At 61.6% G+C, this 57204-nt stretch carries 52 protein-coding genes and 1 other RNA gene (2 of these 53 only partly in view); 36 read left to right on the top strand and 17 right to left on the bottom strand.

What is annotated here, in order from left to right; translation table 11 throughout:
- Positions 1–685, bottom strand: the beginning of a protein-coding gene (locus WMO20_RS05270) for a peptidoglycan D,D-transpeptidase FtsI family protein (RefSeq protein ID WP_349186055.1). 1199 nt of this gene lie to the left of the window's left edge; 685 of the gene's 1884 nt are visible here — the first part of the coding sequence; it begins with the start codon at positions 683–685; its stop codon lies off the left edge, out of view.
- A 150-nt stretch (positions 686–835) separates the two neighbouring features.
- On the opposite strand from WMO20_RS05270, the gene WMO20_RS05265 reads away from it, so the two are divergent.
- From WMO20_RS05265 to WMO20_RS05250, 4 genes are all read left to right on the top strand, one after another.
- Entirely contained in the window at positions 836–1918 is a 1083-nt protein-coding gene (locus WMO20_RS05265) for an FtsW/RodA/SpoVE family cell cycle protein (RefSeq protein WP_112090549.1), read from the top strand.
- Between the two features lie 179 nt (positions 1919–2097).
- The gene (locus WMO20_RS05260; protein ID WP_349186054.1) at positions 2098–3429 is read left to right on the top strand and encodes a UDP-N-acetylglucosamine 1-carboxyvinyltransferase; all 1332 of its coding nucleotides are present in this window, start codon (positions 2098–2100) and stop codon (positions 3427–3429) included.
- An 86-nt stretch (positions 3430–3515) separates the two neighbouring features.
- Positions 3516–4691 (top strand): cell division protein FtsZ, encoded by a 1176-nt coding sequence (gene ftsZ / locus WMO20_RS05255; protein WP_349186053.1) that lies wholly within the window; start codon positions 3516–3518, stop codon positions 4689–4691.
- A gap of 79 nt (positions 4692–4770) precedes the next feature.
- Positions 4771–5328: a hypothetical protein gene (locus WMO20_RS05250; RefSeq protein WP_349186052.1), complete on the top strand. Its 558-nt coding sequence runs from the start codon at positions 4771–4773 to the stop codon at positions 5326–5328.
- Between the two features lie 2 nt (positions 5329–5330).
- On the opposite strand, the gene WMO20_RS05245 is transcribed toward WMO20_RS05250, so the two are convergent.
- Positions 5331–5807: a hypothetical protein gene (locus tag WMO20_RS05245; RefSeq protein ID WP_349186051.1), complete on the bottom strand. Its 477-nt coding sequence runs from the start codon at positions 5805–5807 to the stop codon at positions 5331–5333.
- Here WMO20_RS05245 and WMO20_RS05240 point away from each other — a divergent pair.
- Positions 5779–8142, top strand: coding sequence for a diguanylate cyclase (locus WMO20_RS05240; protein WP_349186050.1), 2364 nt, complete (start codon positions 5779–5781; stop codon positions 8140–8142). The genes WMO20_RS05245 and WMO20_RS05240 overlap by 29 nt on opposite strands.
- A gap of 43 nt (positions 8143–8185) precedes the next feature.
- Here the strand turns inward: WMO20_RS05240 and WMO20_RS05235 are convergent, their stop codons facing one another.
- From WMO20_RS05235 to WMO20_RS05195, 9 genes are all read right to left on the bottom strand, one after another.
- Positions 8186–8773 (bottom strand): hydrolase, encoded by a 588-nt coding sequence (locus WMO20_RS05235; RefSeq protein WP_112090447.1) that lies wholly within the window; start codon positions 8771–8773, stop codon positions 8186–8188.
- On the bottom strand, positions 8770–8991 hold the full coding sequence (locus WMO20_RS05230) for a YdbC family protein (protein ID WP_015536721.1): 222 nt from the start codon (positions 8989–8991) through the stop codon (positions 8770–8772). The genes WMO20_RS05235 and WMO20_RS05230 overlap by 4 nt, the downstream gene beginning before the upstream one ends.
- Positions 8992–9092: 101 nt before the next feature.
- Positions 9093–9494: a hypothetical protein gene (locus tag WMO20_RS05225; protein WP_316539365.1), complete on the bottom strand. Its 402-nt coding sequence runs from the start codon at positions 9492–9494 to the stop codon at positions 9093–9095.
- 41 nt (positions 9495–9535) lie between these two features.
- A complete protein-coding gene (locus tag WMO20_RS05220) occupies positions 9536–12340 on the bottom strand; it encodes an AAA family ATPase (RefSeq protein WP_349186049.1) in 2805 nt (934 codons plus the stop codon).
- Positions 12337–13479 carry an exonuclease SbcCD subunit D gene (locus tag WMO20_RS05215; protein WP_349186048.1) on the bottom strand — a complete coding sequence of 381 codons (1143 nt, stop codon included), beginning with the start codon at positions 13477–13479 and terminating at the stop codon, positions 12337–12339. The genes WMO20_RS05220 and WMO20_RS05215 overlap by 4 nt, the downstream gene beginning before the upstream one ends.
- Positions 13480–13838: 359 nt before the next feature.
- On the bottom strand, positions 13839–14309 hold the full coding sequence (locus WMO20_RS05210) for a peptidoglycan-binding domain-containing protein (protein ID WP_349186047.1): 471 nt from the start codon (positions 14307–14309) through the stop codon (positions 13839–13841).
- A gap of 49 nt (positions 14310–14358) precedes the next feature.
- Complete coding sequence (locus WMO20_RS05205) at positions 14359–14994, bottom strand: stage II sporulation protein R (protein ID WP_349186046.1); 636 nt, start codon at positions 14992–14994, stop codon at positions 14359–14361.
- Between the two features lie 73 nt (positions 14995–15067).
- Complete coding sequence (locus WMO20_RS05200; protein WP_374041930.1) at positions 15068–16429, bottom strand: PFL family protein; 1362 nt, start codon at positions 16427–16429, stop codon at positions 15068–15070.
- Positions 16430–16459: 30 nt separating this feature from the next.
- Positions 16460–16729 (bottom strand): ACT domain-containing protein, encoded by a 270-nt coding sequence (locus WMO20_RS05195; protein ID WP_005928182.1) that lies wholly within the window; start codon positions 16727–16729, stop codon positions 16460–16462.
- A 331-nt stretch (positions 16730–17060) separates the two neighbouring features.
- Here WMO20_RS05195 and WMO20_RS05190 point away from each other — a divergent pair, with 331 nt between their 5' ends.
- From WMO20_RS05190 to WMO20_RS05175, 4 genes are read left to right on the top strand one after another with little or no spacing between them, the layout of a single operon-like run.
- Complete coding sequence (locus tag WMO20_RS05190) at positions 17061–17540, top strand: Lrp/AsnC family transcriptional regulator (protein ID WP_015536725.1); 480 nt, start codon at positions 17061–17063, stop codon at positions 17538–17540.
- A complete protein-coding gene (locus WMO20_RS05185; RefSeq protein WP_097784963.1) occupies positions 17540–18724 on the top strand; it encodes a pyridoxal phosphate-dependent aminotransferase in 1185 nt (394 codons plus the stop codon). Before WMO20_RS05190 ends, WMO20_RS05185 begins: the two co-directional genes overlap by 1 nt.
- A gap of 12 nt (positions 18725–18736) precedes the next feature.
- The gene (gene ispE, locus WMO20_RS05180; RefSeq protein ID WP_349186045.1) at positions 18737–19621 is read left to right on the top strand and encodes a 4-(cytidine 5'-diphospho)-2-C-methyl-D-erythritol kinase; all 885 of its coding nucleotides are present in this window, start codon (positions 18737–18739) and stop codon (positions 19619–19621) included.
- Between the two features lie 59 nt (positions 19622–19680).
- Positions 19681–19887, top strand: coding sequence for a DUF378 domain-containing protein (locus WMO20_RS05175; protein WP_316539359.1), 207 nt, complete (start codon positions 19681–19683; stop codon positions 19885–19887).
- A 127-nt stretch (positions 19888–20014) separates the two neighbouring features.
- Here the strand turns inward: WMO20_RS05175 and WMO20_RS05170 are convergent, their stop codons facing one another.
- From WMO20_RS05170 to WMO20_RS05160, 3 genes are all read right to left on the bottom strand, one after another.
- The gene (locus tag WMO20_RS05170) at positions 20015–20659 is read right to left on the bottom strand and encodes an AhpC/TSA family protein (protein WP_112090457.1); all 645 of its coding nucleotides are present in this window, start codon (positions 20657–20659) and stop codon (positions 20015–20017) included.
- A 92-nt stretch (positions 20660–20751) separates the two neighbouring features.
- A non-coding RNA gene (gene ssrS, locus WMO20_RS05165) (6S RNA) lies at positions 20752–20956 on the bottom strand.
- A 26-nt stretch (positions 20957–20982) separates the two neighbouring features.
- Entirely contained in the window at positions 20983–21297 is a 315-nt protein-coding gene (locus tag WMO20_RS05160; protein ID WP_005928201.1) for a DUF1292 domain-containing protein, read from the bottom strand.
- A 247-nt stretch (positions 21298–21544) separates the two neighbouring features.
- Between WMO20_RS05160 and WMO20_RS05155 the strand changes: the two genes are divergently transcribed.
- Positions 21545–22267 carry a peptidylprolyl isomerase gene (locus WMO20_RS05155; RefSeq protein WP_349186044.1) on the top strand — a complete coding sequence of 241 codons (723 nt, stop codon included), beginning with the start codon at positions 21545–21547 and terminating at the stop codon, positions 22265–22267.
- Positions 22268–22315: 48 nt separating this feature from the next.
- On the opposite strand, the gene ruvX is transcribed toward WMO20_RS05155, so the two are convergent.
- Positions 22316–22747, bottom strand: a complete 432-nt coding sequence (gene ruvX, locus WMO20_RS05150) for a Holliday junction resolvase RuvX (protein ID WP_015536729.1) — start codon at positions 22745–22747, stop codon at positions 22316–22318.
- Positions 22748–22885: 138 nt separating this feature from the next.
- On the opposite strand from ruvX, the gene WMO20_RS05145 reads away from it, so the two are divergent.
- The 25 genes from WMO20_RS05145 to WMO20_RS05025 all read left to right on the top strand — a co-directional run bounded on the left by WMO20_RS05145 (position 22886) and on the right by WMO20_RS05025 (position 54226).
- Positions 22886–26248: a PD-(D/E)XK nuclease family protein gene (locus tag WMO20_RS05145; protein WP_349186043.1), complete on the top strand. Its 3363-nt coding sequence runs from the start codon at positions 22886–22888 to the stop codon at positions 26246–26248.
- Positions 26245–29931 carry a UvrD-helicase domain-containing protein gene (locus WMO20_RS05140; RefSeq protein ID WP_349186042.1) on the top strand — a complete coding sequence of 1229 codons (3687 nt, stop codon included), beginning with the start codon at positions 26245–26247 and terminating at the stop codon, positions 29929–29931. The genes WMO20_RS05145 and WMO20_RS05140 overlap by 4 nt, the downstream gene beginning before the upstream one ends.
- A gap of 229 nt (positions 29932–30160) precedes the next feature.
- The gene (gene infC / locus WMO20_RS05135; RefSeq protein WP_055185860.1) at positions 30161–30739 is read left to right on the top strand and encodes a translation initiation factor IF-3; all 579 of its coding nucleotides are present in this window, start codon (positions 30161–30163) and stop codon (positions 30737–30739) included.
- Between the two features lie 18 nt (positions 30740–30757).
- Positions 30758–30961: a 50S ribosomal protein L35 gene (rpmI, locus tag WMO20_RS05130; protein WP_005928215.1), complete on the top strand. Its 204-nt coding sequence runs from the start codon at positions 30758–30760 to the stop codon at positions 30959–30961.
- A gap of 55 nt (positions 30962–31016) precedes the next feature.
- Positions 31017–31367 (top strand): 50S ribosomal protein L20, encoded by a 351-nt coding sequence (gene rplT / locus WMO20_RS05125; RefSeq protein ID WP_005935552.1) that lies wholly within the window; start codon positions 31017–31019, stop codon positions 31365–31367.
- Positions 31368–31644: 277 nt separating this feature from the next.
- Positions 31645–32427 (top strand): TrmH family RNA methyltransferase, encoded by a 783-nt coding sequence (locus tag WMO20_RS05120; RefSeq protein ID WP_349186041.1) that lies wholly within the window; start codon positions 31645–31647, stop codon positions 32425–32427.
- The gene (gene dprA / locus WMO20_RS05115; protein ID WP_349186040.1) at positions 32424–33551 is read left to right on the top strand and encodes a DNA-processing protein DprA; all 1128 of its coding nucleotides are present in this window, start codon (positions 32424–32426) and stop codon (positions 33549–33551) included. The genes WMO20_RS05120 and dprA overlap by 4 nt, the downstream gene beginning before the upstream one ends.
- Positions 33552–33663: 112 nt before the next feature.
- On the top strand, positions 33664–35748 hold the full coding sequence (topA, locus tag WMO20_RS05110; RefSeq protein WP_112090463.1) for a type I DNA topoisomerase: 2085 nt from the start codon (positions 33664–33666) through the stop codon (positions 35746–35748).
- A gap of 291 nt (positions 35749–36039) precedes the next feature.
- Positions 36040–37416 carry a methylenetetrahydrofolate--tRNA-(uracil(54)-C(5))-methyltransferase (FADH(2)-oxidizing) TrmFO gene (gene trmFO, locus WMO20_RS05105; RefSeq protein ID WP_349186039.1) on the top strand — a complete coding sequence of 459 codons (1377 nt, stop codon included), beginning with the start codon at positions 36040–36042 and terminating at the stop codon, positions 37414–37416.
- Positions 37417–37445: 29 nt separating this feature from the next.
- On the top strand, positions 37446–38462 hold the full coding sequence (gene plsX / locus WMO20_RS05100; protein WP_349186038.1) for a phosphate acyltransferase PlsX: 1017 nt from the start codon (positions 37446–37448) through the stop codon (positions 38460–38462).
- A gap of 18 nt (positions 38463–38480) precedes the next feature.
- Positions 38481–39155, top strand: coding sequence for a ribonuclease III (gene rnc / locus WMO20_RS05095; protein WP_223451991.1), 675 nt, complete (start codon positions 38481–38483; stop codon positions 39153–39155).
- Entirely contained in the window at positions 39156–42713 is a 3558-nt protein-coding gene (gene smc / locus WMO20_RS05090) for a chromosome segregation protein SMC (RefSeq protein WP_349186037.1), read from the top strand.
- Between the two features lie 35 nt (positions 42714–42748).
- Positions 42749–43687 (top strand): signal recognition particle-docking protein FtsY, encoded by a 939-nt coding sequence (ftsY, locus tag WMO20_RS05085; protein ID WP_112090467.1) that lies wholly within the window; start codon positions 42749–42751, stop codon positions 43685–43687.
- Between the two features lie 13 nt (positions 43688–43700).
- Positions 43701–44393: an RdgB/HAM1 family non-canonical purine NTP pyrophosphatase gene (rdgB, locus tag WMO20_RS05080; protein ID WP_349186036.1), complete on the top strand. Its 693-nt coding sequence runs from the start codon at positions 43701–43703 to the stop codon at positions 44391–44393.
- A 233-nt stretch (positions 44394–44626) separates the two neighbouring features.
- The gene (locus WMO20_RS05075) at positions 44627–44923 is read left to right on the top strand and encodes a YhbY family RNA-binding protein (RefSeq protein WP_097778714.1); all 297 of its coding nucleotides are present in this window, start codon (positions 44627–44629) and stop codon (positions 44921–44923) included.
- Between the two features lies 1 nt (position 44924).
- Positions 44925–45563 (top strand): nicotinate (nicotinamide) nucleotide adenylyltransferase, encoded by a 639-nt coding sequence (nadD, locus tag WMO20_RS05070; RefSeq protein ID WP_349186035.1) that lies wholly within the window; start codon positions 44925–44927, stop codon positions 45561–45563.
- Positions 45564–46142 (top strand): bis(5'-nucleosyl)-tetraphosphatase (symmetrical) YqeK, encoded by a 579-nt coding sequence (gene yqeK, locus WMO20_RS05065; RefSeq protein WP_112121658.1) that lies wholly within the window; start codon positions 45564–45566, stop codon positions 46140–46142.
- A 146-nt stretch (positions 46143–46288) separates the two neighbouring features.
- Positions 46289–47662 (top strand): LCP family protein, encoded by a 1374-nt coding sequence (locus WMO20_RS05060; RefSeq protein ID WP_242963085.1) that lies wholly within the window; start codon positions 46289–46291, stop codon positions 47660–47662.
- Between the two features lie 60 nt (positions 47663–47722).
- Complete coding sequence (rsfS, locus tag WMO20_RS05055) at positions 47723–48106, top strand: ribosome silencing factor (protein ID WP_015536738.1); 384 nt, start codon at positions 47723–47725, stop codon at positions 48104–48106.
- Between the two features lie 198 nt (positions 48107–48304).
- Positions 48305–50854, top strand: a complete 2550-nt coding sequence (gene leuS / locus WMO20_RS05050; protein WP_316539345.1) for a leucine--tRNA ligase — start codon at positions 48305–48307, stop codon at positions 50852–50854.
- Between the two features lie 221 nt (positions 50855–51075).
- Complete coding sequence (gene rpsU, locus WMO20_RS05045; RefSeq protein WP_005928271.1) at positions 51076–51252, top strand: 30S ribosomal protein S21; 177 nt, start codon at positions 51076–51078, stop codon at positions 51250–51252.
- Positions 51253–51530: 278 nt separating this feature from the next.
- On the top strand, positions 51531–52034 hold the full coding sequence (locus WMO20_RS05040; protein WP_005928274.1) for a YqeG family HAD IIIA-type phosphatase: 504 nt from the start codon (positions 51531–51533) through the stop codon (positions 52032–52034).
- Positions 52031–52900 (top strand): TIM barrel protein, encoded by an 870-nt coding sequence (locus tag WMO20_RS05035; protein ID WP_112090470.1) that lies wholly within the window; start codon positions 52031–52033, stop codon positions 52898–52900. Before WMO20_RS05040 ends, WMO20_RS05035 begins: the two co-directional genes overlap by 4 nt.
- Before the next feature lie 119 nt (positions 52901–53019).
- Positions 53020–53577: an elongation factor P gene (efp, locus tag WMO20_RS05030; protein ID WP_005928281.1), complete on the top strand. Its 558-nt coding sequence runs from the start codon at positions 53020–53022 to the stop codon at positions 53575–53577.
- A gap of 73 nt (positions 53578–53650) precedes the next feature.
- Positions 53651–54226: a CD1247 N-terminal domain-containing protein gene (locus WMO20_RS05025; protein WP_316539344.1), complete on the top strand. Its 576-nt coding sequence runs from the start codon at positions 53651–53653 to the stop codon at positions 54224–54226.
- A 245-nt stretch (positions 54227–54471) separates the two neighbouring features.
- Here WMO20_RS05025 and WMO20_RS05020 read toward each other — a convergent pair whose 3' ends face one another.
- Positions 54472–54759 (bottom strand): hypothetical protein, encoded by a 288-nt coding sequence (locus tag WMO20_RS05020; RefSeq protein ID WP_005928286.1) that lies wholly within the window; start codon positions 54757–54759, stop codon positions 54472–54474.
- 221 nt (positions 54760–54980) lie between these two features.
- On the opposite strand from WMO20_RS05020, the gene WMO20_RS05015 reads away from it, so the two are divergent.
- Positions 54981–55880 (top strand): GDSL-type esterase/lipase family protein, encoded by a 900-nt coding sequence (locus WMO20_RS05015; RefSeq protein ID WP_349186034.1) that lies wholly within the window; start codon positions 54981–54983, stop codon positions 55878–55880.
- A gap of 63 nt (positions 55881–55943) precedes the next feature.
- Here the strand turns inward: WMO20_RS05015 and WMO20_RS05010 are convergent, their stop codons facing one another.
- Positions 55944–57204: the 3' portion of a formate--tetrahydrofolate ligase gene (locus WMO20_RS05010; protein ID WP_349186033.1), read on the bottom strand. 401 nt of this gene lie beyond the right edge of the window; the window shows 1261 of its 1662 coding nt (coding positions 402–1662); its start codon lies off the right edge, out of view — the gene reads right to left on this strand; it ends in the stop codon at positions 55944–55946.

Raw genomic sequence — 57204 nt, 5'->3', positions numbered from 1 at the left:
CCACGGGCGTAAGTTCCGTCTCGTAGCTCTGCGCCAGCGTGTAGCCCCAAGCATTCACCGCAGTCAGCACCACCCCATTCTGCCCGGTAAGGGTGTCGTTATATTTCAGCTCCAGCCCGCTGACCCCGGCGTTGTCCACATTGGTAAACCCCAGCACCGAGGCCAGCAGCTCCCCCTGCGGGTACCAGCGCTTGGAATCCTGATTGATGCGCACGCCGGTAATGCCGTTCGCCGCGCAGAAATCCCGCACTGCATCGGCGGTTTCCCGCTCCACCCGGTAACGCAAAAGGCGGTCGTTGGAGCGCCGGTCGCTGAACTTTTCCAGCAGTTTTGTTTCGTCCAATTCCAGTATCTCCGCAAGCCCTTTGGCGGCAAGGGCAAGCTTCTCCTCCGGCATCTCCCGGGGGCTGGCGCGCAGGGTCCAGCAGCTGCTGTTGGCAGCAAGCAGCGCACCATCGGCGCTGTATATTTTGCCCCGGTCAGCGGGCACAACGGTGTCCCGCAGCTGCTGTCCCAGCGCCCGCTGGGTGTACCAGTCGCCGGTGCATAATTGCAGCCAGAACAGTCGCCCGATGAGCCCTGCAAAGCAGACGGCGCACAGCCCCACCGCAATGAGCCGCGCCCGCAGACGGAACGCCCGCTCCGGTAAAGTGCGCAGGGCGTCCGTGGGTTTTGAGCCGCGCATGGCAGCACCCCCTTTGCGGGCAGTTTATGCGCCCGGCAGCAGCGTGTATGACTAACCGCCCCCGCACCCGCGTACAATAACATAAAACGGAGGTGACCGGGATTGCACAGAACTGCTGCCCGCAAAGGGCTGCTGCGGCCGCTGCCGCCCATGGACCTGCCCTTTCTGGTGCTGGTGCTCACGCTGGTAGCCTTTGGGCTGGTGATGCTGTGCAGCGCCAGCAGCGCGGTGGCACTGTACCGGCGGCAGGACGCCTTTGCCTATGTGCGGCCGCAGCTGCTGTACGCCGCCATGGGTCTGGCGGCGATGTGGATGGCCAGCCGGGTGGACTACCACATCTATCACAAGCTGGCGTGGCCGCTGCTGGCGCTCTCGCTGGTGCTGCTGACGGCGGTGCTGTTCATGCCGGAGTATAACGGCTGTAAGCGTTGGCTGGTGCTGCCGGGGCTGGGCACATTACAGCCCAGCGAGATCGCCAAATTTGCGGTGGTGCTGGTATTTGCCCATATCATCGCTCTGAACCACGACCGCATGGGCAGCTTTGCGGTGGGGGTAGTACCCTTTGCGCTGGTGCTGGGGGTGGTGGCAGTGCTCATGCTGCTGGAACCCCACCTTTCCGGCACGGTGCTGATCTTGAGTATCGGCGCGGTGCTCATGTTCGTGGGCGGCACCGGGCTGCGGTGGTTCATGCTGGCGGGGGCGGGCGGCGCTGCCGCCATCGGCACGGCCATCGTGCTCATGCCGGAGCTGGTGCCCTATGCCGCCGACCGGCTCAACTCTTGGCTCGACCCCTTTGCCGACCCGCTGGGCGATGGACACCAGACCATCCAGAGCCTATATGCCATCGGCTCCGGCGGGGCGGCAGGGCTGGGGCTGGGCAACAGCCGTCAGAAACATCTGTTCGTGCCCGAGCCGCAGAACGACTTCATCTTTTCCATCCTCTGCGAGGAACTGGGCTTTCTGGGCGCGTGTGCGGTCATTCTGCTGTTCAGTGCGCTGCTGTGGCGGGGCATCACGCTGGCGGCGCACGCGCCGGACCGCTTCGGGGCACTGCTGGTGGTGGGTTTTGTGGTGCAGGTGGCGCTGCAGGCGGTGCTGAATATTGCGGTAGTTACTAACACCATCCCAAACACCGGCATCAGCCTGCCCTTTTTCTCCTCCGGCGGCACCAGCCTGATGATGCTTCTGGGCGAGATGGGCATCGTGCTCTCGGTATCCAGGGGCGAAAGCTGATATAGACCGGCATTTCCAGCCGCAAAGGGGAAATATCGGTGCAGGAAAGCCGAAAAAAGCGGACAAATGACCGGACAAATCCCGCAGACAGCGGGAAAGCCGTTTCCGGCGCATTTCTTTGACCAAAGACCCTCGTTTTGCATACCATGGGGTATCTTTTGCAGAACGGGGGTCTTGGCATGGCTGGGGATTGGATCATTACGGGCGGACGGCCTTTGCAGGGCAGGGTGGAAGTGCCTGCGGCCAAAAACAGTGTGCTGCCGTTGCTGGCAGCAGCACTGCTATGCAGCGGGCCGGTGCGGCTGCAAAATGTGCCGCGCCTGACCGATGTGGAGGACTGTCTTGCCCTGCTGCGGGGCGTGGGCTGCACGGCGGGCTGGCAGGGCGCAGCGCTGGTGGTGCAGGGGCAGCCCATGCGCACCGACCTTGCACCGGAGGCCGCAGGCAGGATGCGGGCATCCATCCTGTTCTGTGCGCCGCTGCTGGCGCGGCTGGGGCGGGTGAACACTGTACTGCCCGGGGGCTGCCGCATTGGGGCGAGACCCATCGACCTGCATTTGCAGGGGCTGGCGCAGATGGGCGTGCGGCAGCTGCCCGCTGCGCCCGGACAGCTTACACTGTACGCCCCGGCGGGGCTGCGGGGCGCGGAGATCTGTCTTAGCTTTCCCAGCGTGGGCGCTACCGAAACGCTGCTGCTGGCCGCTGCTACGGCGCAGGGGCAGACCGTGCTGCATGGTGCCGCAAAGGAACCGGAGATCGCGGATCTTGCCGCCTTCCTCAACGCCTGCGGCGGCTGTGTGGAGGGCGCGGGTACCGACACCATCCGGGTGCAGGGAAAGCGCTGCCTTGCAGGCTGCACCTTTGCACCGGTGGCAGACCGCATCATCGCCTCCACACTGGCCTGCGCAGTGGCAGCGGCGGGCGGCCGGGTGGAACTGGCGGGCTGCGCACCCGGGCTGTATGCGCCGCTGCTGGAAATTCTGGAACAAATGGGCTGCACCGTAGAGCGTGCGCGCGATGCTGCCGCCATTTCACGGTTCGGGGCGCTGCGCGGCGCGGGAAATGTGCACACCGCACCTTATCCCGGCCTTGCCACGGACGCCGCCCCGCTGCTGGCGGCGGTGATGCTCTGCGCACAGGGCGAAAGCAGCCTGCAGGACAGGGTGTTTGAACACCGTTTTGCCTGCGCCGATGGCTTTGCGGCGCTGGGGGCAAACGTCCGGGTGGCAGAGCGCACCTTGTATGTGCAGCCCGCCGGGGTGCTGCACGGGGCAAAGCTGACCGCACCGGATCTGCGGGGCGGGGCAGCGCTGGTGATTGCGGCACTGGCTGCCCGGGGCAGCAGCCGCCTTGGCGGGGTGGAGTTTGTCCGGCGCGGGTATGCGGACCTTGACCGGCTTTTGGCGGGGCTGGGCGCACAGATTTGGCAGGAAATTCCCGCCCGGAGAGGGCTTGCGAAAAAAACACCCATGAAAAAGCAATTTTGTCTTGCAATCGGAGCAAAAAAATGATACGATACAGTTATATAAGTATCGTATGATAGTTTCTGTGCGGCTTTTGCGCAGTTCCACATAAAAATCCGATGGAGGACAAAGTTATGGCATTGATGCTCGACGAAGAACTGGACGAAAACGTTACGACGATCAAGGTGATCGGTGTAGGCGGCGGCGGCGGCAACGCCGTGAACCGCATGGTGAGCGACGGCCTGCAGGGCGTGGAGTTCATCGCCATGAATACCGACCAGCAGGCACTGGCCAAGAACCATGCCTCGGTCAAGGTGCAGCTGGGTTCCAAGCTGACCAAGGGTCGCGGTGCGGGTGCAGACCCGGAGATCGGCCAGCGCGCCGCTGAAGAAAGCAAGGACGAGATCGCCAATGCCCTCAAGGGCTCCCAGATGGTCTTTATCACCGCCGGTATGGGCGGCGGCACCGGCACCGGTGCAGCACCCGTTGTGGCCGAGGTGGCACATGATTTGGGCATCCTGACTGTTGGCATCGTTACCAAGCCCTTCTCCTTTGAGGGCAAGCGCAAGATGGGTCTGGCCGAGCAGGGCATTGCCAACCTGCTGATGCACGTTGACAGCCTGATCGTCATCCCCAACGAGCGCCTGAAGATGATCAGTCAGGAAAAGATCACCCTGATGAATGCCTTTCAGGCTGCCGACAACGTGCTGCGTCAGGGCGTTGAGTCCATCTCTGCCCTGATCAACGTGCCCGCCTTCATCAACCTGGACTTCGCCGATGTGCGCTCCATCATGAAGGATGCCGGCTACGCCCACATGGGCGTGGGCAGCGCCAAGGGTGCAGGCAAGGCCGAGAACGCCGCCAAGGCTGCTATTTCCAGCCCGCTGCTGGAGACCAGCATTGCCGGTGCACACGGCGTTATCATCAACATCACTTCCAGCCCGGACATCGGTCTGGAGGACGTGGAGACCGCCGCAGGTCTTATCACCCAGAGCGCACATCCCGATGCAAACATCATCTGGGGTACTGCATTTGATGAGAACCTGTCCGATGAGATGCGCGTGACCGTTGTGGCCACCGGTTTTGACAACAAGAGCGCCAGCGACCTGCGCAACAGCATCAACAACGCCATGGGCGGTGCACAGTCTGTGCCGTCTGCGGTGTTCAGCAGCGACACCGGTGCAACCGCAGCCCCGGCAGGCAATACCGCCCCGGCTGCTGCTCCGGCTGAAAAGAAGGCCGTGGAGGAGGAAAGCAGCGACAACCGTTACTACGATGAGCTGCTGGCCATCCTGAACAAGCGTAAGTAAGATCAGGCTACAATGGGGCTGGCAGCTGCGCCCATGCGGTCAGCGCCGGTTCCATGCAAGGTGTGCATGGGAGGGCATCATGGTGCAGACAGAGCGGGAGACCGGTGCCTTGCGCGGACAATTTGCCCGGCAGGTCACTGTACAGGCATCTGCCGCAGCTCAGGCGGAAAGCGCCCGGGCGCAGGCAGAGCAGCTGAGCCGCAAGCTGGCTGCGGCACGCGCCGAGGTGCGCCGGTATCAGACCCGGATGTTCGCCTTTGAGCGCACTCTGCTTGCCCTCAAGCACGATAATGCAGAGCTGGAGACCGCCTGCGAGCAGGCATGGGAGCAGCTGGAGCTGGCCAATGCCCGGGCAGAAAAGGCTGAAGCCGCCTGCCGCAGAGCCGAAGCTGCCCTTGCAGCCATACAGCAGACTGCCCCGGAAACACCCGCACAGCCGGATACAACCCCCGAGGTTGATCCGCAGTGCGAGGCTGCACCGGAACAGCCTGTACCGGAAACGGAAGAACTGCTCTGCGCCCCGGAACAGGCACTGCCCCCGGAGCCCGCACAGTCTGCATGGCAGCCGGAGACCCGGCTGGAGCAGATGGCCGCGGAGCTGATGGGCTGGTTCGATGCCATGATGCCCCAAGAGTAAACCTAGAAAGGACTGTTGCGTGTTTTGCGCAGCAGTCCTTTTTCTTTCTGCGTGGGACGATTTAAAATGCGCTCCGCTTTGCTTTGCGCATCATCAGCGGAAATAAGGTTTATATTTCGCGGTTGCAGCGCTCTGCGGAGCGCTGCAACCGCATTTTCACAGGAAGGGCTGTAACGACAAACGGCTTGCTTTCGAACAACGTTTGCAAAGGGTACTGTAAAAAAGGGTACTGTAAAAATTGGATTGCATTTATACAGCCGGGAATGAGAACGTTTGCAGAAAATACCGGAAAATGGCAGAAATGTTGCACGCAGCCTTGCATTTTGCTGTAAAATCCAGTAAAGTATAAATGAATGTAAAAAAAGCGGATGCCGGGCGTAAGTCCGCTGCATCCGGTCGGTGCGGACAGCGTGCCCGGAGCGGAACAGCGGCAGAAGGAGAGACATGGCCATGAACGAGAAACCGAAGATCCTGATCACGGATGATTCCGAGATCAACCGTGCCCTGCTCAAGGAGATACTGGGCGATGGCTATGACTATCTGGAAGCCGAGGACGGCGCAGCGGCGGTGGAGCAGATGCGGCAGCGCACGGATATCTCTCTGCTGCTGCTGGACCTGATGATGCCGGGCATGGATGGCTTTGACGTGCTGCGGGTGATGAAGTACCACGCATGGCTGGACGAGATCCCGGTCATCGTCATTTCGGCGACAGAGGACACCGCCAACATTGAGCGCGCCTACGATCTGGGGGTAACGGACTACATCCGCCGCCCCTTCGAGCGGATCATGGTGCTGCGCCGGGTGAAGAATGTCCTCATGCTGTACGCTAAGCAAAAGCGGCTCACCCGCCTTGTCACCGATCAGGTGTACGAAAAAGAACACAACAGCGTGCTGATGATCAGCATTCTGAGCCATGTGGTGGAGTTCCGCAACAGCGAAAGCGGGCTTCATGTCCTGCACATCCGCACTCTGACCGACCTGCTTTTGCACCGGCTGGTGCAAAAGACCGACCGTTATCAGCTGGACGAAAGCGATATCGCCCGCATCAGCACGGCCTCGGCGCTGCATGATATCGGCAAGATCGTCATCCCGGAGGAGATCCTGAACAAGCCCGGACGCCTGACCGCCGAAGAGTTTGCCATCATCAAGAATCATACTGTGGCGGGTGCGCAGATGCTGCAGGATCTGGGACAGGCTATTGTGCAGGACGAGCCGCTTTTGCAGGTGGCGCACGCTATCTGCCGCTGGCACCACGAGCGCTGGGACGGCAATGGCTACCCCGACCGGCTGAAAGGGGATGAGATCCCTATTGCGGCGCAGGTGGTGGCGCTGGCAGACGTGTACGACGCCCTGACCAGCGAGCGCTGCTATAAGCACGCTTACGACCACGACACCGCGCTGCGCATGATATTGAACGGCGAGTGCGGTGCCTTCAACCCGCTGCTGCTGGACTGCCTGCAAAAGTCCTCGGAGCAGCTGCGCACCGAGCTGACCCGCTCGGAGTGGGACCGGGGCTTCCGGCAGGAGACCCACCGCCTTTCCGAGGAGATCCTGCACCGGGAGGCGCTGCCCCGGGAGAACCACTCCCAGCTGCTGCTGGAGCAGGAAAAAGAGCGCACGGATTTCTACGCCGCCCAGTGCGGCGGCATCCGGTTCGACTACGACCTGCTGGCTGGCAGCGTGACGGTGTATGACTACCACGCCGAGCCGATGCAGCAAAAAACGGTAACGGATTTTGCACAGGGCAGGGGACTTGGCTTTTTGAACGAGCAGGATCGGCGCAAGCTTTCCAAGGCCATAAGCCGCGCCACGCCGGAAGCGCCGGACGTGGTGCTGCCGGTCATGGTGCAGCGAGATGGGAAGCCGCGGCTGCACCGGATGGCGCTGCATACTATCTGGAGCGGTGCCGGGGTGCGCCGCTGCGTGAACGTGCTGGGTCAGCTCACCGACGAGCAGCACCGCGTGGAGCATCAGGCCGAACTGCTGACCGCACTTGACCCGGAAGAGGACCCTGCCCACTTCCTGCGGCGGCTGCAGGGCATCTTTGACGTGGTGCGTCTGGTAGACCCGGGGCACCGCAAGGTGCTTACGCTGGACAGTGACGGCATCCTGACTGAAAAGCCCGGCAGCTGCCACATGGTATGGAACCGGGATACCCGGTGCGAGAACTGCATCTCGGCCAAAGCCTACGCCCGCAAGACCATCCTGAATAAGATCGAGTTCAAGGACGAGGAAGCCTACTTTGTCATCTCCAAGTACATCGAGGTAGGCGGCAGGGGCTGTATGCTGGAAATGGTCACCCGGCTGACGGATGGCCGCTGGCTGGACATGGGCGGCCACCGGCTGCTGCTGGACCGCTGCGACGGAATGGAGCGCAGCGCCTTCGTAGACCCCCTGACCGGGGCCTACACCCGCCGCTATTTTGATAAGTTCCTTGCCAGCGGCGAGATGAGCGGCGGCGTGGCGATGATCGACGTGGATCAGTTCAAGGCGGTCAACGACAGCTTTGGGCATCTGGTGGGAGATGAAGCACTGAAAACGGTGGCGGAAGCCATGCAGAACTGCCTGCGCCAGACCGATATCCTGATCCGCTACGGCGGCGATGAATTTTTGCTGCTGATGCCCCAGAGCCGCCCCAACGGGGTGGAAAGCGTCATCCGGCGTGTGCAGGACGCCGTGCAGGCGGCACGGGTGCCCAGCCACCCGGAGCTCCGGCTTTCGGTAAGCATTGGCGGGGTATGCGATGTGCAGCCCCTGACCGAAGCCATCCGTCAGGCGGACGTCCGGATGTACCGCAATAAAGAAAACGGATAACAAAAAGCGTTGCACAAAACACTGTGCAACGCTTTTTTGTTCTCTAGCGCATATTACTGGTGCGGTGCTCCATCAGGTAGGTAGCCTGCAGGTCTGCGATGTGCAGCTTGACCGCCAGCGGGTACTTGTCGTAGGCTTCCGAGATGGCAAAGCAGCCGCCCCGGGCAGCATCATCAAAGCCGCCCATGTGCCAGCGGATGGCAACTGCTTCTTCCACCTTCAGCTTCATGAACCGCTCGATGAGGAACACGCTCTTTTCGCCGTGACCGTAGGGAAACAGGTCGTCCACACTGTAAAAAGGCGCTTTCTCCCACTGTCCGGTGGCTTCATTCTTCACGTTGCGGGTGCCCAGCTTGTAGTAGTTGGCCTTGCACAGATCGTGCAGCAGGGCACAGATGGCGTAGCTCTCCTCGCTTTCACCCTCGGTAAAAAAGCTGTCGTGCAGCGCATGGTAGACGTTCAGGCTGTGCATACACAGCCCGCCTTCACAGGCTCCGTGGAAGCGGGTGGACGCCGGTGCGGTAAAAAAATCCGTCTTTTTGTCCAGCCAGTCCAGCAGCTTTTCGCTGCCCGGACGGGTGACGTGCTGCTGCCAGATGTCCAGAAACTCTGCGCGGTCGCCCCCGCTCACAGCTCCATATCCTCCAGAATGCCCTTGAGGATGGCCAGCTCGTCGTGGCTCAGGGAGATGCCCTTGCCCATGCGGGTGCCGTCCGGGGACCAGTCGCGGATGTCGTACTTGGGCTCGCCGTCGTTCCAGCTGATAAGGTTCAGCTGGCGCTCCCAGCCGCGGGGGCGCTGGCTCAGCACGGCTACACGCTGGACAACTTCGTATTTGATCTCTGCCATATTGCAAAACCTGCCTTTATGTTTGTATGCTACCATAATAAGGGAAGTGCGGCGAGATTTCAACAGGTAAACTGAAATATTTTAAAAAATTTTTGTTGCGCTCAGCCGTAAGGGGCGTCCTCGCGCCATTCCACCAGCTCCAAAACGGCGGCGGTGTCCTCGTCCGGGGCAGGGTGGCGGCTGTGCAGCTTCTGCTTTGTGCTGAACAGCCCGGGCGCGTAGTGCGCCATCACGCTGGTCTGCACGTCCCCGGCCAGAAAGGCGGCGGCGTTTTTCTGGCGGCAGGCCATGGGGGTGCCGTCAGTCATGGGAACGCCGGGCTTTTCCGGCTGCGGCAGTTCCGGCGGGGGCAGCTGGGTGCCGGGTGTGTCCGGCGCAGCCGGGGGCTGCAGGGGCATACTGCCCAGCGGCGGGGCATTGCGGGTGCTGTTTGCCTGCGGGGCGGCAGCGGTGCCGGGCTGGTTTTCCAGTTCGTGTCGGATGAAGGGCTCCAGAGAGTTCATCAAAATCACCTCCGCCCCTAGTGTGCCCCGCCAGAAGCGTTTTACACCCGCAGCTCTACGGTGGAGCCGCCGGTGCGGGCTTTGTGCACCACCACCTGCCGGTCGATGCGGTCCTTGAGCGCCCCCACATGGGAGATGATGCCCACCAGCCGGTCGCCCTCGGTCAGACCGGAGAGCACCCGGATGGCAAGCTCCAGCGATTCCTCGTCCAGCGAGCCGAAGCCCTCATCGAGGAACAGGGTGTCCAGCCGGATGCCCCCGGCACTGCTCTGTACCTCGTCCGAAAGGCCAAGCGCCAGCGCCAGCGAAGCCTTGAAGCTCTCGCCGCCGGAAAGGGTCTTTACGCTGCGGCGGGTGCCGTTGTAGTGGTCGATAACGCCAAGGTCCAGCCCGGACTGGCTGCGCTGGTTCTCTGCACCGATGCGCTCCAGCTCGTACTGCCCGGCGGTCATCTGCATCAGCCGGGTGTTGGCGTAGCGCAGAATGCGGTCCAGATAGTTCATCTGGATGTAGGCTTCCAGTTTGATCTTCTGCTTGCTGGTCAAAGTGCCGCCCGCTGTGGCAGCCAGCGCGCTGACCCACTGCCACCGGCTTTCCAGCGTCTGCCGCGCTTCGGCGGCAGCGCGGTACTGCGCCGCCGTTTTGCGGTTGGGCAGCAATTGTGCCGAAAGCTGCTTTTCCCGGCTGCGCAAAGTCTCCCGCGCGGCGGTCAGTTCGGTCTGCTGTGCGGTAAGCTCCTCGGCGCTGCGGGCGGGCAGCTCCTTTTGGGCGGCGGTCTGCTGTGCGGTCAGTGCATCCACGGCGGCTTCGGCGGCGGCAACGGTCTGCTCGGCCTGCTTCAGGCGGCGCTGTGCCGTGTCCATGCCGGTGCGCAGGGCACTGCGGTCGGCTTCCAGCTTGTCCAGTGCCGCCTGCGCGTCCGCGCGCCGGGGGTAGGGCAGGGCAGCGCGCCGCTCTGCGATCTGCCCTTCCAACGCGTCTGCGCTGGCATTCTGGGCGGCGGCGCTGCGGTCAGCTTCGGCAGCGGCCTGTTCCAGCGCCGGGCGCTGGCGGGTCTTGTTTTGCCGGTCAGCTTCCAGCTGTGCCTTGCGGCGGCAGTCAGCTTCGGCCTGTCGGCACTGTGCGGCGCAGTCTGCCTGTGCCGTCTGCAAAGCGGCGGTTTCCTCGGCCAGAACGTTGGTCATCAGGGCAAAGGTGAGGGGCACCGTGCCCTCCGGGGCGGTAAAGCGCTCCGGCAGCAGGGTCTCGGCGTCCCGCCGGAGAGAGATTTTTGCTTCGTTGGCAGCGGCAAGGGCGCTCTGGGCGGCAGCGCTGGCAGTCTGTGCCTGCCGGTCAGCCGCGGCAGCAGCCTGCCGTGCAGCTTCCACCTGCGCCTGCGTGGGCGCGGTATGGGGCAGCAGGGCGCGGGCAGGGTGATGGGTACTGCCGCACACCGGGCAGGGTGCGCCCTCGGTCAGGCTCTCGGCCAGCAGTCCGGCCTGTGCGTCCAAGAATGCCCGTTCCAGTGTATTCTGCCGGGCACGGGCTTCGTCCTGTGCGGCGGCAGCGGCGCGGTAGCTCTCCTGCGCCTTGTGGGCGCATTTGGCCTGATGCTGGCATTCCGCAAGGCGCTGTTCCAGCTTTGCCAGCGCTTCGCCGCGCTGTGCCAGCTGGGTGCTGCGGGTTTGCAGCGCCAGCAGCCGGGTGTCCGCGTCTGCCAGTGCGGAAAGTTCGGTCTCAGCGGCGGCAAGGGCAGCGTTCAGGCTGTCCAGCTGGGTGCGCCGCTTTTGTGCCTGTGCCGCTGCCAGCCGGGCGGCGTCCCGCGCTTCGGTCTGCTGGCGGCAGAGGGCGTCCAGCGCGTCATAGGCCGCAAGGGCGCTCTGTGCCTGCGTCACCTGCGCGGTGAGGGCATCCAGCTGCGCAGCGTCCCCGGCGTGGCGGTCGGCTTCGGCGCGGGCGGCGTCCAGTGCGGGCCTTGCGGCGGCAAGCTCTGCCTGCCGGGCGGTCAGCTGCTGCGCCAGCCGCTGTGCCTGTGCGGCTGCACCCAGCTGCTGCTGTACTTTGTCCAGCTGGGCTTCGGTGGTTTGCAGGGCGGTGCCGGCTTCTTCCAGCGCCGCCGCCTGCCGTGCGGTCAGGGCGTCCAGCAAAGTAAGCGCCGTTTCCGGCACGGTCTGGGCGCACAAGGCACGCAGCGCCTCGGCGTCTGGGTCCTCCGGGCTGAATTGCAGCCCGCCCAGCAGGCTGTCCAGCTTGGCGTTCTGAGCGGTGCGCTGCTGGTTCAGCGCGGCGGCTTCTGCCTGCAAACGCTCCTGCAGTTGGGCATAGCGCTGGGTGCGGAACAGCTTGCGGAAGATGCGGCTGCGCTCCTCCGTAGAAGCGTTGAGCAGCTTTGTGAACTGCCCCTGCGCAATGAGCACGATCTGGGAAAACTGGTTGTAGTCCAGCCCGATGATCTCCTGCACGGCGGCGGTCACGTCCTTTGCCTTGGTCACCGGCGGGCGGTCGTCCGGGTAGGTCAGGGTGGCATCCGCCTTTTCGGTGGTCATGCCCTCGCCCCGGGCCTTGGGGCGCTGGTACTCCGGGTTGCGGCGCACCATGTAGCGCACGCCGTGCACCTCAAATTCCAGCTCTACAAAGGTGGGGGTCTTGTCATCCACGTGCTTGCAGCGCAGCATGGAGCCCTCCCGGATGCCGCTGCTGGAATGATCGTACAGCGCATAGGTGATGGCGTCAAAAATAGTAGTTTTGCCCGCACCGGTGTCGCCGGTAATGAGATACAGCCCGCCTTTGCCCAGCTTTTCAAGGTCAAGGGTAGTCTCGGCGGCATAGGGGCCAAAGGCCGAAAGGGTCAGTCGCAGCGGTCTCATACAGTGTCGCCCTCCTTCCAGATCTCCTCGATCAGCGCTTGGCAGAACGCCGTCTGCTCGGCGGTCAGGGGCTGGTTATTCTGCAGCTGGTAGAAGGCTGCCAGATGCTCCAGCGGGGAGATGCTCTCGGTGCGCTCCGGGGCGCAGATCTCCTGCTGCTGGCGGGTGCGCTGGTTATCGTAGTCCAGCTGCATCAGGTTGGGGTAGATGACTCGCAGCCGCGCCAGCGCATCCGGTACGTCCTGCTCGTCGGTCAGGGTGATGTGCAGGTAATCGTCCACGGCGGTGCCCTCGTAGCGGCTGCGGTCGGTCAGTTCCATGTAGCTGCCCCGCAGCCCGCGCAGGTCGTGCCGGGGGGTCAGGGGCGCGGTGGTGATGTGCACCTCGCCCTTTGCACCCAGCTCCACAAAGGTGGCGCTTTTGTGCTGCCCCGCCTCCGAGAAGGAATATTTCAGCGGGGTGCCGCAGTAGCGCAAAGTCTCTCGCCCTACCTTCTGCGGGCTGTGCAGATGCCCCAGTGCCACATAATCAAAGGCATCGAACAGGGCGGCGTCCACGCTGTCCACCCCGCCCACCGAGGGTTCTTCGCTCTCGCAGGCGGCAGCACCCGCCACAAACTGATGCGCTACCAGCACGCTTCGGTGGCCGGGGTCGGGGACACAGTACCGCAGCACGCAGGCAAGGGCATCATTGTAGCTTTCAATAGGCTCGTCCGGCCAGACGTGCCGCACCATAGCGGGCTTCAAAAAGGACAGTAAGTACACATCCACCGTGCCGTGGGCATCCTGCAGGGGGATGGGCTGCGGTGCGCCGGTGAACACCGGGCTGACGTAGACCCGGCTGTCGGCCAGCAGGGCAGAGCCAAAGGCCACCCGGTCGGCAGAATCGTGGTTGCCGCTGATGGCGAACACCGGCAGCTTCCGCGCCGCCAGCTGGGTTAAAAACCAGTCCAGCAGCCGCACCGCTTCGGCAGGGGGAACGGGCTTGTCGTAAAGGTCGCCTGCCAGCAGCACGCCGTCCACAGGGGTCTCATCCAGCAGGGCTAGAATTTGTTCCAGAATATACCGCTGATCCTCCAGCATGGAAAACTCGCACACCCGCTTGCCCAGATGCAGGTCGGACAAATGCAGAAAACGCAAACAGGAACACCGCCTTTCAAAAAACGCTTTGCCCTATTATAACGCAGCCGCCGCTGCGGGCGCAACCAAGGAGAACAGAAAAAGCACCTGCAATGTCTGGAAACAATGCAGGTGCTCTTGCCTTTAGCGGGCTCGCCCTCTCCGTCTGCTCACTGCGTTCGCATCCACACTCCCCCTTTTGTCGCTGCGCGACATCTTCCCCCGGCGCGGGGGAAGTCTTTCCTCAAAGGGAGAGGCCTTGGCAAAGAGATGAATTTTGCGTGGATTGCCAAGGGCTCCCACTTTGGGGGAGCTGGCATCGCGTAGCGATGACTGAGAGGGCGAGGACGCTGACCTTGCGTAGTACCCTTTGCAAGCAATCAGAACATCTTTTCCCAAGTGGCGTAGCCCACGCTGCCGTCTGCCGTCAGACCGTTGCGCCGCTGGAACCGCTGTACGGCGGCAGCGGTGGCTGCACCGTATTTGCCGTCATCCTTCAGCCGCTCGCCCAGAGAATTAAGTTTTTGCTGCACCAGCCGCACTGTGCCGCCGGAGCAGCCGGTGTGCAGCACGATGCCGGGATAGGGAACCTTCAGCCCGTGCTTTGCGGTGTAGCGGGTGTAGAGCACGTTCCATGTGTTCTGCCCCACCTTGCCGTCCATGTTCATCTTGTTTTTCAGCTGGAACTCCTGTACGGCACGCTGGGTGCTTGCGCCGAATTTGCCGTCCGCCTTCAGCGCATCGTACCATGTGCACGCATCGCGCACGCCGTTGAGCCACGTCTGTACAAGTGCCACGTCCGGCCCAGAGGAGCCGCGCTGGAGCAGGGAATAATAACCGGGAATCGCCATAGAGGGATCCCTCCTTTCCCTCCATGCTATGCTCCGGCGGGGTGCGGCGTCACCCCGCCAGCAGCACCGTCTGCCGCCGGGCGGTCAGCCGGTGCGCCCAGTCCACCAGCCGGAACCGCAGGATGTACTGCCCGCAGACAAGGTCGTTTTCCGCAGGCAGAGCGTAGCCGCCCTGCGCAAAGCTGCACAGCCCCGGGTACAGCACACACCACCAGTTGCGCCCGCCGCCGCTGCCGATGTCGATGCGCACCGCATCGTACCGCCCGGCGGGCAGCTGACCGGTGGGGTAGCGCCGGGCGGGGAAGTACATATTCACAAGGGACACCCGCACCGGGGCACGGATGCCCTGTGCGGTCAGCGCCCGCTGCGCCGCCAGCTGAAACTGCAAAAGCCGCCCCGCCGCCCACGCCCGCGCCTCCGGTGCACTTTGCGCCGGGCACTGCTGCATCACGGAAAGCACCGCGTCCCGCACCCGGAGTTTGGCGCTCTGGTCAGCCACGGCATCGCTGGCTGCCCGGATGTGCAGCCGCAGGGTGTCGGCGCACAGCGCTGCCCCGGCATCCAGCTGGGTGCGCCCCCAGTACAGCCCCTGCAAAGCGCCGCACAGCGCAAAGCCCGCCAGCAAGCTGGCGCACAGCAGCCGCATCTGCCGGACGGAAAGCGGCTGTAAGAAAAAACGAACCATAAAAAACAGACCCCTCTTCTGGAAATGATAACCAGAGGATGGGTCTGTTGCAGCGGGGTTATACGATTTTTTTTTAGTTCTTCAACGACTGCATGGGAGCGGGCAGGCGGCCGCCGCGGTTGATGAACACCGAGGGATCGTGGCTATTCACCGGCATGATGGGACCGTAGCCCAGCAAACCGCCGAAGTCCAGCACCTCACCGGCCTTGCGGCCGATGGCGGGGATAACGCGCACGGCGGTGGTCTTGCTGTTCACCATGCCGATTGCGGCTTCGTCCGCAATCAGGGCGCTGATGACGGCAGGGGTGGTGTCGCCGGGGATGATGACCATGTCGATGCCCACAGAGCAAACGGCGGTCATGGCTTCCAGCTTTTCAATGGTCAGGCAGCCGATCTCGGCAGCGTGGATCATACCGGCATCCTCGCTGACCGGGATAAAGGCACCGGACAGGCCGCCAACGTGGTTGGAGGCCATCACGCCGCCCTTCTTCACAGCATCGTTCAGCAGGGCAAGGCAGGCGGTGGTGCCGCAGCAGCCGCAGGTCTCCAGACCCATCTCCTCCAGAATGTTGGCCACGCTGTCGCCGATGGCGGGAGTGGGAGCCAGAGAAAGGTCGATGATACCGGCGGGCACGCCCAGTGCCTTGGAGGCAAGGTTTGCCACCAGCTGGCCTACGCGGGTGATCTTGAAGGCGGTGCGCTTGACCAGCTCTGCCACCTCGTCAATGGGGGCGTCCTTGGGCAGGCGTGCCAGCGCGGCGCGCACAGCGCCCGGGCCGGAAACACCTACATGGATCTCGCAGTCCGGCTCGCCGGGGCCGTGGAAAGCACCGGCCATGAAGGGGTTATCCTCCGGGGCGTTGCAGAACACCACCAGCTTGGCAGCGCCGATGCACTGACGGTCGGCGGTCAGCTCGCTGGCCTTCTTCACGGCTTCACCCATCAGCTTGATGGCGTCCATATTCAGACCGGCCTTGGTGGCGCCGATGTTCACCGAGCTGCACACGATGTCGGTCTCGGCCAGTGCGCGGGGGATGGACTCGATCAGGCGGCGGTCACCGGCAGAAAAGCCCTTGTGCACCAGTGCGCTGTAGCCGCCCACAAAGTTGACGCCCACCTTTTTGCCGGCGGCGTCCAGCGTTTTTGCAAAGTCCACGGGGTCAGCATCCGGGCAGGCACCCAGCAGCATGGCAATAGGGGTGACGCTGATGCGCTTGTTGATGATGGGGATACCGTACTCGGCGCTGATGTGCTCCACGGTGGAGACAAGGTTCGCAGCCTTGGTGGTGATCTTGTTATAGATATTCTCGCAGGCCTTTTTGGGGTCCGGGTCGATGCAGTCCAGCAGGCTGATGCCCATGGTCACGGTGCGCACGTCCAGATTGTCCTGCGTGAACATCTCGATGGTCTCCAGGATATCCCCGGTGTTAAACATACTCATAGCGGTTGCGGGCTCCTTTCCGGCTCAGATGGTGTGCATGGCGTCAAAAACTTCCTGACGGGTCACGTTGATCTGCATCCCCATCTCGGCGGCAAGCGCATCGGTGCGCTTGTGCAGCTGGTCGTGGTCAACATTGCAGTTGGAAAGGTCCACCAGCATGATCATGGCAAACATCCCCTGCAGGATGCTCTGGGTCACATCCTCGATATTGATGTTCAACTCGGTGCACAGACCGGCCACCTTTGCGACAACGCCCACGGTATCGTGTCCAATGACGGTAATGAAAGCTTTCATGGTTTCCACCCTCGTTTTCCTTATAGTGATTGGTGCCGCCAAAGACCCGGCACACGCTTACCCTTCCAGTATAGCAGATTTAGCAAATTTTGAACACACTTTTTGTAAAAAAGAGCAGAATACAGGGGTAAAAGACATTCTATATAAAAATCAAGTGCAATCTGCCGGGGCTTGTGCTATACTTATACTTATAGCAGTTTGCGTTTTTAATGCCCATGCAACAACCGCAAACTGCATATCGCAAATATGCCGCTTTGATAGACGCTGTTTTGAAGATTGCGATAATTTCCCGCGGATTTCCGTGTAGAGGGTTGATAAGGAGTATATGACAATGGAACAGCTTTTGAAGATTCTGGAAAACAACGCCCGGCTGCCCGTGGAGGACATTGCCACCATGCTGAACAAATCCCCCGCCGAGGTGGCGGCGATGATGGACCTTGCCCGGGCACAGGGCATCATCAAGGGCTACAAGACCCTTGTGGACTGGGAAAAGGCCAAGGTGAACCGCGTGGAGGCGGTCATCGAGCTGAACGTCAGCCCCAAAAAGAGCCGCGGCTTTGACGAGATCGCTGCCACCATCGCCGCCTTTGACGAGGTGGAGAGCGTGCTGCTAATGAGCGGCGGGTACGACCTGCAGCTGGTGATCAAGGGTCAGACCTTCCAGGAGATCGCCCTGTTTGTGGCAAAGCGGCTGTCTCCGCTGGACGATGTGCTGTCCACCGCCACCCATTTTGTGCTGCGCACCTACAAAAAAGAGGGGCGGCTGTATCAGGATGAAGAAATTGATGAAAGAGAGTGCACGGTGCTGTGATGGATTATGATAAACTGATCGCGCCTGCCGCCAAGGCCATGCGCCCCTCCGGCATCCGCAAATTTTTCGATCTGGCCGCCGAAATGCCCGAGTGCATCAGCCTTGGCGTGGGCGAGCCGGACTTCAAGACCCCATGGGCTGTGCGCGAAGCCGGCATCGACAGCCTTGAGCACGGCCGCACCCGCTATACCTCCAACGCCGGCTTAAAAGAGCTGCGCGCCGAGATCAGCCGGTATCTGGAGCGGCGCATGGGTCTGCGCTACGACCCCATGCGGCAGATCTTAGTGACCGTGGGCGGCAGCGAAGCCATTGATATGTGCATCCGCACGCTGGTCAAGCCCGGGGACGAGGTGATCATCCCGGAGCCCTGCTTTGTGTGCTACGAGCCCATTACCACCCTGTCCGGCGGCGTGCCGGTGCACGTTGCCTGCCGTCAGGAGGACGAGTTCCGTCTGCGTGCCGATGCGCTGAAGGCTGCCATCACCCCCAAGACCAAGCTGGTCATCATGCCCTTCCCCAACAACCCCACCGGTGCGGTGATGGAGCGGGAGGATCTGGAAGCGGTGGCCGAGGTGCTGCGCGGCACCGATATCATGGTGCTGTCCGACGAGATCTACGCCGAGCTGAACTACGGCCTGCGGCCGCACGTTTCCATTGCCACCCTGCCTGGCATGGCAGAGCGCACCATCGTGGTGAACGGCTTTTCCAAGAGCTACGCCATGACCGGCTGGCGGCTGGGCTACGCCTGCGGCCCGGAGGCGGTCATTAAAATCATGACCAAGATCCACCAGAGCGCCATCATGAGCGCTCCCACCACCAGCCAGTACGCCGCCATCACCGCCCTGAAAGAGTGTGACGGCGAGATCGACCGGATGCGGGACGAGTACAATATGCGCCGCCGCTTGGTGGTGCGCAGTTTCAACGACATGGGCTTGACCTGCTTTGAGCCCCGGGGCGCATTCTACGCCTTCCCCTGCATCAAGAGCACCGGCATGAGCAGTCAGGAGTTCTGCACAAAGCTTTTGGAGCAAAAGCACGTTGCCATCATCCCCGGCGATGCCTTTGGCGCTTCCGGTGAGGGCTACTGCCGCGTTTCCTACGCGTACAGCGTGGAGCACTTGACCGAAGCGCTGAAGCGCATCCGGGAATTTCTGGTGGAAAACAACATTTACCACGGCAACTGAGGAGGAACACAGATGGAACGGCGAGAGCGGAGAAATGCAGTGACGGTGCTGGCCCCGGCCAAGCTCAATCTGGCACTGGACGTGGTAGGGCTGCTGCCAAACGGCTACCATGCGCTGGACATGACCATGCAGACCATCACTCTATACGAGCGTGTAGTGCTGCGCCGCAGCGCCGGGCTCAGCCTGCAGCTGCCGGGCAGCCCTGTGCAGCCCAACGATAAAAACACCGCCATCAAGGCAGCGCTGGCGTTTTTTCACTACACCGGGCTGCTGGCGGGGGTGGATATCATCATCCACAAAAACACCCCGGTGCGGGCTGGTATGGCCGGCGGCAGCGCGGACGCCGCCGCCGTGCTGGTGGGACTGAACGCCTTGTACGGCGCAAAGCTTTCCATGAGCGAGCTGTGTGCGCTGGGCGCGGGCATTGGTGCGGACGTGCCCTTTGCCCTGATGGGCGGCACCTGCCGGGTGCAGGGTGTGGGCGATGTGATCAAGGCGCTGCCGCCCGTGCCGGACTGCTGGTTCACGGTGGTGATGCCGGACTACGGCGTGTCCACCCCGGAGGCCTTTGCCGCCTACGATACCGTGGGCAGCAGCACCCACCCGGGCTGTGAAGCGCAGGAAGCAGCCATCCGCGCCGGAGATCTGGACGCCGTATGTGCTGCCGCCGGCAATGCGCTGGAAGAGTGCAGCGGCGCAAAGGATAACGAAGCGATCAAGGCCCTGCTCCGGGCGCACGGCGCTGTCACCGCGCTGATGACCGGCAGCGGCGCGGCAGTGTTCGGCGTGTTCCGGGACGAAGCTGCCGCCAGAGCCGCCGCAGCGGCAGCAAAGCGGCAGTGGCCGCAGGTCTACGTTGCCAAGCCCGACCGCGGCGGTGCCCGGGTGATCCGCTAAAAAAGTATAAACCTCCTTCCCGCAGGGCATACTGAACCCAAAGGAAGGAGGTCTTTTTAGTGCAGACCTTTTACAAAATCTGCCTGCTGCTGCTCATCGTGGGCGGTGTGAACTGGGGGCTTGTGGGCTTGTTCCAGTTCGACCTTGTGGGCTGGCTGCTGGGCGGCAGCACCTCGGTGTGGTCCCGCATCGTGTTTGCGCTGGTGGGCTTGGCTGCCCTTGGTGCCATCCCGGAGATGTTCAGCGAGGAACCGGAGGAAGAATAACAAAACGGCTGCTGCACTTTTGCGTGCGGCAGCCGTTTTGTGCATTGCAGCGCTTCCGGTAAAAAAGCAGGTCTGGAAAATCCTTGGATTTTCCAGACCTGAAAATAAAAAACGTTTTCTGCGTGGATTACTTGTCGTTATCCACATCATCCCAGCCGATAAGGTCGGGCAGGGTCAGCGTTTCGTCCGAGCAGTGATGGCTTGTGCGGCGCTGGTCGGCGGCCTTGGTGTGCACCACCTCGCGAGCGAGCTCCCGGATGGCAACGCAGTCCTCCGGCAGGTCGGTCTGGCTGCGGCCGGAGTGGGTGAATAAAATTTTTCCCTCATGCCCTACGATCAGGGTCATGGGCAGGATCTGCGGGGCATTGCGGTCGTAATGATAGCCGGCATCCCGGGCGCTTTTGTAGATGCGCTGGGCAGAAAAGCTCCAGCTTAAAAGCCCGCGTGCCTGCTCCACCCCCAGATAGCTGTACAGCACACCCGGCGCATCGCAGATGATGGGAAAGGGAAACTCCTTCCCCTGTGTAGCCTCGGCCACCGCGCGGGGCGCTGAGCGCACCACACACGCCAGCCGCACACCCCGCAGCCGCGGCAGGGTCTTTAAGTAGCGGGTCAGGTATTCCCGGGTGACCGGGTGGTCGAACCCGGGCAGAAAGATCATGCACAGGGGCTCGGTGCCCGCACACAGGGCGTAAAAATCGTTGCCCGGGGTGGTGGGGGTGTCAAAGGTGAACCGGGGAATGGAAGTACCAACCAGATGCTCAGAACTCATGCCGCAATTGCACATCCTTTCAAGTGGTGATAAAAAAATCCACAGCCGTGCCCTGTGTTTGCAGGGGCACAAGCGGTGGATTGGATTACTATAAAGATCCCGCCCGGTCGTCTGCGGTCAATCAAACCTACCCTTACGGACAGGTGGGTGCCCTGTCTCCGGAATCACGCTTCCTCATCGAGCCTCCATGGTCGACCCATGGCGGGGAGGTCTGCAATCCACCGGAGAACTCCGGGCTCCCGTTGAATGATTAGTAGGATCATACAAACCGCAACAAATCGAGCCGGGCAGGAAGTCTTGCACGGGTCAATCCGTCAAAGGACTTACTCGATATCGTAGTCCTCGCTCAGACGCTGCTCGAACAGCTTGCTGACTTCCATCAGCACCTCGTCATCCTCTACAACGTCCAGATATTCGCCTTCATCGTCCTCCCCGACACTCAGAATCACCAGCTGGGCGTCCTCGTTCAGGTCCTCTTCGTTTTCGGCGTATTCCACAACAGCCAGATAATGCACACCCTTGTGGTCCAGCGCGTCGATCACCTCAAAGGTGACCTCGTTGCCGTCCTCGTCCTCAAGGGTCATCAGGTCAGGCTGATATTCTTCCTCAGTATTAGGGTTCTTGATCTCGTCAGACATAATACGCTCCTGTATTGCTTTATCACAAAAAGCAGTTGATGCTGCGGGCTGCACCCCGCTTGGTCTGCTTATAGTGTAGCGTGTTTTGTGCAGTTCGTCAAGATGCTTTTTCGCACAGAAATCATTGGATAAATTTTCACGCATTTTCCTCTCGCACTGCCGCGCAGAATATGGTATACTACTGGTTGAATCTTTTGCGCTGCACCGTGCAGCGTGCAGTACAGTATATGGAACAGGGAGCGGGAATATGTTGAAAAAATTCGGGGCAGTCTGTCTTGCGGCGGTGCTGCTGCTTACCGGCTGCACGCTGCGGCCGCAGGAAAACGGCAGCAAAGTCCAGAGCATCAGCCGCCCGGCGGTGGAATCCGCCGAGCTGCAGTTCACCCACCCGGCAGCAGGGGACACGGTTGCGGTGTTCGATACCTCGGCGGGTGTTTTCCGGGCGGTGCTCTTCCCGGAAAAGGCTCCGCAGGCCTGCGATAACTTTATCGGCCTTGTGCAGCAGGGCTACTACAACGGCCTTACCGTAAGCCGGGTGGAGAATCAGTTCGTGGTGGAAGCCGGGCAGGGCGCAGACGGCAAGGGCTCTACCATCTGGAAGGGCAGCCGCTACCCGGTGGAGACATCGGACAGCCTGCACCACTACGCCGGGGCGCTGTGCATGGGCGTGGACGTCTCCGGCGAGTGCGCCAGCGTGTTCTACGTGGTGGAATCGCTGCCGGGAGAGCAGTCGGTAACGCAGGAACTGGTGGATCAGATGAATGCTGCCGGTTACCGCGCCGAGGTGGTATCCGCTTACCAGACGGCGGGCGGTGCACCTTATCTGGACTACACCGATACCGTGTTCGGGCAGGTGTACGAGGGCATGGATATCGTGGACACCATCGCCCAGACCGCCGTGGACGAAAACCAGAAGCCCACCGCCGATATCACCATCAACAGCGTGAGCATCGAGACCTATCAGGGATAAATAGTAAAGTCAAAAAATGATGCCTGTGCGTGAGCACAGGCATCATTTTTATATCTCCCCGGGGTGCTCCTTGCGCCATGCAAGGTAGTCCTCTAAAATCACTGTGGCACTGACCGAATCCAGAATCTCCTTGCGGCGGCTGCCGTAGGTGCCGCTTTCGTCCAGAAGGTCGGCGGCGGCGCAGGTGGTCTGGCGCTCGTCCCACATCCGCACCGGCAGGCCGCTCCAAAGCTCTACGGTCTTTGCCAGCTTGCGGCTCTTGGCGGCGCGTTCGCCCTCGGTGCCGTCCATATTCAGCGGCAGACCGATCAAAATCATTTCGGCTTCAATCTCCTTTGCCACCTCGCATACCCGGGCGGCTACCTTGTTGCGGGCTTTTAAAGTGATCTGGGGCGTGATGGCGGTGGTAAGAAATTCGGTGCGGTCGCAGGTGGCAAGGCCGGTGCGGCTGTCCCCGTAGTCAACGGCTAAAATCTTCATACAAAGTCCCTTTCCGGTGTGCAGAATGTTTTTTTCAGTGTACCACAGCGGCGGCGGGATTGCAAAGAAAAGCTGTGGTTTTATCACCGGTTTCGTGTTACAATAAAGGCAAAAATCAACGAGCGGGAGGAAACCGAAATGCTGAAACTGGTTCTGGGCGCTTCCGGCAGCGGCAAAACCACCCTGCTGTATGCCCGCATCCGTGCCCGCGCCGAGGCGGGAAGGCGCAGCATCCTGCTGGTGCCGGAGCAGTTTACTTCCAGCACCGAAGCGCGCATCTACCGGGAGCTGGGAGATGCCCTTTCCGGCATGGTGGAAAGCTATTCCTTTACCAGTCTGGCCGAGCATATCCTTGCGGCTCTTGGCGGCGCGGCGGTGCAGACCCTGACCGATGCCGGGCGGGCGGTGTTGGTGCGCCGTGCGCTGGAGGAATTGCAGGATAACGTGCACTACTACTACCGCCACCGGCGCAGCGCGGCCTTTTGCCAGATGGCTGCCGAGACCATAGACGAGCTGAAAAGCGCCGGGCTTTCCGGGCAGCAATTGCAGGAGCTTGCCCGGGACTGCGGCTCCGAGAGCGCAAAGCTGGGCGAGCTGGCACTCATCTTTCAGGGCTACGAAAGCCTGCTGGCGGGCACCGGCATGGATCCCGCCGACCGTCTGGAACTGGCGGCAGACCGTCTGGAAGCTGCGCTTGCCCGGGATGAGCTGCCGGACTTTTTGCGCGAGCGCGAGGTGTTCATTGACGAGTTCGACACCTTCAACGCGCCCAAAAAGCGGCTGATGGGCGCCATGCTGGCTGCACTGCCCGCCGTGACGGTGGCGCTGTGTGAGGACGGCGCACCCATGCAGCCCGGAGATCTGGAACTGTTCTCCGGCGCAAAGCAGGTGGCGGCGCAGCTGCGCCAGCTGGCGCGTAAAAACGGCGCACAGGTGGCAGCGCCGGAGCTGCTGCGGCGTGACCTGCGCCACAAAGACGCCCCGGGCCTTGCCGCCTTGACTGAGCTGCTGGAGACCGGCGGCTGCACCCCGCCGGAAAGCGCCCCGGAGCTGCGGCTGTTTGCCGCCGCCAGCCGGGAGGAGGAAGCCCGCTGCGCTGCTGCCGCCATCCGCCGCCTGATGCGGCAGGGCGTGCGCTGCGGAAAGATCGCGGTGGTCTGCCGCGATATCAGTATGTACCGGGCTGCGGTGCGGTACGAGTTCCGCATGGCAGAGATCCCTCTGTACTGCGACGAACCCACCACCCCGGAGTTCAGCGCACCCGCCACGGCGGTGCGGGCGCTGCTGGCACTGCTGCGGGGCGCGGACATGACCGAGCAGCTGACCGTACTGGCCAAGACCGGCCTGTGCGACCTGACCGAGCCGGAAGTCTGTGCGCTGGAAAACTACGCCTACACGTGGTCGCCCAATGCTGCGGCGTGGCGGGCAGAATTTACCAAAAGCCCCCGTGGCTTCGGCGATGCCGAGCTGACCGAGGAAGATACGCTGAACCTGACCCGTGCCGAGAACGCCCGCAAAAAGCTGGTGACGGCGGTGGATACTTTGCGCGGCAAGGTGCGCAGTGCCAACGCCGAGCAGATCAGCCGGGCGCTGTATTTCTGCCTGAAGGAGCTGGGCGCAGAGGGGCAGCAGGCTGCGCAGGTGGAGGATATCCGCACCGCCCGGGGCATCCCGGCGGCAGAGGAAGCCGCCCGCGAGTGGAACGTGGTGATGCAGCTGCTGGACGAGATGGCGCGGCTGCTGGGCAGTCAGGGCATCGCCGTGCCGGAGTACGAGGATCTTTTCAGCCTGCTGCTGCGCTCCTCCGACCTTGGGCACATCCCGCAGACCTTGGACGCAGTGGTGCTGGCAAGCGCCGGCAAAATGCGTCTGGATGCACCGGACTATGTGTTCGTGCTGGGGCTTGCGGAGGGGGAATTTCCCTCTACTCCCGCAGAAAGCGGCCTGCTGACCCATGCCGACCGCGATCTGCTGATGGCAAAACAGATCGACCTGCCGGACTGCTTTGAGAACCGGGTGGTGCGTGAGCAGGTCTGTTTTTACAAAGCCCTCACCGCCCCGGCAAAGGGGCTGTGGATGAGCTGGCCGAAAGGACAGGGGCAGACCCTGTGCGCTGCGCTGGAACCCATCGTGGAGGCATTGCAGCCCGCCGCGCCGCAGCTGGAACTCATCGACCTTGCCGCCACTCCCGCAGACGGTCTGGACGTGCTGGGCGGCGGCTGGCCGATGACCGAACTGGAACGCGCCAGCCTGACCGAGGCGCTGCGCAGCCCCGGCGAAGGGGTGCAGGCACCCCGGGGACTGGCACTGCTGCAGCGCATGGAGGAGGATCCGCCCCGGCAGGTGCAGGATCTGCCCACGCTGGAAATGCTGCTGGGCAGGCGGCTGCACATCTCGCCCAGCCAGCTGGAAAAATACTATACCTGCCGCTACGGCTACTTTTTGCAGTATGTGCTGGGGCTCAAACCCCGCCGCCGTGCGGAGCTTTCGGCTGACCAGAGCGGCACCCTGATGCACTGGGTGCTGCAGATGGCGCTGGACCCCCACCCCGGGGCGGACAACCCCTGTGCCGGGCTGCGCCCCTTTTTGGAACTGGACGACGCCGCCATGGCTGACCTTGCCGCCGCGCTGGTGGATGAGTATGCGCGGCGCTATCTGCCGGAGGATACCGCACGCTTTGCCTATCTGCTCTCCCGGCTGAAAAAGAGCATGACCAGCCTGTTGTGCTATCTGCGGGACGAGCAGAACCAGTCCCAATTCAAGCCCGTGGCCTGTGAGCTGAAAATAGGCCGAGGTGAGGATGCCGTGCCCGGGCAGGTGTACCGCCTGTCAGATGGGCGCACGGTGCAGCTGGTGGGTACGGTGGACCGTGCGGACGAGTGGATCGAGGATGACGGCACCCGCTGGGTGCGGGTGGTGGACTACAAGACCGGCAGCAAAAAGCTGGACTTGAAGGAAGTCTACTGCGGGCTGGACTGCCAGATGTTGCTGTATCTGTTCAGCCTGACCCGGGATGCGGGCGGGCGCTTTACCGGCGCACAGCCGGCGGGCGTTTTGTATCTGCTGGCCGACCCCGCCCCCCAGACCCTGCCGCGCGGGCAGGCCGCCCGGGCAGTGGAGTACCAGCTGGACGGTCTTGTGCGGGACGAGCAGAAGATCTTTGACGCGATGGACGCGGACGAAACGGGCAAGTATCTGCCCTTTGGCTACCGCAACGGCGCACCCAGCCCCTACCAGAAGGAGAAACGAGCCGACAGTGCCAAGCTCAGCCGTATCCAGCTGCATCTGGACGACCTTGTTACCCAGATGGGCGAGCAGCTTTACGGCGGGCAGATCGACGCCGAGCCGCTGGTGGTGAGCAGCAGCAAAAGCCCCTGTACCTGGTGCGATTACAGCTTTATCTGCTGCCACGAGACCGGGGTGCACGAGCGTGCGCTGGAAGCCCCTGCAAAGCCCTTTGAACCCGAGGAAGAACCCGAAGAAGAGGAGGAACAGCCGTGAGCGGACCCAAATGGACCCCGGCGCAGCAGGCTGCCATTGCCGACCGGGGCGGTGCGCTGCTGGTAAGCGCAGCCGCAGGCAGCGGCAAGACCGCCGTGCTGACCGAGCGGGCGGTGCAATTGATCACCGACCCGGAGCACCCGGTAAACGCCGACCGGCTGCTCATCGTCACCTTTACCAACGCGGCGGCGGCAGAGCTGCGCGCCCGCATCGGGCAGGCGCTGCTGCACCGCAGCCAGCTGCAGCCCGGTAACGCCATGCTGCGCCGCCAGCGGATGCTGCTGCAGCGCGCGCCCATCTGCACCATTGATGCTTTTTGCCTGAACCTGCTGCACAAGCACTTTCAGGCGCTGGATATCCCGCCGGATTTTGCCCCGGCAGACCCCGGTACCGTGCAGCTGCTGCGGGGGGCGGCACTGGCTGAAACGCTGGAAAACGCCTACCGCGACCCGGATTTCTGCGCCTTTGCAGACCTGTACGGCAAGGGACGCACGGATAAACCCGCAGGCGATGCCATTTTGCAGATCTACGATTTTCTGCGGGCACTGCCGGACTACGACCGCAAGCTGGATGAGTTTCTTGCCCCTTACGAGCAGGAGAACGGCTTTGCTTCCACCTGCTGGCACGACCTGCTGCTGGCCGAAGCCGCCCGCTGCGCCAAGGCAGCGCGGGAACTGCTGACGGCAGCACTGGCCGACTGCCGGGCGGATTTTGCACAGGAGCAGGCAGCTGCTGAGGAAAAAAAGACCCCTTCTGCCCGGGCAAAGGCACAGGCCACGGTAGCGGAAAAATACGAGGAAGCCGGTACAAGGCTGGAAAAAGCCGCCGCCCTCTTTGCGCAGGCAGAGCAGCTGGCTGCTGCCGGGCAGTGGAATCCGCTGTACGACCTGCTCACCCCCTATGTGCTGGGCATGGAGGAAGCCCCCGGCCTGAAGGGCATGAAAAAGCGTCTGGGCGGCGACCACAAGGCGGAGATCAAGACCCGCTCGGACGAAGCCGCCGCCCTGTTCGAGCAGATGACCCAGCTCATCTGCTGTTCCGAAACCGAAGCCGAAACCGACCGGCAGATCACCCTGCCCCGGCTGCGGGCGCTGTTTGCCGCCGTGCGGGACTTCGATGCCCGGTTCACAGCCAGAAAAAGGGAGCGCAAGCTGCTGGAATTCAGCGATTTTGAGCACCTTGCCCTGCGGCTGCTGCGCACCCCGGAGGGCACGCCCACCCCCTTGTGTGAGAACATCCGTCAGGACTACGCCGCCGTGATGGTGGACGAATATCAGGACACGAACGCCTTGCAGGATGCCCTTTACCGCTGCCTTGCCGCCCCGGCGGGGGATAACCTTTTCCTTGTGGGCGACTTGAAGCAGAGCATCTACCGTTTCCGGCAGGCAGAGCCGGGCATCTTCCGGCAAAAGCTGGACAGCTGGCCGCTGCTGCCGGGCGCAAAAGCCCGTCCCCGCCCGCCGGAGGGCGCCCCGGGCACGGACGCTCTGCTGGCGCTGGATGCAAACTTCCGCTCCGCACCGCAGGTGGTGGCGGGCATCAATTATCTCTTTGAGCAGCTCATGACCCCGGAGCTGGGCGATACCGCCTACGGCAACGGGCAGCGTCTGGTCTGCGGTGCGCCCGGGGAATATCAGGGCAGCGTGGAGGTGCAGTTTCTGCCGGATGACGAAGCCGAAACGGATGCGGGCTGGATCGCCGAGCGCATCGAGCAGCTGGTTTCTGCCGGAGAGCCGGTGCGGGAGGGCAGCACCACCCGCCCGGTGCGGTACGAGGACTGCTGCGTGCTGCTGGCGGCGCGCACGGATTTCCCGGTGTATGTGGAGGCGCTGACTGCCCGGGGCATCCCGGTATACGCCGACGCCCGGGAGAACCTGATGCTTGCGCCCCACATCCGCCCCCTCATCGCCCTGCTCAAGGTCATCGACGACCCCTCGCAGGATATCTATCTGGCCGCCGCCATGCTGGGCCCCATGTTCGGCTTTACCGAGGACGACCTTGTGCGGCTGCGCGCCCGCAGCCGTCAGGTACAGGCCGAGCCGGACAAAAAGCCCGCCCGCATCAGCTTGTACGGCGCGCTGCTGCTGGCGCTGGAGGACCCGGCAGATGATCCCTTTACCGAGAAGGTGAAGGACTTCTACGCCCATCTCACCGCGCTGCGGCAGATGGCGCGCAGCGCTCCGGCAGAGCAGCTGCTGGAAGAAATTTTTGCCTCCACCGGCTATCTGGCGGCGCTGGGCGTACTGGAAAACGGTGCCCGCCGCCGGGAGGATGCCCGCCGCTTTGCCACCTTCTGCGCCACTTCCGGTGCAGGCGGTATCTCGGCGCTGGTGCGCGCTATTGATGCCGCCGCGCAGGCCGGCAGCACCGGACAGGACACCGTGCCCAGCGGGGTGCACCCGGGGTGCGTGTCCATCATGACCATCCACCGCTCCAAGGGCTTGCAGTTCCCGGTGGTGTTCGTGGGGGATACAGCCCGCAAGTTCAACGCTTCGGATATCCGTCAGCCGGTGCTGGTGCACCGCAGCTACGGTGCGGGGCTGCGGCTGCGGCCGGAAAACGGCGAGGGCGCTTACAAGACCGCCGCCTACACCGCGCTGGCTGCTGTCCATGCCAAGGAACTGCGCAGCGAGCAGATGCGCCTTTTGTATGTGGCGCTCACCCGCGCACAGGATAAGCTCATCCTCACTGTGCCCCTGAGCAGCGGTAAGACTGCAAAGCCCTTTGCCAAGGCGGCGGCTTTTCTGGCTGCCGGGGCGGGGGCTACGCTGCACCAGCAGGCCAACAGCTTTGCCGACTGGCTGCGGGCGGCGCTGCTGGTGCACCCGGACGGCGGGGTGCTGCGGCAGCTTTCCGGCAACCGGGAGCTGCTTTTTGTGCAGACTGAAAGCGTGATGGATATCGAGGTGTGTGACGATGCTGTACAGCTGTCCGAGGAACCGGATGCAGCCACGCCGGACGAAGCACCGGAGACCGACCCGGCACTGGTGGAGAAGCTGCGGCAGGGCTTTGCGTGGCAGTACCCGGCGGCAGCGCTTGCACAGGTGCCCGCCAAGGTCAGCGTGACCAGCATCGTGCATAAGGCCGAGCAGACCACGCTGGAGCGCCCGGGCTTCCTTTCCAAGGACGGTCTGACCGCCGCCGAGATGGGCACGGCTCTGCACGCTTTTCTGGAGCACGCAGACTTTGCCCGGCTGGCTACGGCCAAGGCTGCAGGCACGCTGGACAAGGCCATCCCGGCAGAGCGGGACCGTCAGGTGGCATTGCAGCTGACCGCCCCGGAGATCGCGGAAAAGCTGGACGCGGTGTGCATCCGCCGCTTTGTGGAAAGCGAAGCCTTTGCAAAGATCTGCGCCGCGCAGCAGGTGCTGCGGGAGCTGCCCTTCATCACGGCGCTGCCCGCCGGTGCCGTGCTGGCGGCGCAGGGGCACGAGGAACTGCCCACTGCCGCAGATGCGCAGGTGCTGGTGCAGGGCATTGCCGACCTTGTGCTGGTGTACCCGAATCATCTGGAACTGCTGGACTACAAGACCGACCGCCGCAAAGCCGAGAGCGATTTCCTACGCGCCTACCGCGCCCAGCTGAACCTTTACGCCATTGCCATCGAAAAGCGCTTTGCGCCTAAAAAGGTGACCTGTAAGGGCATCTACTCCTTTGCGCTGGGCAAGCTGATCAAGGCGTAAAAAGGAAAAGTCATAATTTTTCCGGGCAACGCATAAAAAATGCTTGACAGGGCAGATAAAGCGTGGTAAAATAACCGGGTAAAGAAAGCAGCTACGGCCTGTGCCGCGCTCGCCTTGCGGGAAAACGTCCCCGGGCTATACCCGAAACAGCAGCTTATTCCTTTGAGAATGCTGCGGCTTTGTGTGAAATTTCGCGCGGCTGTCCAGAATATGGGCGGCCGCGTTTTCTATGCCAAATATTGCAACACTATGGATTTTGTTTGGAGGTGCATTCATTATCGCTACCGCTGGAAAGTCGAAGGAACTGGAGATCAACGGCCAGATCCGTGATCGTGAGGTTCGCCTGATCGGTGCTGACGGCGAGCAGAAGGGCGTTGTGTCCATTCAGGTGGCCATGCGCGCTGCAGAAGAAGCCGGGCTCGATCTGGTAAAGATCGCACCGCAGGCTGTGCCGCCTGTGTGCAAGGTGCTGGACTACGGCAAATACCGTTTTGAACAGCAGAAGAAGGAGAAGGAAGCCAAGAAGAACCAGAAGGTTGTCGAGGTCAAGGAGACCCGCCTTTCGCTCAATATTGACACCAACGACTTCAACACCAAGCTCAACCAGACTGCCAAGTTCCTGGCAGCCGGACACAAGGTAAAGGTTTCGATCCGTTTCCGCGGCCGCGAAATGGCGCACAGTGCTCTGGGCGCAGACGTGCTGAAGCGGTTTGCCGAGGCTCTGCCTCAGGCATCCACCGATAAGCCGCCCGTGCTCGAGGGCCGCACGATGTCCATTCTGCTGATCCCGAAACCCAATAAGGACTAATTTTAGGAGGAAACTAAAATGGCTAAGATGAAACTGAAGACGCACTCCGGCGCTAAGAAGCGCTTTAAGCTGACCAAGAACGGCAAGATCAAGCGCGGTCATGCATTCCGCAGCCACATCCTGACCAAGAAGACCACCAAGCTGACCCGTGGCTACCGTCAGCCCAGCTACGTTGATAAGACCAACGCAGCTACCATCAAGAGCATGCTGCCCTACGCCTAAGAGCGAGCCGCAGGTACACAAAACTTTCTACGAGATACTAAAGGAGATATAAAAAATGGCACGTATCAAAGGCGCAACCATGACCCACAAACGTCGTAAGAAGATGCTGAAGCTGGCCAAGGGCTTCTACGGCTGCAAGAGCAAGCACTTTAAGATGGCCAAGCAGCAGGTCATGAAGAGCGGCAACTACGCTCTGGCCGGCCGCCGCATGAAGAAGCGTCAGTTCCGCAACCTGTGGATCTGCCGCATCAACAACGCAGTTCGTCCTCTGGGCATGAACTACTCCACCTTTATGGCTGGCCTGAAGAAGGCAGGCATCGAGCTGAACCGCAAGATGCTGTCCGAGATGGCCATCAACGATCCTCAGAGCTTTGCCGCTCTGGTCGAGACCGTGAAGAACGCCTGATAAAGACCTTGCATCGTGACGCCTGCGCGTATACGCGGGCGTCCGTTTTGTATCCGGGCATTTTTTGCGGCCAGGGAAACAAGGCAACGGGGCAGCGCCCTGCCGCAGAAACCTGCGGCAGACGCTGCCCTTTTTCTATTGTATCCATAGCAATTCAACTTTATAATGCGACGGCAACAGCGTTGAATTGCATATCGCAAGTATGCTGTTTGGATACCGCATTGATTTCTTGACTTGCGATAAAGCAAAAGCATACACACCTGTTCAGGAGGAACGCATGGACGAAAAGATCACCAGCCGGGAAAACGCAAAAATAAAATATGCCTGCCGCCTTGCTTCCAGCGCAGCATTCCGCCGCACCGAGGGGCGCTTTCTGGCCGAGGGGCGCAAATTGTGCCCGGAGCTTGCCCGGGGCGCAGAGCTGGAGACCCTGTTTTATACCGAAAATGCGATGGAAAAGTGCCCGGAGCTTGCCGCTTTGCCGGGCGAGCATTATCTGGTAGAGGATCATGTGGCGGACAAGCTGGCAGACGTGGGCACCCATCAGGGGGTGTTCGGGGTGTTCCGCACCCCGGTGCATACCTTGGAGGAGGTGCACCCCGGCGGGCGGTATCTGGCGCTGGAACGGGTGCAGGACCCCGGCAACGTGGGTACCTTGCTGCGCAGCGCAGCGGCCTTTGGTTTTGACGGCGTTATCCTGAGCGAGGGCTGCGCCAGTGTCTACGCGCCCAAGACCCTGCGCGCCTCCATGGGCGCAGCGGTGCGCATCCCGGTCATTGAGACCGGTGCCATGCCGCAGGCCATCGCTCTGCTGCGGGAAAAAGGCATCACCTGCCTTGCGGCGGCGCTGTACCAGTCCCAGCCGCTCAGCGCGGCAAAGGCCGGGTATCCCGGCGGCGTCTGCGTGGTCATCGGCAGCGAGGGTCAGGGCCTGACCGATGAGACCATCGCCGCCTGCAACAGCACGGTGCGCATCCCCATGACCGACCGGGTGGAAAGCCTGAACGCCGGTATTGCGGGCAGCATCCTGCTGTGGCATTTCCGGGAGGAGAGCTTGTGACCGGGCAGACCAGCCTGTTCCCGCCGGAGCCTGCACCCGACCCGCTGCTGTGCTGGCTGTGGCTGTCGCAGGTGCTGGGGCCCGCCAGTCTCCACGCCGGAAAGGTGCTGGACGCCTTTGGCGGCGCACAGGAGGCATGGGAAGCGCGGGAGACCGAGGAATTCCGGCAGGCAGCAGGGGATACAGCCTTTAAGCGGGCAGCACAGCTGGATGCAGAAAGCTTCCACACGCTGGTGATGCAGTGCGATGCCCTGCGGGTGCGCATCCTGCCCTTTGACGACCCGGATTACCCGCTGGCTTTTTCCCGCATCCCGGATATGCCGCTGGTGCTCTACTGCACCGGCGACCCCCGCTGGCTCAACGAGCCCGGGGCGGTGGGCATCGTGGGCAGCCGCAAGCCCACGGAATACGGCCTGAATGCGGCGGCAGATATCGGCGGCGAACTGGCAAAAAACGGAGCCATCATCGTCAGTGGTCTGGCCGATGGGCTGGACAGCGCCGGACACCGGGCGGCAGTGAAAAACGACTGCCCCACCATCGCGGTAATGGGCGTACCCATCGACCGTACCTATCCGGCAGCCAATGCCGCTCTGCGGCAGAAGATCGAGCAAAAGGGCTGCGTCATCAGCGAGTACCCGCCGTACAGTGAATATATTGGTCCTACCTGCTTTTTGCAGCGCAACAGGCTCATCGCGGCGCTGTCCTCTGCCGTACTGGTGGTGGAAGCGCGGGAAAAAAGCGGCACTATGTCCACCGTTGCCCACGCCGAGCGCTACGGCAAGCCGGTGTACGCGGTGCCGGGCAGCATCTACTCCCCCAACTCGGCGGGCACGAACGGCCTGCTGCGGGACGGACGCGCCCGGGCAGTGGCGGGTGCAGCCGACCTGCTGGCGGCGCTGGGCCTGCACACCCGGCAGGCAGCACCGGCGGCTGCAAAGCAGCCTGCACCCCTGAGCGATACCGAGCGCCGGGTGCTGGCGGGCATCGGGCCAAAGCCTGTGGGTATCGAGGAGCTGTGCGTGAGCACCGGCCTGCCCATGTCCGCACTGCTGGGCACCCTGATGAAGCTGGAACTCACCGGCCGGGTGTACAAGCAGCCGGGGCAGCGGTATGTGCTGCGGTAAAATTGTGGAATATTTCCGCTGGTAAAGCACACAACAGCTGTGGTACAATAATATGAGCGAAGAACCGTGCATCCCTTTGGGCGCACGTTGCAGATAGAGGAGAAAAGAAGAAATGGCGAAACTGGTTATCGTGGAGTCGCCTGCAAAGGCGAAAACCATCGGCAAATATCTGGGCGATGACTACGAGGTCACCGCCAGCATGGGTCATATCCGCGATCTGCCCGCATCTCAGCTGGGCATTGATGTGGAGCATGGCTATACCCCGCAATACATCAGCATCAAGGGCAAAGAAAAGCTCATCAAAGAGCTGAAGAGCAAGGCCAAACACGCCGACGGCGTGCTGCTGGCGACCGACCCGGACCGCGAAGGCGAAGCCATCAGCTGGCATCTGGCAAACATTCTGGGGCTGGACCCCCACGAGCCCAACCGCGTCACCTTTGACGAGATCACCAAAAAAGGCGTGAAGGAGGGTATGTCCCATCCCCGTGCCATCGACGAAGATCTGTTCAACGCCCAGCAGGCACGCCGTGTGCTGGATCGTCTGGTGGGCTACAAGCTCAGTCCGTTTCTGTGGCGCAAGGTGCGCCGCGGTCTGTCCGCAGGCCGTGTGCAGAGCGTGGCGGTGCGGCTGATCGACGACCGGGAAAAGGAGATCGAAAACTTCAAGCCCGATGAATACTGGAACGTGGACGCCACCTTGGGTGCCGGGCACAAGAGTTTTGTGGCACGCCTTGCCACGGACGCCAACGGCAAAAAGCTGCTGCCCAAAAGCGAGACTGAAGCACGCGCCATCGAGAAGGGTTTGGAGGGCGCAAGCTATGTGGTGAGCGAGCTCAAGCGCGGCAAGCGCGCAAAGCAGCCCACCCCGGCCTTTATCACCAGTACCCTGCAGCAGGAGGCATCCCGCCGCTTGGGCTTTACGGCCACCCGCACTATGCGTGCCGCCCAGACGTTGTACGAAGGCGTGGATATTGCCGGGCACGGCATGATGGGTCTGATCACCTATATGCGTACCGACAGTCTGCGCATCTCGGACGAAGCTGTGGCCGCCGCCAAGGAGTATATCGCTGGTGCTTACGGCGAGGCGTATATCTGCCCCTATAAGCGCACATGGAAGACCAAGAGCGCCACGGCGGCACAGGACGCCCACGAAGCCATCCGTCCCTCTGTGCCCTCCCTGACCCCGGACGAGGTGGACAAGAGCATCAGCGGCGACACCGCAAAGCTGTACCGCATGATCTGGAGCCGCTTTATGGCCAGCCAGATGGCAGACTGCCAGCAGGACACTGTGTCGGTCACCGTCAGCGCGGCGGATTACCACTTCAAGGCCAGCGGCTACACCGTGACCTTTGACGGCTTTACCGCCCTGTACGAGGAAGCCACCGACGAAAAGGAAAAGAAGGAAACGAACCTCCCCCCGCTGGAGCAGGGACAGGTGCTCAAGCTGCGGGAACTTAAGAGCGAGCAGAAGTTCACCCAGCCGCCCGCCCGCTATACCGAAGCTACCCTCATCAAGGCGCTGGAGGAAAATGGCATCGGCCGTCCCTCCACCTATGCGCCCATCATCACCACCATCATCGACCGCGGCTATGTGGAGCGCGACCAGAAAAAGCTCAAGCCCACCCTGCTGGGCCGGGCTGTGGACGGGCTGATGCTGGAACAGTTCCCCCACATCGTGGACGTGGATTTCTCCGCGCAGATGGAGAAGAATCTGGATAAGGTGGAAAGCGGCAAGGCCGACTGGCGCAAGACCGTGGATGACTTCTATCAGGGCTTTGAAGCCAGTTTGGAACAGGCTGAAAAGAACATGGAGGGCAAAAAGGTCAAGGTGCCGGACGAGCCTTCCAGCGAGGTGTGCGACCTGTGCGGCCGCCCCATGGTCATCAAGGTGGGCAAGTACGGCAAGTTTTTGGCGTGCAGCGGCTTCCCGGAGTGCCGGGGCACCAAGCGTCTTGTCAAGGACACCGGCGGCATCTGCCCCAAGTGCGGCAAGGGGCGTCTGCTGGAACGCAAGAGCTCCAAGGGACGCATCTACTACGGCTGCGAGCGCTACCCGGACTGCGATTTTATGACATGGGATATGCCGGTGGCTACCAAGTGCGAAAAGTGCGGCAGCACCCTGTTCCGCAAGGGCGGCAAGCTGTACTGCGCCAAGGAGGGCTGCGGCTTTGAGATGCCGGTGCCCAAAAAGGACTGACAAAAACCGAGGATGACGCACATGGTCAGCATCCTCGCCCTCTCAGTCAAAGCCTGTCGGCTTTGCCAGATTCCCCCTTTTGTCGCTGCGCGACATCTTCCCCCGGCCGGGGGACGTCGGCCCTCAAAGTGGGAGCCCTTGGCAATCCACGCAGAGCTCATCTCTTTGCCAAGGCCTCTCCCTTTGGGAGAGGTGGATGCGAACAAAGTGAGCAGACGGAGAGGGCGAGCCTGCTAGAGCAAAACTGCAACATAAATTCGACGATTTTCTAAAACCCAAAGGAAAGACTAAATGAAAGAATACAAAGTAACCATTCTGGGCGCGGGTCTGGCGGGCTGCGAAGCGGCTCTCTGGCTGGCGGGCAAGGGCGTACAGGTAGAGCTGTACGAGCAGAAGCCCGTCCACTTTTCCCCCGCCCACAAAAGCGAGGGCTTTGCGGAGCTGATCTGCTCCAACAGCCTGAAGGCTGAGCGGCTGGACTCTGCCTCCGGTCTGCTGAAGGAAGAGATGCGCCGCATGGGCAGTCGGCTGCTGACCGCCGCCGAGGAGACCCGCGTGGCTGCCGGCGGTGCGCTGGCGGTGGACCGCGATGCCTTCAGCGCCGCCGTTACCCGCATGGTGGAACAGTGTGAGAAGATCACCGTCCACCGGGAGCAGGTGGAAACCATCGACGAGAGCGCTCCCATTCTGGTGGCCACCGGCCCCTTGACCGACGGTGCACTGGCTGATGAGATCGGACGCCTGACCGGGGACGAGCGGCTGCACTTCTATGATGCCGTTGCGCCCATCGTCACCGCCGAAAGTCTGGACTACGGCAAGGTGTTTGCCGCTTCCCGCTACGACCGGGGCGAAGCCGACTACCTGAACTGCCCCTTCAACAAGGCAGAGTACGAGGCTTTCCACGCCGCGCTTGCTGCTGCGGAACGTGCCCCCCTGCACGACTTTGACACCGGTGCCGAGCAGAGCGCAAAGCCCGACCCGGACGCCCACGGCAAAAAGGCCGATACCGTTACCGTGTACGAGGGCTGTATGCCCATTGAGATCATGGCTGCCCGGGGTGCCGACACCATGCGGTTCGGCCCGCTGCGCCCGGTGGGTCTGGTAGACCCCAACACCGGCCACCGCCCTTGGGCAAACGTGCAGCTGCGCGCAGAAAATAAGGAGCGCACCCTGTATAACATCGTGGGCTTCCAGACAAACCTCAAGTGGGGCGAGCAGAAGCGGGTGTTCAGCATGATTCCCGGGCTGGAAAATGCGGAGTTTGTGCGCTACGGCGTGATGCACCGCAACACCTTTCTGGATGCGCCCCGGGTGCTCAGCGCGCAGCTGTGCCTGAAAGCACATCCCAACGTATTTTTTGCAGGGCAGATCACCGGTTTTGAGGGCTATATGGAAAGCGCCGCCTGCGGTCTGCTGGCGGCACGCAATCTCTACGCCCGCTTGGAGGGCAGGCAGCTGCCCCCGCCGCCCGCCGATACCATGTGCGGTGCGCTGGTGCAGTATCTGACCACCGAGAACAAGAACTTCCAGCCCATGGGCGCAAACATGGGCATCCTGCCGCCGCTGCCCGCCGAGACTCGTCCCCGGGACAAGCGGCTGCGTTACATGGCACAGGCCGAGCGCGCTGTTGCCAGCTTCCAGCACTGGCTGGAGGAAACTGCTCTGTAAGGCAAAACACCTGAAAGGAGAAAACAGGTATGAAGATCATTGTGGACATGATGGGCGGCGACAACGCCCCGCTGGCTGTTCTGGAAGGCGCTGCACAGGCCGTCAAGGAGTACGGCGTGCAGTTGATCGGCGTGGGCAACGAGGCGCTGGTGCGCAAGACCGCCGCCGAGCACAACATTCCGCTGGACGGCATTGAGCTGGTGAACTGCACCGAAACCATCGAGATGTGCGACGAACCCGCCCGCGCCATCCGCCAGAAGAAGGATTCCTCCATCGTGGTGGGTCTGAATATGCTCAAGGAGGGCAAAGGCGATGCCTTTGTCTCTGCCGGCAGCACCGGTGCGCTGCACGTTGGCGCAAGCCTTATCGTGCGCACCCTGCGGGGCGTCAAGCGCCCGGCACTGGCTACCATGGTGCCCGCAAAGCAGCAGGCTTATCTGCTGCTGGACTGCGGTGCCAACGTGGAGTGCCGCCCGGAGATGCTGGCCGCTTTTGCGGTCATGGGCAGCTGCTATGTGAACAAAGTAGAGGGACGCAAAAACCCCAGCGTAGCATTGACCAACAACGGTGCCGAGGAGAGCAAGGGCACCCCCGTGCTGCGGGACGCCCACCAGCTGCTCAAGACTACCCCGGGCATCCGTTTTGTGGGCAATATCGAGCCCCGGGATGTGCCCAACGGCGAGGTGGACGTGGTGGTCTGCGACGGCTTTACCGGCAATGTCATCCTCAAGCTGACCGAGGGCGTGGCTAAGATGCTGCTGGGAATGTTGAAACAAATGTTCCTCGCAAACCTTGGCGGCAAGCTGGCTTACCTGCTGCTCAAGGGCGGCGTTACTGACCTGAAGCACCAGATGGACAGCGAGGAGTACGGCGGCGCACCCTTCCTTGGCGCAAAGCAGCCGGTCATCAAGGCACACGGCTCCTCCAAGGCAAAGGGCATCAAAAACGCCATCCGGCAGGCAAAGATCTGCGTGGAGAACGACCTGTGCGGCACCATGCAGTCCGCACTGGACGAGCTGGCCGCAGCACAGAAAACTGAGGAATAAAAGGGAGTAAAAACGACCATGAGCCATCAGTTGGAAACTATCATCGGTTACAAATTCAAAAACCCGGAGCTGCTGGAGATCGCACTTACCCACACCAGCTACGCCAACGAGAGCCGCACCCCGGTCAAGCACAACGAGCGGCTGGAGTTTCTGGGCGACAGCGTATTGCAGATCGTATCCGCAGACTACCTGTTCCACGCCTACGCCGACCGCCCGGAGGGCGATCTGACCCGCATCCGCGCCAGCCTTGTCAGCGAGGGTGCGCTGTTCCAGTTTGCACAGGAGATCGACCTTGGCGAGTATCTGCGTCTTGGCCGCGGCGAGGAGCGCTGCGGCGGCCGCACCCGCCCCAGCGTGGTGTCGGACGCCTTCGAGGCCGTTATTGCTGCCTTGTATCTGGACGGCGGCATGGAGGTGGCGCGCAAGTTCATCCTACCCTTCATCACCGAGGGCAAGCACGCCGAAGCGGACTACAAGACCCGTTTGCAGGAGATCGTGCAGCAGAACCCGGAAGAGCGCCTGAGCTATGTGGTAGAAAGCGAGTCCGGCCCGGATCACGACAAGCACTTTGTGGTGGCGGTGCGCTTTAACTCCGACCGCGTGGCGCGGGGCGAGGGACGCAGCAAAAAAGCCGCCGAGCAGTGCGCCGCCAAGGAAGCGCTCAAGCTGCTGGGCGTGATAAAGGAAAAGTAAATGGTATTCAAGGAACTGGAGATCCAGGGCTTTAAAAGTTTTCCCGATAAGGTAAAGATCGGCTTTGATACCGGCGTTACCGGCGTGGTGGGACCCAACGGCTCCGGCAAGTCCAACCTTTCGGACGCAGTGCGCTGGGTGCTGGGCGAGACCAGCTCCCGCCAGCTGCGCGCTGCCGGCAAGATGGAGGACGTCATCTTCGGCGGCACCCGCAAGCGCAGCCCTATGGGCTTTGCGCAGGTACGGCTGACGCTGGACAACGCCGCCCACACGCTGGATGTGGACGCGGACGAGGTGACCATCGGCCGCAAATATTACCGCTCCGGCGACAGCGAGTACACCATCAACGGGCAGGTATGCCGTCTGCGGGACGTGTACGAGCTGCTGCTGGATACCGGCATCGGACGGGACGGCTATTCGGTCATCGGGCAGGGACGCATTGCGGAGATCGTGGCGGCAAAAAGCAGCGAGCGCCGCGAGATCTTTGAGGAAGCCTGCGGCATTGCCAAGTACCGCTACCGCAAGACCGAAGCCGAGCGCCGTCTGGCTGCGGCGGGCGAGAACTTAGAGCGCCTGCGGGATATCCTTGGCGAGCTGGAAAGCCGGGTGGGCCCGCTGGAAAAAGAGAGCGCCAAGGCACAGAGATTTCTGGAACTGAGCGCCCAGCGCAAAACGCTGGAAGTGACCCTGTGGACCGATGGGGTGCACCGTGCCCGGGAAGCTGTGCGCCAGCAGGTGCGGGACTACGAGACCGCCCAGACCGACTACGAGCGTTTTGACCGGGAGACCAAGGCCGCCGAGCAGGAGGCTGAGGAGATCCGTATGCAGGCACAGCAGCTGACGGTTGCTGTCGAGCGCCTGAATGGGGATATCCGCAGCATCACCCAGCAGATCAGCGGCTCCGAAAGCCGCATCGCCGTGCTGGAAAACGATATTCTGCGCAACGACGAGAGTGCGGCTTCCTTACAACAGGAGATCGCCGCCGGGCAGCAGGACACCGCCGAAGCGGATGCTGCTTTGCAGCGCCACCGTGCCGTGGCAAAGACCATGGAGACAGCGGGCGAAAAGCTTGCGGCAGAGATCGAAGCGCTGAACGCCGAGCTTGCCCGGCTGGCAGATGCCAGCACCGCCAGCGGTGCCCGCAAGGACAGCCTGCGGGCAGAACTTGCCGACTGCACTGCAAAGCGCACCGAAGCACAGGTGGCACAGGCAGCCGCCGAAGCCGCCGGAGATACCGCCCGGCAGCGCCTGCCCGCGCTGGAACAGAGCGCCCGGGACGCCGCCGCACAGCTGGAAGAGACCAAACAGGATCTGGCCGATACCGTAAAGTACCGCCAGACGCTGGAGGAAAACGAAAAGCAGCTTGGCAACATCCGCTCCGGTCTGGAGCTCAAGCTGCGCAGCCGTAAGGCCGCGCTGGACGAAGCCGATGCCGCCGAGCAGCGGCTGGGCAGGGAACTGGATGCCGCCCGGCAGCGTCTTTCGGTGCTGCGGGAGCTGGAAAAGAACATGGACGGCTACCAGAACTCGGTGCGTGCGGTCATGCGCGCCGCCGGGGCCCGCCGCCTGCGGGGCGTTCTGGGGCCGGTGTCCACCATCCTGAAAGTGGAGCCCGGGTGCGAGGTGGCCATCGAGACCACGCTGGGCGGCGCGCTGCAGAATATCGTGGTGGAAAACGAAGCCGCCGCGAAAGCCGCTATCGCCCTGCTGCGCAACGACCATGCAGGCCGCGCCACCTTTCTGCCGCTGGATACCGTGCAGCCCGGCGCGTTCCGGGGGCGGCTGTCCGGCACGGCGCGGCTGGCCTCTGCGCTGGTGCAGGCTGACCCCCGGTACGAGAATATCGTCTCGAACCTGCTGGGACGCATCATCGTGGTGGAGGATATCAACGAAGCCTCCCGCGTGGCGCGGGACAACGGCTACCACAACAAAGTGGTCACCATGGACGGACAGGTGATCAATGCAGGCGGCAGCTTTACCGGCGGCAGCGTGCAGCGCAGCGCCGGTCTGTTCACCCGCAAGCAGGAGATGGAGGAGCTGCGCCTGAAGGCGGCGAAGCTGCAAAAGGACTGCATTGCCGCACAGGAAAAGACCGACCAGTGCAAAGAACAGGCAGATGCCTTGCAGGCAGAGCTGACCGCCACCGCCAGCGAGCAGATCACCGCTGCCAACGACCGGGTGCGTGCAGAGGCCGAGCAGAAGCGGCTGGAAGCCGCCGCCGCCCAGCTGGAAACTGCCGTGCAGAATGCGCAGCAGCAGATGGACGCCTTGCAGGCTGCCTTGAACGACAGCCGCGCAAAGGCGGATGCCGCTGCCTTGCAGCAGGCAGAGCTGACGGCGCAGATCGAGCAGCTGACTGCCGAACTGAGCCGCATCGCGCAGGGCAGCGACAGTTTTCTGACCCAGCAGAACCAGCTGGCACAGGCGCTCAGCGCCAAGCGGCTGGAACAGGTGACCCGCCGCAAGGACGCGGAACTGGCTTACAGCCAGATCGCTGCGCTGGAACAGCGTGCCAAGGATGCCGCTGCCCGCCGCACTGCACTGGAAGAAAGCCTTGCCGTCCTTGCTGCCCGTAGCGAAGCCTGCCGCACCGAGATCGCCGCCATCCGCAGGGCCAAGACCGACAGCCAGACTGCCATTACCCAAAAGGAGCAGGCCATCCGCGAAGCTACCGAAAAGCGGCTTGCCTGCCAGCAGAAGGAAACGGAAGCGCTGGCAAAAGCCCGCACCGCCTCCGACAGCCGCGAGGAGATGGGCCGGGAGATGGCGCGTCTCGCCGAGCGCAAGGCCGCTGCCGAGACCGAGTACGACCAGACCGTGGCAAAGCTGTGGGACGAGTACCAGCTCTCGGTCAGTCAGGCCGAGGAGCTGTGCGTGGAGTTCGACAGCCTGACCGCTCTGCGGGCACAGGTGGCTGACCTGCGCGGCAAGATCCGCGCCCTTGGCAGCGTGAATGTGAGCGCCATTGAGGAATACAAGGAGGTCAAAGCCCGCTACGATGAGCTGTCCCGTCAGGTGACCGACGTGGAGGAGAGCCGCAACGAGCTGGGACGCATGATCGCAAAGCTTTCTGCCCAGATGCGGGAGATCTTTACCGACAGCTTCCGCGCCATCAACGAAAACTTCAGCCGCGTATTCACCGAGCTGTTCGGCGGCGGCGAAGCCAGCCTTGTGCTGGAGGACGAAAGCGATGTACTGGCCTGCGGTATCGGCATCCGGGTAGCGCCGCCGGGCAAGGTAATCAAAAATCTGGAAGCCCTTTCCGGCGGCGAGCAGGCGCTGGTGGCGATCAGCATCTACTTTGCCATTCTGGCGGTGAACCCCGCGCCCTTCTGCATTCTGGACGAGATCGAAGCCGCCTTGGACGATGCCAATGTGGTGCGGTTTGCCCAGTATCTGCGCCGCATCAGCGATAAGACCCAGTTCATCGTTATCACCCACCGCCGCGGCACCATGGAGGCCGCCAACGTGCTGTATGGCGTGACCATGCAGGAGGACGGCGTGTCCAAGCTGCTCAAGCTGGATCTGGAACAGGTTGACGCAACGCTGGTTTCCTGATATAAAATAAACAGAAAATAGATAGGAGGACCACTATGGCGTTCTTCGGATTTGGAAAAAAAGAAAAAGACAAGATGAAAACGGGTCTGGAAAAGACCCGCACCGGCTTCTGGGGCAGCATCATGAATACCCTGACCGGCAGCGTCATCGACGATGAGATGTACGATGATCTGGAAGAAAAGCTGATCCTTGCCGATGTAGGCGGCGAGGTAGCGGTGCATCTGGTGGATAAGCTCCGCGACCGTGTGCGCGACAAGGGGCTGAAAACCGGCGAACAGGCCGCAGATGCCCTGCGCGACATCATTGCCGAGGAGATGACCCCGGAAGCTGAGATGGCGCTGGACGGCAAGCCCGCCGTCATTCTGGTCATCGGCGTCAACGGCGTGGGCAAGACCACCAGCATTGCAAAGCTGGCTGATTACTACACCCGGCAGGGCAAGCGGGTCATGCTGGCTGCCGGCGACACCTTCCGTGCTGCTGCCAGCGAGCAGCTGGAAATCTGGGCAAGCCGCGCCGGTGTGCCCATCGTCAGCGCGGGCGAGGGCGCAGACCCCGCCGCCGTCATCTTTGATACGGTCAAGTCTGCTACCGCACGCGGCTATGATATGGTCATTGCGGACACCGCAGGCCGTCTGCACAACAAATCAAACCTGATGGCAGAGCTTTCCAAGATCAGCCGCAGCGTCAAAAAGGCAAGCCCGGAAGCCAGCCTTGAGACCCTGCTGGTGCTGGATGCCATCACCGGGCAGAACGCCATCAGTCAGGCCAAGGAGTTCTGCAAGGCTGCCGATGCCACCGGCATCATCCTGACCAAGCTGGACGGCACCGCCAAGGGCGGCTGCGTCGTGGCGGTCAAGCAGCGCCTGGGCTTGCCGGTGCGCTTTATCGGCGTGGGCGAGGGCATCGATGACCTGCTGCCCTTTACCCCGGAGGGCTTTGTGGAAGAGCTGCTCCCTCGGGAATGGAAGCACTAAGGAGGCGCGGAAAATGAAAATTTGTGCAGCCACCGGCAACGCCGGAAAGCTTCGCGAGCTGCGCCGCATTCTGGAAGCGCAGGGGCACGAGGTGGTCAGCCAGAAGGAGCTGGGCATCACCATCGAGCCGGAGGAGACCGGCACCACCTTTGCCGAGAATGCTCTCATCAAGGCCGAGACCATCTGCAAGGCCAGCGGTCTGCCCACCATCGCCGATGACTCCGGCCTGTGTGTGGATGCGCTGGACGGCGCACCCGGCGTGTACAGCGCCCGCTACTGCGGCCACCACGGCGACGATGAAGCCAACAACGATAAGCTTCTGGCTGCCATGCAGGCGGTGCCTGCCGGGCAGCGGGGGGCAAAGTTCGTTTCGGCGGTGTGCTTCATCCTGCCGGACGGCCGGCACCTGACCTGCATGGGCGAATGCCCGGGCAGCATTGCCTTTACACGGCTGTGCGGCGACTACGGCTTTGGCTACGACCCGCTGTTCATCCCCGCAGACTGCGGTGTGGGCAAAACGGACAAGCGTCCCAACACCGAGAAACGCAGCTACGCCCAGCTGACCCCGGACGAAAAGGACGCCATCAGCCACCGCGGCAACGCGCTGGCAGCGCTGGAAAAGCAGCTGCCCAGCTTTCTGAGTGCAGTCACGGAAGAAGGCGTTATCGCACAGGTGTCTGGAAAAGTAGAGATCAAGCTGAAATGATCGTAAGTCCGAAGATGGCTCGCCCTCTCCGCCTCACCTTGTTCGGCACCTCTCCCAAAGGGAGAGGCCTTGGCAAAACCACAAACTTTATCTCCTCGCCAGAGGCTCTCCCTTTGGGAGAGCTGGCGCGAAAGCGCCTGAGAGGGCGAGGTCGCTGACAGATACGCCCCATCCCGTGAAAAAGTAAAATTGAAAAATCCGAAATATCAACCTCAAAATAAAGGAGAAAAACTATGCTGACTAGCAAACAGCGCGCTATTCTGCGCGGCAAGGCAAATACCATGGATCCCGTTTACATTGTGGGTAAGGGCGAGATCGATGAGACCCTGATCCAGGGCGTGAAGGACTGTCTGGACGCTCGGGAACTCATCAAGCTCAAGGTGCTGGAAAACAGTATGTACAACGCCCGCGAGGCTGCTACCAAGCTGGCAGAGGCCACCGGCGCAGACTGCGTGCAGGTCATCGGCTCCAAGTTCGTGCTGTATCTGCAGAAGAAAAAGGACAGCGCCTACGCTGCCCTGCTGAAGTAAGATGAAGATCCTTCTCTATGGCGGCAGCTTTGACCCGCCCCATAACGGCCACCTGAATAACCTGCGTGCAGCGGCAGACCGCGTGCACCCGGATAAGATCGTGGTGATGCCGGCAGGCACTTCCCCCTTTAAGGAGGGGACGAACGCTTCCGGTGCGCTGCGGCTGGAAATGTGCCGGTGCTTTGCGGTGCTGGCGCAGGAGCCGGGTATGCCGCCGCTGGAGGTAAGCGGCTGGGAGGTGGCGCAGGCCGCAGCGGGCAGCCGCAATTATACCGTGCTCACGCTGGAAATGCTGGCGCGGGAAAACCCCGGCGCTATACTGTATCTTGCTATTGGCAGCGATATGCTGCTCAGCTTTGAGGGCTGGCACCGCTGGCAGGATATCCTGCGCATTGCGCGGGTGGTGGTCACCAGCCGGGATATCGGCGATGCCCCGGCGCTGCACGCAAAGGCAAAGCAGCTGGACCCGTCGGGCGGACGCATCCTGTTTGCCCCGGTGCAGGCGCTGCCCATGTCCAGCAGCCAGCTGCGGGCCCGGCTTGCCGCCGGAGAGGAGTGCAAAACCGAACTGCCGGAAGCGGTGCGCACCGTCATCCGGCGGGAAGGACTATACCGGAACACAGAAGGAAGTAGCAGATAAATGGATCTGAAACAGGCAAAGGAGCTTGTGCGCGGCCGCTTGAGCGATAAGCGCTACGAGCATACCATCAACGTGAAAAAAATGGCCGTCAAGCTGGCCAAGCACTACGGCACCGACCCGGAACAGGCCGCACTGGCGGCGCTTTTGCACGATGCCGCCAAGGAATTGCCCAAGGACGAGATGCGCGCTATCATGCAGGCATACCCGCAGTATGCGCAGGGCGGCGAAGCACGCCCCACACCGGTGTGGCACGGCATCTGTGCCGCCATTCTGGCGCGTACGGAGTGGGGCGTCACAGACGAAGCCGTGCTCAGCGCCATTGCCTGCCATACCGCAGGCAAGGCGGGCATGACCCAGCTGGACAAGATCTTGTATCTGGCCGATATGACCAGTGCCGAACGGGACTGGCCCGGGGTGGAAAAGCTGCGCAAGCTGGAAATGAAGGATTTGGACGCGGCCATGCTGGCGGCGCTCAAGCAGACCAACGGCTTTGTGCTGTCCGAGGGCAAGCCCCTAGACCCCGAGAGCAAGGCCGCCTACGAGGATATCTTAGCGCACAGCGGGCAGAATGAAGGGTGAAAAGCCGGGCACCGATTAAAAATGGTTTCGGCCATCCCCGGATAAAACAATTGCAGATTTTGCCGTACCATGCTATACTGAAGGATATGACAGGTCTGCAGGTAAAAAACTCTGCAGAGCAGTGAAAAGCTGGAGGATATAAAAGCATGAGCCAGACGCCACGCCATATCAATACAGACCGCTCGCTCAGCCGCCCGGATCAGGCGGCGCGTGCCCCGCAGGCTGCCCCGGAGCAGAACACCCGCAGCACTGCCGGGGCGCAGCACGCCGCGCCGCCCCGCTATGCAGCACAGCCCGATCTGGGCGGGGACGATGCACCGCGCCGCCGCAAAAAAAAGAAAAAGACCCCGTTGTGGCTGCCCTTTGCCATCGTGATGGGCGTGATCGCCGTGATCTCCGGTGTGGTGGTGTACGGTGTGAGCCTTGTGAACAAGGTGGAGGACAGCATCCGCCCGGCAGAAAGTGCCCCCTCCATCGTGGAGGAGATCCAGACCGCCGAGGAATATAAGGGCGATGTGGTCAACATTCTGGTCTGCGGCATCGACTTTGAAGAGGGACGCTCTTACAGCGACACCAGCTCCAACGACGGCATGACGGATATGATCCTGTACTGCCAGTTTGATATCAAGGGCGGTGCACTGCGGATGCTGCAGATCCCCCGCAACACGCTGGTGACCACCCAGAACCGCAAGCTTACCCTTTCCAACGGCAAGACCTATGCCGTTTCCAACTACCAGATCAACTCGGTGGCGCTTTCCAACGGCGGCAGCATTGCCGCGCTGGCAGATGTCATCTACGACCAGTACCACCTGCCCATCGACTACTATGTTACCATCGATATGCAGGCGCTGGTGGAAATGGTGGATAACTTCGGCGGCATCGAGGTGTATATCCCACGGGATATGTCCTACGGCGGCAGCAAGCTGCTGAAAGGCTACCGCAATCTGGACGGTGCTTCGGCGGAGTTCTTTGTGCGCTGCCGCCACGGTGACGGCTACGCAAACTCTGATATCGACCGCTTGAATATGCAGCGCTACTTCTACGCAGGTCTGTTCAAGCGCGCCCGCGCTATGGGCATTACCGATATCCTGAACCAGCTGCCGCTGATATTCAAGGACTATATCCACACGGATATGGATATCACCACCATCGCAAAGCTGCTGGCGTCCTTCCTCAAGATCGACAGTTCCAATATCATTCTGGCGCAGACGCCGGTGTTCATGGGCGTGCCCAACGTGGGCAAGACCGACTCCTTTGCCGGCTACTCCTGCGTGGTGCCGGATGCCGGTTCCATCGCAAACCTGCTCAACCAGTATTTCTGCACCTACACCGGCCCGGTGGAGGTAAGCGAGCTGCACATGGTCACCGACCAGTGGCCCCACGGCAGCGCATCCACCGATGCCAACGTGCAGTATATGGGACGCATCGACAAGGAATCCGACGACGCCATCCTCAGCGGCGATACCGACCTTTCCGGCGCTGTGACCACCGATGGTCAGGCAGCGGGCACCGGACAGTAACAACAAAAACAATGCCCTGCACACCGGGTGCGGGGATGTTCCGACAGAAGGGAGAAACACATGGATAATTTCAACGACAGCAAGGCGCTTGCCATTGAGATCGCCAAGATTTTGGACAAGAAGAAGGCACAGGATGTGCGGGTGCTCAAGGTGGAAAGCCTGACCGTCCTGACCGATTATTTCGTCATCGCCTCCGGTACCTCCACCACGCAGGTGGCGTCTCTGGCAGACGAGGTGGAGTACGAGCTTTCGCAGAAGGGTCTGGAGCCCTACAGCACCGAGGGTCACGACACCAAGAACTGGGTGCTGCTGGATTACTCCAACGTCATCGTGCACGTCTTTGTGCCCAACAGCCGTGCCTACTATGATCTGGAGCACCTGTGGGCAGACGGCGAGCCGGTGGACATCTCGGAGTACCTGACCCCGGATAGCAGCATTGAATAATTAAGGCAAAAAGGTTTGCTTCTGGCAGAACCCGCTCCGTTATTGCGGCGAAATAGGGAAAGTTGGCAGAAAAGCTCCCCCCTCGGGGGAGCTGGCAGGGCGAATGCCCTGACTGAGAGGGTTTATACCGGAAGTACCTTGAAAGCATACGCCCCCAAGCAACGGTATTTTGGTTAAAGTCTGGAGCTGATTACAAACATGAAGTATGATTACAAGGCTGTTGAAGCCAAGTGGCAGAAGGTGTGGGAGGACGAAAAGACCTTCCATGTCGAGATCGACCACAAAAAACCCAAGTTCTATGCCCTTGTGGAGTTCCCGTATCCTTCGGGTGCGGGCCTGCACGTCGGCCACCCCCGCAGCTACACCGCGCTGGATGTGGTAAGCCGCAAGCGCCGTAAAAACGGCTACAATGTGCTGTACCCCATGGGCTGGGATGCCTTCGGTCTGCCCACCGAGAACTTCGCCATGAAGAACCACATCCACCCGGCCATCGTCACCAAGAGCAATGTGGACCATTTCCGCAGCCAGCTCAAGGCGCTGGGCTTCTCCTTTGACTGGGATCGCGAGATCAACACCACCGACCCCGAGTACTACAAGTGGACCCAGTGGATCTTCCTGCAGCTGTACAAGCATGGTCTGGCTTACAAGAAGGAAATGAACGTCAACTGGTGCACCGGCTGCAAGTGCGTGCTGGCAAACGAGGAAGTTGTCAACGGCGTGTGCGAGCGCTGCGGCAGCGAGGTGGTGCACCGCGTCAAGAGCCAGTGGATGCTCAAGATCACCGCTTATGCCGATAAGCTGATCGACGGTCTGGATGGCCTGGATTACATCGAGCGCGTGGCCACCCAGCAGAAGAACTGGATCGGCCGCAGCCACGGTGCCGAGGTGAACTTCGGTACCACCGCAGGGGATACCCTGACCGTGTACACCACCCGCTGCGATACCCTGTTCGGTGCTACCTACATGGTCATCTCCCCGGAGCACGCCCTGCTCAAGGCATGGCTGGAAAAGGGTATTATCAAGAATGCCGATGCCGTCAAGGCTTATCAGGCCGAAGCTGCCCGCAAGAGCGACTTTGAGCGCAGCGAGCTGAACAAGGAAAAGACCGGCGTGCAGCTGGACGGTGTGATGGGCATCAACCCGGTCAACGAGACCGAGATCCCCATCTTCATCTCCGACTACGTTCTGTCCACCTACGGCACCGGCGCCATCATGGCCGTGCCCGCCCACGATACCCGCGACTGGGAATTCGCCAAGAAGTTCGGCCTGCCCATCATCGAGGTGGTCAAGGGCAGCACCCCGTCCAATCTGGACGAAGCTGCCTTTACCGATGTTGCCACCGGCACGCTGGTCAACTCCGGCTTCCTGAACGGCCTGTCCGTGGTCGATGCCAAAAAGAAGATGATCACCTGGCTGGAAGAGAACGGCAAGGGCCGCGATAAGGTCAACTACAAGCTGCGCGACTGGGTGTTCAGCCGTCAGCGTTACTGGGGCGAGCCCATCCCCATGGTGCACTGCGACAAGTGCGGCTGGCAGCCCCTGCCCGAGAGCAGCCTGCCGCTGACTCTGCCGGACATCACCGACTTTGAGCCGGGCCCGGACGGCGAATCCCCGCTGGCACGCCACAAGGACTGGGTCAAGACCACCTGCCCCTGCTGCGGCGGCCCCGCTACCCGCGAGACCGACACCATGCCCCAGTGGGCCGGTTCCTCCTGGTACTTCCTGCGCTATATGGACCCCCACTGCAAGGATGCTCTGGCCTCCAAGGAAGCGCTGGAATACTGGTCTCCGGTGGACTGGTACAACGGCGGCATGGAGCACACCACCCTGCACCTGCTGTACAGCCGCTTCTGGCATAAGTTCCTGTACGATATCGGCGTGGTGCCCACGGCAGAGCCCTACCAGAAGCGTACCGCCCACGGCATGATCCTTGGCCTGAACCCCCACAGCTTTGTCAACCTGCCCGCTGAGGAGCAGGAGAAGCTGCTCAAGGAGTACGGCAGCCAGAAAGCCGCCGAGAAGGCACTGGAAGAGAAGTACGGCGAGATGGCGCGCCATCCCATCGTGAAGATGTCCAAGAGCCTTGGCAACGTCATCAACCCCGACGAGGTGGTGGACCAGTACGGTGCCGACACCATGCGTCTGTACGAGATGTTCATGGGCGACTTTGAGCAGGCTGCACCGTGGCAGACCTCTGCCATTGCGGGCTGCAACCGCTTCCTTGACCGCGTGTGGGCACTGAGCGACAAGCTGGTGGAGGGCGAGGGCTACCGCCCCGCCATGGAGACCCTGATGCACCAGACCATCAAGAAGGTCAGCGCAGATATCGAGGGCCTGAAGATGAACACCGCCATTGCCCAGCTGATGACGCTGGTCAACGCCCTGTACGACAACGGCGGTGCCACCAAGGCTGAGTTTGAGACGCTGGTGCAGCTGCTGAACCCCTTCGCTCCCCACATGACCGAGGAGCTGTGGGAGAAGCTGGGTCACAGCCACGATGAGCAGCTGGCCTACTATCCGTGGCCTGCCTACGAGGAAGCCAAGTGCGTGGAAGCTGCTGTGGAGATCGCCGTGCAGGTGAACGGCAAGGTGAAGGCACGTCTGAAGGTGCCCGCAGACATCACCGCCGAGGACGCCATTGCCGCCGCCAAGGCAGACCCCGCTGTGGCTGCTGCGCTGGAAGGCAAGCAGCTGGTCAAGGAGATCTACGTCAAGGGTCGTCTGGTCAATCTGGCTGCCAAGGGCTGAGTTTTGCTGCTCCGCTGAATAAGCGTGAACATATCATCACCCGCAGAGGCAGACCTGGCACAGGAAACACCCGGCAGCGTCTGTTCAAAAATCTTTCAAAAGTTTTGAGTAAAAACTTTCAAAAAAAGGTTGACGAACCGGATAAAATGCGCTATACTGTCTACTGTTAGTTACCATGTAACAACGAAATTCCTGCCTCACGGTCCAAGGGAGGGAATAAGATGTCGGAAATTCGTGTTAAAGAGGGCGAGTCGCTGGAAAGCGCACTGCGTCGCTTCAAGCGCAGCACTGCTCGCAGCGGTGTGCTCGCAGAGGTTCGTAAGCGCGAGGCTTACGAGAAGCCGTCTGTTAAGCGCAAGAAGAAGTCCGAAGCAGCCCGCAAGCGCAAGTTCAAGTAATCACTTGCTTGGAATCGCACGTTGCTTTAGATTTTAAACGCGTTGCTAACGCCGATGTAGGGGAGCCTGTTTATGCAGGTTCCCCTATTTTCATTTGTGACGAGAAGCGGCCTCGCCCTCTCCGTCTGCTCCCGCTGGTCGCATCCACCTCTCCCAAAGTGAGGGGCCTTGGCAGTCCACGCAAAGTTTACGGTTTTGCCAAGGGCTCTCCCTTTGGGAGAGCTGCTGAGCGCAAGCGAAGCTGAGAGGGCGAGCCTGTTGAAGGTAAGGAGAAACCTATGCTCATTACCCCCGAATATGTTTTTAAGGACGTTACCCATATCACGCCGGAATGGCTTGCCGCCAAGGGCATCACGGCTCTGGTGCTGGATATCGACAACACCCTGACCGCAGACCGCAGTCAGGAGCTGCCGGAGGAGGTGGCCGCGTGGCTTGCCGCCATGCGCAAAGCCGGGGTAAAGCTGACCATCGTTTCCAACGGTGCAGAAAAGCGGGTGCGCCCCTTTGCCGAAAAGCTGGGGCTTGCCTACTTGTACCGCGCAGCCAAACCCCTGCCTTTTGCGCTGATGGTGGCGCAGCACCGCATGGGCGTGAAGCACCGCCAGATGGCTATGGTGGGCGACCAGCTCTACGCCGACCGCATGGTGGCGGCGCTGTACGGCATCCCCGGGCTGATGGTCATCCCCCGCGGGCCGGACTTGGGCGCACAGGTCATCCTCAAGCGCAAGTGGGAAAAGAAACACTGGCAGAAGTACTACGACCGGGGAGGTAAGACCCTATGAGTGAAGCTTGGAACATCCGGTTCGGCACTGCAGGCACCAGCGACAGCTTTGCCGCCCAAGGCTACAAAAGCAGCTTGGACGTGCCGGAGTACACCGCCAAAATGGGACTGAATGCCTTTGAGTACCAGTGCGGGCGCGGGGTGCGTCTGGGGCTGGATAAGGCCGCCCGCATGGCTGCCCTTGCCGCAGAGCGGGACATCCTGTTCAGCGTCCACGCACCTTATTATATCAGTATGTCCAGTCTGGAAGAGGACAAGCGGCTGAACAGCATCCAGTACTTGCTGCAAAGCGCGGCGGTGTGCCGGGCGCTGGGCGGCAGACGCATCATCTTCCACTCCGGCAGCTGCGGCAAGCAGAGCCGGGAGGCCGCGCTGGAAAAGGCGCTGGATACCATGCGCCGCGCCGTGGCTGCGCTGGACGAGGCTGGCTTTGAGGATATGACCCTGTGCCCGGAGACCATGGGCAAGGTAGGGCAGCTGGGCACGCTGGACGAGGTGCTGGCGCTGTGCGGCGTGGACAGCCGCATCACCCCCTGCATCGACTTCGGCCACCTGAACGCCCGCACACTGGGCGGCATCCAGACCAAGGCGGACTATGCAGCCATTCTGGACCGCATGGCCGAGGTGCTGGGCGATGACCGCGCCCGGCAGTTCCATGTGCACTTTTCCCGCATTGAATACTCGGCGGGCGGCGAAAAGCGCCACTGGACCTTTGCCGATACCCAGTTCGGCCCGGAGCCCCAGCCCCTGATGGAGCTGCTGGCACAGCGCCAGCTGACCCCGGTGGTCATCTGCGAGAGTGCGGGCACACAGGCCGAGGACGCGCAGACGATGCAGCAAATGTACCGCGCAGCGCGGAATGCGTAAAAGATTTTGTGTTTTTATCGTCTTTTTTGCCCAAACCCCTTGCCAAACAGGGGCAGATTGGGTAAAATAAATAGAGATATGCGTTAAGCATCTGAGATTAAATTTATGGAGGAATTCCTATGATTTCTGCAGGCGAGTTTCGCAATGGCGTGACCTTTGAGCAGGACGGCCAGGTTCTTCAGGTCGTTGAGTTCCAGCACGTCAAGCCCGGCAAGGGCGCTGCCTTTGTCCGCACCAAGACCAAGAACGTCATCACCGGTTCTGTGGTCGAGACCAGCTACAACCCCACCGCAAAGTTCCCGCAGGCTTTCATCGAGCGTAAGGACGTGACTTACAGCTACGAGGACGGCGATCTGTACCACTTCATGGACAACGAGACCTACGATGACATCCCCGTCAACGCAGCCGACGTGCCCGATAACTTCAAGTTCTGCAAGGAGAACGAGCTGTGCAAGCTGCTGAGCTACAAGGGCAAGGTGTTCAGCGTCGAGATCCCCAACTTCATCGAGCTGGAAGTCACCCAGACCGAGCCGGGTGTTAAGGGCAACACTGCTACCAACACCCTGAAGCCCGCTACCGTTGAGACCGGCGCCGAGATCCGTGTGCCTCTGTTCATCAACGAGGGCGATCACATCCGCATCGATACCCGCACCGGCGAGTATATGGAGCGCGTCTGATCATTTGTCGCATACCGGGCAGCGGGCAACCGTTTGCCCGGTTTTTGTATTACAAACAAGGAGGGCATTTCAGATGGAACTGAACAAGAAAGCAGCCTACCTGCAGGGCTTAGTGGACGGTCTGGGCGTGGATGAGAGCACCAAAGAGGGTAAGATCATCAAGGCCATGGCCGCTCTGCTGGGCGAGATGGCCGATGCCATTGCCGCCATGGATGAGGATCTGACCCACGCCTACGACCAGATCAACGATCTGAGCGAGGAGCTGGAGGATCTGGAAGCCGACCTGTACGAGGACGAGGATGCCGAGGACGAGGACGACGACGCAGCCGACGAGGATGAGGATGCGGGAGATGACGACATCGCCAGCGAGCCCTTCTACGAGGTAGCCTGCCCCGCCTGCGGCGAGACTGTCTACGTCAGCGAGGATGATCTGGATGCAGGCGAAGCCAACTGCGCCCACTGTGGTGTGACCTTTGAGGTCGCACTGGAAGGCGAGGAGGACGAAGCCAAGGACGCCCCTGTGCAGTACGAGGTGACCTGCCCCGCCTGCGGCAGCACCGCTGTATTTGAAGAGGACGAGCTGCTGGACGGCGCACCCAAGTGCCCCAACTGCGGCGAGCCGCTGGACTTTGAGGTGACCGAGGAGTAAGATTTTCTCTTATTCTTGTGAAAATGGGATCCAGAAAATAGCGCTTTTTGCTGCTGTTTTCCTTTACGACCCCGCTCGTGAAAAGGCAATTTTGGAAAATCCGCAGATTTTCCAAAATTGTAATCTAAAAAGAAATTCCTATGAATATGGCCAAAGCGCACGCGGAGGCCATTCCAAATTGTCCCTATAAAAACGCAATGCCGGGCAGTCCGCAGACTGTCCGGCATTGTTCATTTTAATTTGATTCAGCGGGTCTCGTTGGCCTTCTGCAGCCAGATGCCGCCGATGTCCAGCGCATTGTACAGGCCGTGCTTGGTGGTCTGGCGCGCTACGCGCTCCTGCGGTGCCTTGGTGGTATCGGTAGAAAGCAGCATCAGGTGTACCTTGTCGGCTACCTGCTGCTCGCCCACCGGGGTGGTGGTCAGGATCTGCAGATACAGCACATAGGGGTCGGTCATGCTGCCGTAATACAGCTCGTTGTCCTTGCGGACGAGGGGCTTGCCTTTATAAGTCAGTTTCGGTGTATATGCCATCGTGAAAGCCTCCCTGTCGTTTGATTCATCCTAGTATAACACATTCTGCCTATGGGATGCAAGCGTTTGCGGCAGTGCTCTGTCAGTTTTGCACCAAAACAGCCCCGTACCGTGCAAAACCTGCAGTACATTTTTGGCGAATGGGGTTTGCTGTTGGGTGCAGTTATGCTATACTATAAATAGAACAGCCCGCATTCCGGGCCGGAAGTGAGGGAACGACAATGGCAGATTATCAGGAATACCGGCGGCGCATCCTGCACCGGCGCTGGCGCAGGGTGTTTATCATCGTCGCCCTTCTGGCGCTGGTGGCGCTGCTGAGCGCCATCGGCATTCTGTGGAAGGTGCTGCACCGGGAGCGCGTGGATACCGTCCTGAGCCAAAACACCATTCTGCGGCAGGTGACTACGGATAATACATGGAACACGGTCAACTACCCGCTGGCGCGGCAGCTCCGGGTGCAGACGCTGGAGGGAAGCACCGAGACTGCGCTGGATTTCCGTATGGCGGCGCTGCCGGCCAGCGCTCCGGTGGAAAAAAGCTGGTTTGCGCAGGTCAGTTTTGTGGGCGACAGCCTGACGCAGGGGCTGCAGATCTACGATACCGGTCTGCCCGGGGCGCAGTTCTGCGCTTATAAGGGGGTAGGCCCCAACGCCTTTGTCAACGGTACCAGCTGCAAGCGGGTGGACGGCGTGACAGAGATCCCGCTGGACGCTTTGACCGCCCAGCAGCCCAAGGCCGTCTATGTGCTGCTGGGCAGCAATGTGCTGGGGCGGGACACCGATTACACCAGCTTTCTGACCTACTACCGCCTGATGCTGGACATGATCAGTCAGGCGCTGCCGGATGCAAAAATTTATGTGCAGTCCATCACGCCGGTAAGGCCGGAGGTGAGCGCACAGGAAAATCACGCAGGGCTGAACCGCGACCGCCTGTGCCGCATCAATAATGAACTTGCCGCCATTGCGCTGGAAAAAGATTGCTACTTCCTGAACCTTTGGGAGGTGCTGGCAGACGAAAACGGCGATCTGATCGAAAGCTACGCCCAGCCGGACGGTTACCACATCAAGCCGGAGGGCTACGCCGCATGGGTGGACTACCTTTGCAGCCACACCATGGAGTGAAAAAGAACGTAAAAGGCGCTGTCCGCAAGGACAGCGCCTTTTGTGTTTTATTAGGATTTTTTATCAGAACAGGCCGGTGATTTTGCCATCGGCGTCCACGTCGATGTTCACGGCGGCGGGCTTTTTGGGCAGACCGGGCATGGTCATGATGCTGCCGCAGATCACCACCACAAAGCCTGCACCGGCGGCCAGACGCACCTCGCGCACCTCCATGGTAAAGCCGGTGGGCGCACCGGTCAGCTTGGCGTTGTCGCTGAAGCTGTACTGGGTCTTGGCAATGCACACGGGCAGGTCGCCGTAGCCCATCTCGGTCAGCTCGGCCAGCGTCTTGCTGGCGGCGGCGCTGTAGTTTACGCCATCGGCGCGGTAGATCTTGGTGGCAATGGCGTTGATCTTGTCCTTCAGGGGCATCTCCAGCGGGTAGGTGTACTGGATGGGACGATCCTCCAGAATCTCCAGTACCTTTTCAGCCAGTGCCTTGCCGCCCTCGCCGCCCTTGGCGAACACCTCGCTTAGCACGCAGGGCACGCCCTGCTCGGCGCAGACCTGCTCCACATAAGCCTGCTCCTCGGCGGTGTCGGTGGGGAAGGCGTTGATGGCAACCACCACCGGCAGACCGAAGCCGTTCTTCAGGTTGTCGATGTGACGGATCAGGTTGGAAGCACCGGCCTTGACAGCTTCGAGGTTGGGCTGGTTCAGGTCTGCCTTGGCTACGCCGCCGTGGCTCTTGAGGGCGCGCACGGTAGCCACCAGCACACAGGCAGAGGGGGCAATACCGGCATAGCGGCACTTGATATCCAGGAACTTCTCCGCGCCCAGATCCGCGCCGAAGCCTGCCTCGGTGATGGTGTAGTCTGCCAGCGAAAGGCTGAGCTTGGTGGCCAGCACGCTGTTGCAGCCGTGGGCAATGTTGGCAAAGGGGCCGCCGTGGATGATGGCGGGGTTATTCTCCAGCGTCTGCACAAGGTTCGGATCCAGTGCGTCCTTCAGCAGGGCGGTCATGGCACCGGCTGCGCCGATCTCACCGGCAGTCACCGGCTTGCCGTCGTAGGTGTAGGCGCACACGATGCGGGACAGCCGCTCCTTCAAATCGGAGATGCTGGTGGCAAGGCAGAAGATTGCCATGACCTCGCTGGCGACCGTGATGTCAAAGCCGTCCTCGCGGGGGGTACCATTCACCTTGCCGCCCAGACCGTCCACGATAAACCGCAGCTGCCGGTCGTTCATGTCCATGCAGCGCTTCCAGGTGATGCGGCGGGGGTCGATATTCAGCGGGTTGCCCTGCTGGATGCTGTTGTCGATCATGGCAGCCAGCAGGTTGTTG

It is taken from the genome of Faecalibacterium intestinale (assembly GCF_040096575.1).
In the GTDB taxonomy this organism is placed as follows: domain Bacteria; phylum Bacillota; class Clostridia; order Oscillospirales; family Ruminococcaceae; genus Faecalibacterium; species Faecalibacterium intestinale.
Note: the sequence above shows the minus strand (reverse complement) of the source record. Positions and strands in the feature narration are given on the sequence as shown.

Bases quoted from the DNA above. Each gene is read 5' to 3' on its own strand.
- WMO20_RS05265 (WP_112090549.1), top strand. From the start codon at position 836: ATGGACCTGCCCTTTCTGGTGCTGGTGCTCACGCTGGTAGCCTTTGGG.
- WMO20_RS05260 (WP_349186054.1), top strand. From the start codon at position 2,098: ATGGCTGGGGATTGGATCATTACGGGCGGACGGCCTTTGCAGGGCAGG.
- ftsZ (WP_349186053.1), top strand. From the start codon at position 3,516: ATGGCATTGATGCTCGACGAAGAACTGGACGAAAACGTTACGACGATC.
- WMO20_RS05250 (WP_349186052.1), top strand. From the start codon at position 4,771: ATGGTGCAGACAGAGCGGGAGACCGGTGCCTTGCGCGGACAATTTGCC.
- WMO20_RS05240 (WP_349186050.1), top strand. From the start codon at position 5,779: ATGAACGAGAAACCGAAGATCCTGATCACGGATGATTCCGAGATCAAC.
- WMO20_RS05230 (WP_015536721.1), bottom strand. From the start codon at position 8,991: ATGGCAGAGATCAAATACGAAGTTGTCCAGCGTGTAGCCGTGCTGAGC.
- WMO20_RS05225 (WP_316539365.1), bottom strand. From the start codon at position 9,494: ATGAACTCTCTGGAGCCCTTCATCCGACACGAACTGGAAAACCAGCCC.
- WMO20_RS05220 (WP_349186049.1), bottom strand. From the start codon at position 12,340: ATGAGACCGCTGCGACTGACCCTTTCGGCCTTTGGCCCCTATGCCGCC.
- WMO20_RS05210 (WP_349186047.1), bottom strand. From the start codon at position 14,309: ATGGCGATTCCCGGTTATTATTCCCTGCTCCAGCGCGGCTCCTCTGGG.
- WMO20_RS05205 (WP_349186046.1), bottom strand. From the start codon at position 14,994: ATGGTTCGTTTTTTCTTACAGCCGCTTTCCGTCCGGCAGATGCGGCTG.
- WMO20_RS05200 (WP_374041930.1), bottom strand. From the start codon at position 16,429: ATGTTTAACACCGGGGATATCCTGGAGACCATCGAGATGTTCACGCAG.
- WMO20_RS05195 (WP_005928182.1), bottom strand. From the start codon at position 16,729: ATGAAAGCTTTCATTACCGTCATTGGACACGATACCGTGGGCGTTGTC.
- WMO20_RS05190 (WP_015536725.1), top strand. From the start codon at position 17,061: ATGGAACAGCTTTTGAAGATTCTGGAAAACAACGCCCGGCTGCCCGTG.
- WMO20_RS05185 (WP_097784963.1), top strand. From the start codon at position 17,540: ATGGATTATGATAAACTGATCGCGCCTGCCGCCAAGGCCATGCGCCCC.
- ispE (WP_349186045.1), top strand. From the start codon at position 18,737: ATGGAACGGCGAGAGCGGAGAAATGCAGTGACGGTGCTGGCCCCGGCC.
- WMO20_RS05170 (WP_112090457.1), bottom strand. From the start codon at position 20,659: ATGAGTTCTGAGCATCTGGTTGGTACTTCCATTCCCCGGTTCACCTTT.
- WMO20_RS05160 (WP_005928201.1), bottom strand. From the start codon at position 21,297: ATGTCTGACGAGATCAAGAACCCTAATACTGAGGAAGAATATCAGCCT.
- WMO20_RS05155 (WP_349186044.1), top strand. From the start codon at position 21,545: ATGTTGAAAAAATTCGGGGCAGTCTGTCTTGCGGCGGTGCTGCTGCTT.
- ruvX (WP_015536729.1), bottom strand. From the start codon at position 22,747: ATGAAGATTTTAGCCGTTGACTACGGGGACAGCCGCACCGGCCTTGCC.
- WMO20_RS05145 (WP_349186043.1), top strand. From the start codon at position 22,886: ATGCTGAAACTGGTTCTGGGCGCTTCCGGCAGCGGCAAAACCACCCTG.
- infC (WP_055185860.1), top strand. From the start codon at position 30,161: ATGCCAAATATTGCAACACTATGGATTTTGTTTGGAGGTGCATTCATT.
- rpmI (WP_005928215.1), top strand. From the start codon at position 30,758: ATGGCTAAGATGAAACTGAAGACGCACTCCGGCGCTAAGAAGCGCTTT.
- rplT (WP_005935552.1), top strand. From the start codon at position 31,017: ATGGCACGTATCAAAGGCGCAACCATGACCCACAAACGTCGTAAGAAG.
- WMO20_RS05120 (WP_349186041.1), top strand. From the start codon at position 31,645: ATGGACGAAAAGATCACCAGCCGGGAAAACGCAAAAATAAAATATGCC.
- topA (WP_112090463.1), top strand. From the start codon at position 33,664: ATGGCGAAACTGGTTATCGTGGAGTCGCCTGCAAAGGCGAAAACCATC.
- trmFO (WP_349186039.1), top strand. From the start codon at position 36,040: ATGAAAGAATACAAAGTAACCATTCTGGGCGCGGGTCTGGCGGGCTGC.
- plsX (WP_349186038.1), top strand. From the start codon at position 37,446: ATGAAGATCATTGTGGACATGATGGGCGGCGACAACGCCCCGCTGGCT.
- rnc (WP_223451991.1), top strand. From the start codon at position 38,481: ATGAGCCATCAGTTGGAAACTATCATCGGTTACAAATTCAAAAACCCG.
- smc (WP_349186037.1), top strand. From the start codon at position 39,156: ATGGTATTCAAGGAACTGGAGATCCAGGGCTTTAAAAGTTTTCCCGAT.
- ftsY (WP_112090467.1), top strand. From the start codon at position 42,749: ATGGCGTTCTTCGGATTTGGAAAAAAAGAAAAAGACAAGATGAAAACG.
- rdgB (WP_349186036.1), top strand. From the start codon at position 43,701: ATGAAAATTTGTGCAGCCACCGGCAACGCCGGAAAGCTTCGCGAGCTG.
- WMO20_RS05075 (WP_097778714.1), top strand. From the start codon at position 44,627: ATGCTGACTAGCAAACAGCGCGCTATTCTGCGCGGCAAGGCAAATACC.
- nadD (WP_349186035.1), top strand. From the start codon at position 44,925: ATGAAGATCCTTCTCTATGGCGGCAGCTTTGACCCGCCCCATAACGGC.
- yqeK (WP_112121658.1), top strand. From the start codon at position 45,564: ATGGATCTGAAACAGGCAAAGGAGCTTGTGCGCGGCCGCTTGAGCGAT.
- WMO20_RS05060 (WP_242963085.1), top strand. From the start codon at position 46,289: ATGAGCCAGACGCCACGCCATATCAATACAGACCGCTCGCTCAGCCGC.
- rsfS (WP_015536738.1), top strand. From the start codon at position 47,723: ATGGATAATTTCAACGACAGCAAGGCGCTTGCCATTGAGATCGCCAAG.
- leuS (WP_316539345.1), top strand. From the start codon at position 48,305: ATGAAGTATGATTACAAGGCTGTTGAAGCCAAGTGGCAGAAGGTGTGG.
- rpsU (WP_005928271.1), top strand. From the start codon at position 51,076: ATGTCGGAAATTCGTGTTAAAGAGGGCGAGTCGCTGGAAAGCGCACTG.
- WMO20_RS05040 (WP_005928274.1), top strand. From the start codon at position 51,531: ATGCTCATTACCCCCGAATATGTTTTTAAGGACGTTACCCATATCACG.
- WMO20_RS05035 (WP_112090470.1), top strand. From the start codon at position 52,031: ATGAGTGAAGCTTGGAACATCCGGTTCGGCACTGCAGGCACCAGCGAC.
- efp (WP_005928281.1), top strand. From the start codon at position 53,020: ATGATTTCTGCAGGCGAGTTTCGCAATGGCGTGACCTTTGAGCAGGAC.
- WMO20_RS05025 (WP_316539344.1), top strand. From the start codon at position 53,651: ATGGAACTGAACAAGAAAGCAGCCTACCTGCAGGGCTTAGTGGACGGT.
- WMO20_RS05020 (WP_005928286.1), bottom strand. From the start codon at position 54,759: ATGGCATATACACCGAAACTGACTTATAAAGGCAAGCCCCTCGTCCGC.
- WMO20_RS05015 (WP_349186034.1), top strand. From the start codon at position 54,981: ATGGCAGATTATCAGGAATACCGGCGGCGCATCCTGCACCGGCGCTGG.